Origin of the sequence: Skermanella stibiiresistens SB22 (assembly GCF_000576635.1) — a bacterium.
GTDB classification, from domain to species: domain Bacteria; phylum Pseudomonadota; class Alphaproteobacteria; order Azospirillales; family Azospirillaceae; genus Skermanella; species Skermanella stibiiresistens.
Window position 1 is genome coordinate 57,672 of sequence record NZ_AVFL01000005.1, and the last position, 57,671, is coordinate 115,342.

General features: G+C 65.7%; 49 protein-coding genes and 1 tRNA gene (2 of these 50 cut by a window edge). 27 read left to right on the plus strand and 23 right to left on the minus strand.

Going from position 1 to position 57,671, the window contains the following annotated elements:
- The 5 genes in view from N825_RS08425 to N825_RS08445 are tightly spaced (at most 39 nt apart) and all read right to left on the minus strand, a layout consistent with a single transcriptional unit that may run on beyond the window.
- Positions 1–1,289, minus strand: partial view of a dipeptide/oligopeptide/nickel ABC transporter permease/ATP-binding protein gene (locus tag N825_RS08425; protein ID WP_037449729.1) — the 5' portion only. It extends 541 nt beyond the left edge of the window; only the first 1,289 of its 1,830 coding nucleotides appear in the window; it begins with the start codon at positions 1,287–1,289; its stop codon lies beyond the left edge, outside the window.
- Positions 1,286–2,236, minus strand: a complete 951-nt coding sequence (locus N825_RS08430; RefSeq protein WP_037449732.1) for an ABC transporter permease — start codon at positions 2,234–2,236, stop codon at positions 1,286–1,288. Before N825_RS08430 ends, N825_RS08425 begins: the two co-directional genes overlap by 4 nt.
- A 27-nt stretch (positions 2,237–2,263) precedes the next feature.
- A complete protein-coding gene (locus N825_RS08435) occupies positions 2,264–3,805 on the minus strand; it encodes an ABC transporter substrate-binding protein (protein WP_037449736.1) in 1,542 nt (513 codons plus the stop codon).
- 39 nt (positions 3,806–3,844) lie between these two features.
- Complete coding sequence (locus tag N825_RS08440; protein WP_051511732.1) at positions 3,845–5,515, minus strand: hydantoinase B/oxoprolinase family protein; 1,671 nt, start codon at positions 5,513–5,515, stop codon at positions 3,845–3,847.
- A complete protein-coding gene (locus N825_RS08445) occupies positions 5,512–7,563 on the minus strand; it encodes a hydantoinase/oxoprolinase family protein (RefSeq protein WP_037449740.1) in 2,052 nt (683 codons plus the stop codon). Before N825_RS08445 ends, N825_RS08440 begins: the two co-directional genes overlap by 4 nt.
- Positions 7,564–7,661: 98 nt before the next feature.
- On the opposite strand from N825_RS08445, the gene N825_RS08450 reads away from it, so the two are divergent.
- Positions 7,662–8,357, plus strand: coding sequence for a nitroreductase (locus N825_RS08450; RefSeq protein WP_037449744.1), 696 nt, complete (start codon positions 7,662–7,664; stop codon positions 8,355–8,357).
- Between the two features lie 235 nt (positions 8,358–8,592).
- On the plus strand, positions 8,593–10,386 hold the full coding sequence (locus N825_RS08455) for an extracellular solute-binding protein (protein ID WP_037449746.1): 1,794 nt from the start codon (positions 8,593–8,595) through the stop codon (positions 10,384–10,386).
- An 18-nt stretch (positions 10,387–10,404) separates the two neighbouring features.
- On the opposite strand, the gene msrA is transcribed toward N825_RS08455, so the two are convergent.
- From msrA to N825_RS08470, 3 genes are all read right to left on the minus strand, one after another.
- Complete coding sequence (gene msrA / locus N825_RS08460; protein WP_198038233.1) at positions 10,405–11,115, minus strand: peptide-methionine (S)-S-oxide reductase MsrA; 711 nt, start codon at positions 11,113–11,115, stop codon at positions 10,405–10,407.
- A gap of 109 nt (positions 11,116–11,224) precedes the next feature.
- Positions 11,225–12,421 (minus strand): CaiB/BaiF CoA transferase family protein, encoded by a 1,197-nt coding sequence (locus N825_RS08465; RefSeq protein ID WP_037449748.1) that lies wholly within the window; start codon positions 12,419–12,421, stop codon positions 11,225–11,227.
- Entirely contained in the window at positions 12,418–13,272 is an 855-nt protein-coding gene (locus N825_RS08470; RefSeq protein WP_037449750.1) for an HTD2 family dehydratase, read from the minus strand. Before N825_RS08470 ends, N825_RS08465 begins: the two co-directional genes overlap by 4 nt.
- 126 nt (positions 13,273–13,398) lie before the next feature.
- On the opposite strand from N825_RS08470, the gene N825_RS08475 reads away from it, so the two are divergent.
- On the plus strand, positions 13,399–14,139 hold the full coding sequence (locus tag N825_RS08475; RefSeq protein ID WP_037449752.1) for an aspartate/glutamate racemase family protein: 741 nt from the start codon (positions 13,399–13,401) through the stop codon (positions 14,137–14,139).
- 22 nt (positions 14,140–14,161) lie between these two features.
- Here N825_RS08475 and N825_RS08480 read toward each other — a convergent pair whose 3' ends face one another.
- Positions 14,162–15,046, minus strand: coding sequence for an N-formylglutamate amidohydrolase (locus N825_RS08480; protein WP_037449755.1), 885 nt, complete (start codon positions 15,044–15,046; stop codon positions 14,162–14,164).
- 300 nt (positions 15,047–15,346) lie between these two features.
- On the opposite strand from N825_RS08480, the gene N825_RS08485 reads away from it, so the two are divergent.
- The 5 genes from N825_RS08485 to N825_RS08505 all read left to right on the plus strand — a co-directional run bounded on the left by N825_RS08485 (position 15,347) and on the right by N825_RS08505 (position 21,242).
- Positions 15,347–15,421: transfer RNA gene (locus N825_RS08485), tRNA-Val, on the plus strand.
- 740 nt (positions 15,422–16,161) lie between these two features.
- Positions 16,162–16,980, plus strand: coding sequence for a trehalose-phosphatase (gene otsB / locus N825_RS08490; protein WP_051511733.1), 819 nt, complete (start codon positions 16,162–16,164; stop codon positions 16,978–16,980).
- Positions 16,981–16,983: 3 nt separating this feature from the next.
- Entirely contained in the window at positions 16,984–18,834 is a 1,851-nt protein-coding gene (locus tag N825_RS08495) for a glycoside hydrolase family 15 protein (RefSeq protein ID WP_037449758.1), read from the plus strand.
- A complete protein-coding gene (gene otsA, locus N825_RS08500) occupies positions 18,831–20,228 on the plus strand; it encodes an alpha,alpha-trehalose-phosphate synthase (UDP-forming) (RefSeq protein ID WP_037449761.1) in 1,398 nt (465 codons plus the stop codon). The genes N825_RS08495 and otsA overlap by 4 nt, the downstream gene beginning before the upstream one ends.
- 57 nt (positions 20,229–20,285) lie before the next feature.
- On the plus strand, positions 20,286–21,242 hold the full coding sequence (locus N825_RS08505; protein ID WP_037449764.1) for a glucokinase: 957 nt from the start codon (positions 20,286–20,288) through the stop codon (positions 21,240–21,242).
- A gap of 9 nt (positions 21,243–21,251) precedes the next feature.
- Here the strand turns inward: N825_RS08505 and N825_RS08510 are convergent, their stop codons facing one another.
- From N825_RS08510 to N825_RS08520, 3 genes are all read right to left on the minus strand, one after another.
- Positions 21,252–22,895 carry a glycosyltransferase family 39 protein gene (locus N825_RS08510; protein WP_051511734.1) on the minus strand — a complete coding sequence of 548 codons (1,644 nt, stop codon included), beginning with the start codon at positions 22,893–22,895 and terminating at the stop codon, positions 21,252–21,254.
- Between the two features lie 14 nt (positions 22,896–22,909).
- A complete protein-coding gene (locus tag N825_RS08515; RefSeq protein ID WP_063833699.1) occupies positions 22,910–23,995 on the minus strand; it encodes a glycosyltransferase family 2 protein in 1,086 nt (361 codons plus the stop codon).
- Between the two features lie 153 nt (positions 23,996–24,148).
- Positions 24,149–24,769 carry an acyltransferase gene (locus N825_RS08520; protein ID WP_051511735.1) on the minus strand — a complete coding sequence of 207 codons (621 nt, stop codon included), beginning with the start codon at positions 24,767–24,769 and terminating at the stop codon, positions 24,149–24,151.
- A 224-nt stretch (positions 24,770–24,993) separates the two neighbouring features.
- Here N825_RS08520 and N825_RS08525 point away from each other — a divergent pair, with 224 nt between their 5' ends.
- Positions 24,994–26,142 (plus strand): TIGR03364 family FAD-dependent oxidoreductase, encoded by a 1,149-nt coding sequence (locus N825_RS08525; protein ID WP_037450197.1) that lies wholly within the window; start codon positions 24,994–24,996, stop codon positions 26,140–26,142.
- Positions 26,143–26,184: 42 nt separating this feature from the next.
- Here the strand turns inward: N825_RS08525 and N825_RS08530 are convergent, their stop codons facing one another.
- Complete coding sequence (locus N825_RS08530) at positions 26,185–26,847, minus strand: DUF1003 domain-containing protein (protein WP_198038235.1); 663 nt, start codon at positions 26,845–26,847, stop codon at positions 26,185–26,187.
- Positions 26,848–27,014: 167 nt separating this feature from the next.
- Between N825_RS08530 and N825_RS36305 the strand changes: the two genes are divergently transcribed.
- On the plus strand, positions 27,015–28,079 hold the full coding sequence (locus N825_RS36305; protein ID WP_051511736.1) for a calcium-binding protein: 1,065 nt from the start codon (positions 27,015–27,017) through the stop codon (positions 28,077–28,079).
- A 13-nt stretch (positions 28,080–28,092) separates the two neighbouring features.
- Here the strand turns inward: N825_RS36305 and N825_RS08540 are convergent, their stop codons facing one another.
- From N825_RS08540 to N825_RS08555, 4 genes are read right to left on the minus strand one after another with little or no spacing between them, the layout of a single operon-like run.
- Complete coding sequence (locus tag N825_RS08540; RefSeq protein ID WP_037449767.1) at positions 28,093–28,551, minus strand: GNAT family N-acetyltransferase; 459 nt, start codon at positions 28,549–28,551, stop codon at positions 28,093–28,095.
- Positions 28,552–28,605: 54 nt separating this feature from the next.
- The gene (locus N825_RS08545; protein WP_051511737.1) at positions 28,606–30,882 is read right to left on the minus strand and encodes a xanthine dehydrogenase family protein molybdopterin-binding subunit; all 2,277 of its coding nucleotides are present in this window, start codon (positions 30,880–30,882) and stop codon (positions 28,606–28,608) included.
- Between the two features lie 11 nt (positions 30,883–30,893).
- Complete coding sequence (locus N825_RS08550) at positions 30,894–31,910, minus strand: FAD binding domain-containing protein (protein WP_037449771.1); 1,017 nt, start codon at positions 31,908–31,910, stop codon at positions 30,894–30,896.
- The gene (locus N825_RS08555; protein ID WP_037449774.1) at positions 31,907–32,401 is read right to left on the minus strand and encodes a (2Fe-2S)-binding protein; all 495 of its coding nucleotides are present in this window, start codon (positions 32,399–32,401) and stop codon (positions 31,907–31,909) included. Before N825_RS08555 ends, N825_RS08550 begins: the two co-directional genes overlap by 4 nt.
- Positions 32,402–32,649: 248 nt before the next feature.
- On the opposite strand from N825_RS08555, the gene N825_RS08560 reads away from it, so the two are divergent.
- From N825_RS08560 to N825_RS38740, 12 genes are all read left to right on the plus strand, one after another.
- On the plus strand, positions 32,650–34,083 hold the full coding sequence (locus N825_RS08560; RefSeq protein WP_051511738.1) for a phospholipase D-like domain-containing protein: 1,434 nt from the start codon (positions 32,650–32,652) through the stop codon (positions 34,081–34,083).
- A 35-nt stretch (positions 34,084–34,118) separates the two neighbouring features.
- Complete coding sequence (locus N825_RS08565) at positions 34,119–34,544, plus strand: PaaI family thioesterase (RefSeq protein WP_037449777.1); 426 nt, start codon at positions 34,119–34,121, stop codon at positions 34,542–34,544.
- 91 nt (positions 34,545–34,635) lie between these two features.
- Complete coding sequence (locus N825_RS08570) at positions 34,636–35,346, plus strand: transcriptional regulator NanR (RefSeq protein ID WP_037449779.1); 711 nt, start codon at positions 34,636–34,638, stop codon at positions 35,344–35,346.
- Positions 35,347–35,418: 72 nt separating this feature from the next.
- The gene (locus N825_RS08575) at positions 35,419–37,182 is read left to right on the plus strand and encodes a D-apionate lactonase family protein (protein ID WP_051511739.1); all 1,764 of its coding nucleotides are present in this window, start codon (positions 35,419–35,421) and stop codon (positions 37,180–37,182) included.
- 86 nt (positions 37,183–37,268) lie between these two features.
- Positions 37,269–38,270 (plus strand): sugar ABC transporter substrate-binding protein, encoded by a 1,002-nt coding sequence (locus N825_RS08580; RefSeq protein WP_051511740.1) that lies wholly within the window; start codon positions 37,269–37,271, stop codon positions 38,268–38,270.
- 29 nt (positions 38,271–38,299) lie between these two features.
- Positions 38,300–39,328: an ABC transporter permease gene (locus tag N825_RS08585; protein ID WP_051511741.1), complete on the plus strand. Its 1,029-nt coding sequence runs from the start codon at positions 38,300–38,302 to the stop codon at positions 39,326–39,328.
- 47 nt (positions 39,329–39,375) lie between these two features.
- On the plus strand, positions 39,376–40,926 hold the full coding sequence (locus tag N825_RS08590; RefSeq protein ID WP_051511742.1) for a sugar ABC transporter ATP-binding protein: 1,551 nt from the start codon (positions 39,376–39,378) through the stop codon (positions 40,924–40,926).
- Positions 40,926–41,906, plus strand: a complete 981-nt coding sequence (locus N825_RS08595; RefSeq protein WP_051511743.1) for an ABC transporter permease — start codon at positions 40,926–40,928, stop codon at positions 41,904–41,906. Before N825_RS08590 ends, N825_RS08595 begins: the two co-directional genes overlap by 1 nt.
- Complete coding sequence (locus N825_RS08600) at positions 41,903–42,997, plus strand: Gfo/Idh/MocA family protein (RefSeq protein ID WP_084164555.1); 1,095 nt, start codon at positions 41,903–41,905, stop codon at positions 42,995–42,997. The genes N825_RS08595 and N825_RS08600 overlap by 4 nt, the downstream gene beginning before the upstream one ends.
- Positions 42,998–43,871: 874 nt before the next feature.
- The gene (locus N825_RS08605) at positions 43,872–44,120 is read left to right on the plus strand and encodes a type II toxin-antitoxin system Phd/YefM family antitoxin (RefSeq protein WP_037449782.1); all 249 of its coding nucleotides are present in this window, start codon (positions 43,872–43,874) and stop codon (positions 44,118–44,120) included.
- The gene (locus tag N825_RS08610) at positions 44,110–44,391 is read left to right on the plus strand and encodes a type II toxin-antitoxin system RelE family toxin (RefSeq protein WP_037449784.1); all 282 of its coding nucleotides are present in this window, start codon (positions 44,110–44,112) and stop codon (positions 44,389–44,391) included. The genes N825_RS08605 and N825_RS08610 overlap by 11 nt, the downstream gene beginning before the upstream one ends.
- Positions 44,392–44,763: 372 nt before the next feature.
- On the plus strand, positions 44,764–45,972 hold the full coding sequence (locus N825_RS38740) for a hypothetical protein (RefSeq protein WP_157619057.1): 1,209 nt from the start codon (positions 44,764–44,766) through the stop codon (positions 45,970–45,972).
- A gap of 229 nt (positions 45,973–46,201) precedes the next feature.
- Here the strand turns inward: N825_RS38740 and N825_RS38745 are convergent, their stop codons facing one another.
- Positions 46,202–47,038 (minus strand): hypothetical protein, encoded by an 837-nt coding sequence (locus N825_RS38745; RefSeq protein ID WP_157619058.1) that lies wholly within the window; start codon positions 47,036–47,038, stop codon positions 46,202–46,204.
- 492 nt (positions 47,039–47,530) lie between these two features.
- Complete coding sequence (locus N825_RS08615) at positions 47,531–47,911, minus strand: hypothetical protein (protein ID WP_037449787.1); 381 nt, start codon at positions 47,909–47,911, stop codon at positions 47,531–47,533.
- A 264-nt stretch (positions 47,912–48,175) separates the two neighbouring features.
- Between N825_RS08615 and N825_RS08620 the strand changes: the two genes are divergently transcribed.
- From N825_RS08620 to N825_RS08625, 3 genes are all read left to right on the plus strand, one after another.
- Positions 48,176–48,427, plus strand: coding sequence for a hypothetical protein (locus N825_RS08620; RefSeq protein WP_037449790.1), 252 nt, complete (start codon positions 48,176–48,178; stop codon positions 48,425–48,427).
- Positions 48,428–48,631: 204 nt separating this feature from the next.
- Positions 48,632–48,766, plus strand: a complete 135-nt coding sequence (locus tag N825_RS40910) for a YHYH domain-containing protein (protein ID WP_157619059.1) — start codon at positions 48,632–48,634, stop codon at positions 48,764–48,766.
- A gap of 224 nt (positions 48,767–48,990) precedes the next feature.
- Positions 48,991–49,503 carry a hypothetical protein gene (locus N825_RS08625; RefSeq protein ID WP_157619060.1) on the plus strand — a complete coding sequence of 171 codons (513 nt, stop codon included), beginning with the start codon at positions 48,991–48,993 and terminating at the stop codon, positions 49,501–49,503.
- A gap of 158 nt (positions 49,504–49,661) precedes the next feature.
- On the opposite strand, the gene N825_RS08630 is transcribed toward N825_RS08625, so the two are convergent.
- The 4 genes from N825_RS08630 to N825_RS08645 form a co-directional block, all read right to left on the minus strand.
- Positions 49,662–50,369 carry a DUF2076 domain-containing protein gene (locus N825_RS08630; protein WP_037449796.1) on the minus strand — a complete coding sequence of 236 codons (708 nt, stop codon included), beginning with the start codon at positions 50,367–50,369 and terminating at the stop codon, positions 49,662–49,664.
- Between the two features lie 71 nt (positions 50,370–50,440).
- Positions 50,441–51,433: an ABC transporter permease gene (locus tag N825_RS08635; RefSeq protein ID WP_051511744.1), complete on the minus strand. Its 993-nt coding sequence runs from the start codon at positions 51,431–51,433 to the stop codon at positions 50,441–50,443.
- On the minus strand, positions 51,430–53,910 hold the full coding sequence (locus N825_RS08640) for an ATP-binding cassette domain-containing protein (RefSeq protein ID WP_037449799.1): 2,481 nt from the start codon (positions 53,908–53,910) through the stop codon (positions 51,430–51,432). The genes N825_RS08635 and N825_RS08640 overlap by 4 nt, the downstream gene beginning before the upstream one ends.
- A gap of 14 nt (positions 53,911–53,924) precedes the next feature.
- Positions 53,925–54,977 carry an ABC transporter substrate-binding protein gene (locus N825_RS08645; RefSeq protein WP_037449802.1) on the minus strand — a complete coding sequence of 351 codons (1,053 nt, stop codon included), beginning with the start codon at positions 54,975–54,977 and terminating at the stop codon, positions 53,925–53,927.
- A 206-nt stretch (positions 54,978–55,183) separates the two neighbouring features.
- Here N825_RS08645 and N825_RS08650 point away from each other — a divergent pair, with 206 nt between their 5' ends.
- Positions 55,184–56,452, plus strand: a complete 1,269-nt coding sequence (locus N825_RS08650; protein WP_037449805.1) for a ribulose-bisphosphate carboxylase large subunit family protein — start codon at positions 55,184–55,186, stop codon at positions 56,450–56,452.
- Positions 56,449–57,671: the 5' portion of a four-carbon acid sugar kinase family protein gene (locus N825_RS08655; RefSeq protein WP_245613055.1), read on the plus strand. It continues 157 nt past the right edge of the window; only the first 1,223 of its 1,380 coding nucleotides appear in the window; it begins with the start codon at positions 56,449–56,451; its stop codon lies off the right edge, out of view. The genes N825_RS08650 and N825_RS08655 overlap by 4 nt, the downstream gene beginning before the upstream one ends.

The following is a 57,671-nucleotide window of genomic DNA, read 5'->3' on the forward strand; positions in this document are numbered from 1 at the left end:
ATTCCGACGTTCCGCAGCATCGCCACCGCCCGCTCCCGAGCCTCCGCCGCCGACACCGGCCGATGGGCGCGGATCGCCTCGGCGATCTGCGCGCCCACACGATGAACCGGGTTGAGGCTGCTGCCGGGGTCCTGGAAGATCATCGCGATGCGGTCGCCCAGCAGTTTCCGAAGCTCGCCCGGAGCCAGCGCCAGCAGGTCCGCGCCGTCCATCCCGGAGGTTCCAGCCGCGACCTCGACCCCAGCCGGAGCCATGCCGATCGCGGACAGGCTCATCAGCGACTTGCCGGACCCGCTCTCGCCGACGATCGCCAGCGTCTCGCCCGCCTTGACCTGGAACGACACGTCGCGCACCGCGTACCGACCCTCCGCCGGATCGCCGATCGCCACGCTCAGGCCCCGGACGTCCAACACGGTATCCGGCTCGACCCGCGCCAGCGGGGCGGTGGGCGCCCTGCGGCGGAACCGGGAGAACCACGACACCCGGCGCGCGGCTGGATGCGGGTCGAGCATGTCGCGCAATCCGTCGCACAGGGCGTTCATCGCAAGGATGGTCACCGTCAGCGCCAGGCAGGGCCACAGCAGCAGCAAGGGCGCCTGGACCATGGTGCCGCGCGCGGCGCCGATCATCAGCCCCCAGCTTGGTGCCGGCGGAACGACCCCCAACCCCAGGAAGGACAGACCGGATTCCAGCACCACCGCCGACGCGGCGGCCAAACTGAACTGGACCAGGATCGGCCCCGCGATGTTGGGCAGGATGGTCCGCGTCATGATCCGAAGCCGCCCGGCGCCCAGCACCTTCATGGCCGTCACGTATTCATGCCCGCGCACCGACAGCACGCCGGCATAGGCGACGCGGGTGAAGCTCGGCAGGTAGACGATCACCAGCACCGGAACCAGCGTGCTGGCGCCCGGTCCCAGCAGCGTCACGACCAGCAGGGCCAGCAGCAGCGGCGGGAAGCACAGCACCACGTCCATCGAGCGAACGGTCAGCAGCTCGGCGATCCCTCGGACATAGCCGCCTACCACGCCCAGGATGGTGCCGATGACGCAGGAGATCGCCGCCGCGGCGAAGGCGATGCCCAGCGAGGTGCGGGCTCCCCACAGCAGGCGGGACAGCACGTCGCGGCCATATTCGTCCTGTCCTAGCGGATGCGTCGGCGACGGTCCCGCCAGTCGGTGCGCCACGTCCATCCCGACCGGATCGGCGAGCCCGATATGGGGCGCCAGCACCGCCGCCAGGATGATCAACCCGACGGCGCCGGCGGAAACCCATGGTAGCCGCCTCATCCGTGCCTCACCCTGGGATCCAGCACCGCGTAGAGCATGTCGACCACGAAGTTCAGCGTCACGAACAGGATGGAGATCACCAGCACCACGCCGACCACGGCCGGATAGTCGCGGGCGTTGACCGCGTCCACCAGCAGCCCGGACAGTCCAGGCCAGTTGAAGACGTATTCGACCAGCACCGTTCCCCCCAGCAGCGTCCCCAGGTTGAGCGCCAGGACGGTCACCACGGGGATCAGCGCGTTCCGCAGGATGTGCCGCGTCAGGATGCGCCGGAACGACAGCCCCTTGGACCGGGCGGTACGGACATGGTCGCGCATCGTCACCTCCAGCACGGCGCTCCGGGTCACCCGGAACAGCGTTGACGACAGCCCGACCGCGATGGTCCCGGCCGGCATCGCCAGCATGATCAGATGCTGGACCGGGTCTTGCGAGAACGCGACGAAGCCGCCCGCCGGCACCCATCGCAGGGTTTGGGCGAATCCCAGGATCGCCAGCGTCCCGATCACGAAGACCGGCACCGACAGCCCCAGCCCGGCCAGGGCGGATGCCACGCGGTCGAACGGGCCGCCGGCGGCGACGGCGGCCAGCGTGCCGGTCGAGACACCGATCAGGACGCTGATCAGCGCGGCGGCGCCGATCAGCTCCAGCGTCCGCGGCAGCCGCGTCGCGATCTCGCCGGCGATCGGGGCGCCGTCCATCAGCGAGTTGCCGAGGTCCCCCCGCAGCAGGTTCGCCATACTGTGGAGATACTGCTCCAGCACGGGACGGTTCAGCCCGAGCTGGTCGCGCAGGTCCTCGACGATCGCCGGATCGGGCGCCGCCCCACCCTGCGACAGCAGAAGCTCGGCGGGGTCGCCCGGCACCAGATGGATCGCCAGGAAGACGATGCTGGCGACGATCCAGACCAGCAGCACCGATATGCCCAGGCGCTTCGCGAACCATTCCATGCGTGGACCTCGATCTCCCCGCCCGCCTCAGGCGAGGAAGGCGTTCTCCAGGGTGGTGGCCGAGTAGAACGACAGCGGGCCGGGGATGTTGGTGAAGCCCTGGAGGTTGGCCTTCATGGCGAACCCCTGCGAGCGCCATGCCAGGCCGACGATCGGCGCCTGCTCCAGCACCAGATCCTCGACCTGGGCGTAGATCGCGCGGCGCTTCTCCTGGTCGAACTCCGCCCGGCCCCGCTGGAGCAGCGCCGACAGTCCCGGCACCGTGATGCCGGTGCTGCGGATATACGAGGGAGCCGCCGCGTCGTCGATCAGGGCCGACAGGCTATCGGGATCGGCGCTCTCCATCGCCGTGCCGTTAACCGAGAACTCGTACTGGCCGCGGTTGCCGACCGCCACCCGCGTCGCCCAGTCGGGCATGTTGAGCGCCACCTGGATGCCGAGATCGGCCAAGTTCTGCTGGACCACCTCGGCGGTGTTCTTGTGCATGCCGTATTGGGCCGTGGACAGAAGCGTGCAGGAGAAGCCGCCGGCCATCCCGGCCTCGGCCAGCAGCGCCTTCGCGGCGTCCAGATCACGGCGCCAGCCCCGCGACCGGGCCTCGTCGTAATAGGGCGTGCCTTCCGGCAACGGCAGCCCCTCCAGGGCGCCGCCCCGGCCGAAGAAGGCGCTCTGCACGATGTCGTTCCTGTTGACCGCCAGCGCCACCGCGCGGCGCACCCGCGCGTCGGAGAAGGGACCCGACCTGCCGTTGAAGGTCAGGTACATGAAAGGCCCCAACGTGGTGTCCAGCTTCAGGTTCTTGTCCTGCTCGATCTGCCCCATGGCGGCCCAGGGGACATAGTCGATCAGGTCGACGTCGCCGGACTGCAAGGCCGCCACCCGCAGGTTCTCGTCCGGATAGGCCACGATCCTGACCGTCGCCAGCTTCGGCATTCCCGGCTTGTAGAAGCCATCGAACGCCTCCAGGTCGATCGAGACGCCACGCTCCAGCGACTTCAGCTTGAACGGTCCGGCCCCGACCGCGATGCTGTCGCGGCTGACCGTGCCCGGCGCCACGATCGGCATGTAATATGTCGCGAACCAGTCCGGCACCGTGACCGTCGGCTGCTTCATAATGAGGCGGACGGTTCGGGCGTCCGGCGTCTCGATCTTCTCGACGCCCTGGAACTGGTTCCGCATATAGGCGGTCGACTTCTCACCGGCGATCTGGTCCAGGTTCCACTTGACGTCCTCCGCCGTGACCGGGGCGCCATTGTGGAACTTGGCGTCGCGCAGGTGGAAGACCCAGCCGGTGTCGCCGTCCCGTTCCCAGCTTTCGGCCAGCTCGCCCTGGAGCTGGCCCTCGGCCGAGTAGGACAGCAGGCCGCGGTGGATCAGCGACGTGACGCTGCCGGTCGCGGCCCCGGCGTTGACCCAGGGCTGCAGGTTGGGCGGATATGTGGACAAGCCGATCGTGAGGTTGCCCGCCCGGCCCCCGGCACCCGCCGCTTGGGCCATGACCTTGCCGGCCATGCCGACGAGCGGCAGGCTCGCTCCTGCCACCAGAAAACCGCGACGGGACATCCGCATGGGAAAACCTCTTCTGAGCATAAGGGGATGGGATCGGGGTCAGCCCGTGAATTTGTAGATGTCGCGCGCCGTCTCGGGACTGATGCGGCGGTCGGCCAGATCGCGCTGGACCAGGGCGCGGTCGCGCAGCTCGGGCGGGCCATAGCCACCGGCGCCCGGCGTAATGATCTCGATGATGTCGCCCGCCCGCAGCAGGCCGGCGCCATGGTCGAACGGCTCGATGCCGGAGCTGAACTTGCAGTCGCCCCGTCCGCCCTCCTTGCCGCCCATCAGCCCCCAGGGCGACGACATCCAGCGGCCGCCATCCATCGCGACCCGGCATTCGGCCTCGGCGCGGTAGACCCGGCGCAACCCCATGCCGCCCCGCGTGGTCCCCGCCCCGCCGGAACCGTCGACCAGCTCGTAGCGCAGCAGCGTCAGAGGGTATTCCAGCTCCAGCGCCTCGCAGGGCAGGTTGGAGGTGTTGGTCATGTGGACGTGGACGCCGTCCAATCCGTCCTTGGTCGCCCGCGCGCCGAAGCCGCCGCCGATGGTCTCCAGATAGACCCAGGTGTTGCCGCTGCGGGGATCGACGCCGATGAAGGTGGCGGAGGCGCAGGCGCCGTTGCCCGCCGCCGTCAGCCGCTCCGGCACCGCTTGGGCCAGCGCGCCGTGGATCAGGTCGGCCACCCGCTGGCACGCGGCGATGCGGCCATTGACCGCCGCCGGATGGGAGCAGTTCAGGATGGTGCCTTCCTTGGCCGTCACCTCCAACGGGCGGGCCAAGCCGGCGTTGGGCAGGATGGTCGGGTCGACCACCGTCTTGACCGCGTAGTAGACGGTCGAGAGCAGCGCCGTGTAGACCATGTTCAACCCGGCGCGGACCTGCGGCGGGCTGTCGAAATGAAGCTTCATGGCGTCGCCCGCCACCGTGATCTCGACCGAGAATTCCAGTTCGCCGTCGATCTCCGGATTGTCGAACATGTCGGTGAAGCGGTAGACGCCGTCGGGGATCGCGGCGATGCCGGCGCGCATCTTGCGCTCGGCATAGTCCTGCAACGCCTCGCCCGCCGCCAGCACGGTGGCGCGGCCGTATTTGGCGCACAGGTCGCGCATCCGCTGGACACCCAGCCGGTTGGCGGCCACCTGCGCCCGCAGGTCCGACAGGCGCTCGCGCGGGACCTGGCAGTTCAACAGGATCAGTTCCTGGACGTCGGCCTGCAGCTCGCCGGCCTTGTACAGCCGGATCGGCGGGATGCGCAGGCCTTCCTGGTAGATGTGGGCGTGGCCGCGGTCGGCGAAATCGGCGTGGTGGGCGGTGTTGACCGCCCAGCCCACGATCTGGTCGTCGAAGAAGATCGGCTCGGCCAGCACGATGTCGGGCAGGTGCGTCCCGCCGCCCTCGAAGGCGTCGTTGCCGATGAAGATGTCGCCGGGCTGGATCCGGGACAGCGGGTTCCGCCGCATGATGTGCGGGATGATGCCGATGAAGCTGCCGAGATGCATCGGGATGTGCTCGGCCTGGCACAGCGTGTTGCCCCGGATGTCGAACAGCGCCGTCGAGCAGTCGCGCCGCTCCTTGATGTTGGTGGAATAGCTGGCGCGGACCAGCGCCTCGCCCATCTCCTCCGCGATCGACGAGAAGGCGCTGCCGATGACCTCGACGGTGATCGGATCCACCGGGGTGGCGGCCGGCGAGGATTCTTGATCCTTCGGGAGGGGCGTGCTCATGGCAGTTCCAGGACAAGGTTGAGGTAGGGCTCGACATGCGCGACCATGCCAGGCAGCACGACGGTGGTGGCGTCCATCTGCTCGACGATCGCCGGGCCCGTGATCCTGTTGCCGGCGTCCAGCTTGGCGCGGTCATAGACCGGGCACGACACCATGCCGTTCGCCTCCGGCAGCCAGACATCGCGCTTGCCGATGATGGCGCCGGACGCGTCCGGTCCGGCATCCGGGCGCGGCTTGAACGACGCCTTGGCGACCAGCCCGGTCGCCTCGATCCGGAAGGTGACGATCTGGATCGGCTCCTCCTCGGCGATGAAACCGTACATCCTCTTGTGCGCCGCCTCGAACCCGGCCACCAGCGCGTCCAGGGTCGCGGTGGTGACGGGACCGTCCGGCAGGGCCACCGCCAGCTCATAGTTCTGGCCGGCGTAGCGCATGTCGACCGTCCGTGTCGTCTGGCGCGCCGCTGGCAGCACCGCCTCGTTGACGAACCACTCCTCGGCCCGCCCGGTCAGCGCGTCGAAGGCGGTTTCGATGTCGGAAACCGCCTCGCCCGCGACCAGGGTCAGCCGGGTGACGGCGAAGTCGGCCCGCAGGTCGGTCAGCAGCAGGCCCATGGCGCACAGGATGCCAGGGGTGCGCGGCACCAGGATGCGCTTCATGTCCAGCTCGCGCGCCAGCCGGGCGGCGTGCAGCGGACCGGCGCCGCCGAACGCCATCAGGGTGTAGTCGCGCGGGTCGTGGCCGCGCTGGACGCTGATCACCCGGATCGCCTTCGCCATGTTGGCGGTGACGACGGACAGGATGCCCTGGGCTGTCGCCATGGTGTCCATGCCCAGCTTGTCGGCCAGCCGGCCGATGGCGGCCTTCGCCAAGTCCTGGCGGACGGCCATGCGGCCGCCGAGCAGATGCGTCGGGTTGAGCGTCTGGAGCACGACGTTGGCGTCGGTGACGGTCGGCTCCTCGTTACCCCTGCCATAGCAGACCGGGCCTGGATCGGCGCCGGCGCTGCGCGGCCCGACCTTCAGCAACCCGCCATTGTCGACATGGGCTATCGACCCGCCGCCGGCGCCGACCGTGTGGATGTCCAGCATCGGCGCCTTGATCGGATAGCCATGGACCACCGCCTCGCTCGCCAGCCGGCACTGGCCGTTCGCCAGCAGGGCGACGTCGCTGCTGGTACCGCCCATGTCGAAGGTGATCAGGTTGGGAAATCCCGCCACCTGCCCGATCACCTGTGCCGCCACCACGCCGGTGCTGGGACCGGACAGGACGGTGCGAACCGGCAGTTCCGCCGCCGCCTTGAAGCCGATCACGCCGCCATTGCTCTGGGTCAGGTGCGGCTTGGGCTTGACGCCCAACTCGTCCAGCCGATTGGCCAGCCGCTCGATATAGCCGTGCATGACAGGGCCGAGATAGGCGTTGACCACCGCCGTGGACATCCGTTCGTATTCACGGAACTCGGGCGCCACCTCGTGCGAGGTGCAGATGAAGGCCTCGGGGAACTCCTCCGCCACGATGCGGCGCACGGTGGCCTCGTGATCACCGCGCACGAAGCTGTAGAGGAAGCAGATCGCGACCGACTTCGCCCCGCTGGCGCGAAGCTGGCGGGCCGCGGCGCGAACCGCCTCCTCGTCGAGCGGAATCTCGACCGAGCCGTCGAACCGGACCCGCTCCGGCACCTCGATCCGCAATTCGCGATCGACCAGCATCTGGGGCTTGTCGGCTTGCAGGTCGTAGAGGTCGGGGCGCTTCTGGCGGCCAATCTCCAGCAGGTCGCGGAAGCCGTCGGTGGTGATCAGCCCGGTGCGCACGCCGCGGTGCTGGATCAGCGCGTTGGTGCCGACCGTGGTGCCGTGGCCGAAATAGGCGATATCGCCGGCGCTGGCGCCGATCTGGGCGATCCCCTCCTCGACTCCGGCCGCGATGCCGCGCGACGGATCGTCCGGGGTCGATGGCACTTTCCACACCTCGACCCGTTCCGTCTCGTCGTCGAACAAGCAGACATCGGTAAAGGTACCACCGGAATCGACACCGATACGCCAAGCCATTCCAAAAACCCCCTGTCGTTGGCACGATGCTACCGACAAGCGGGGAGAGGACGGAACCGTCTGTCCTCCGATATCAGTTATGCCAATGAGGCTCCAGTTTGCATGATCAGCTTTCAGCCATCGACGCCGTCCGCGGCCGCCGCAGCATCCGCGCCTTCACCTCCCAGCCGGTGCCGAAGGAGACGGTCGAACTTATCCTGGAGATCGCCAGCCGGGCGCCGAGCGGCACCAACATGCAGCCTTGGAAGGTCCACGTCGTCGCGGGTGCCGCCCGCGACGCCCTGTCGGCGGAACTGGTCGCCGCCCACCACGACCCGGCGGGAGCCGAGGCTGGGGAGACAGGGGCGGAATACCGCTACTATCCCGCCGACTGGTTCGAGCCCTATCTCGGCCGCCGGCGCAAGGTCGGCTGGGACCTCTACGGCATGCTGGGGATCGCCAAGGGCGACAAGCCGGCGATGGCGCGCCAGCACGGCCGCAACTACGACTTCTTCGGGGCGCCGGTCGGCCTGTTCTTCACGATGGACCGCAAATTGGAGCGGGGAAGCTGGCTCGACCTCGGCATGTTCATGCAGAACGTCATGGTGGTGGCGCGCGGTGTTGGTCTCGACACCTGCCCGCAGGCCGCCTTCATCAAGTTCCACGGCATCATCCGCCGCCACCTGGACATCCCCGAGGGCGAGATCCTCGTCAGCGGCATGGCGCTGGGCCACGCCGACCCGGACGCTCCGGAGAACAAGCTGGAAACCGACCGGGCGCCGCCAGCCGAGTTCGCCCGCTTCCACGGCTTCTAGATGGAGGGTCCGCACCGTATTGGAGCCGATCCCGAGGTGAGTTATCTTTAACACAGATAATGAGGATAAGAAGGGATGAGCACAGATAGTGAACTATGATCCGGCTGCCGGGCAATCCTCAGCTATCTTGGTTTCCGTGTCCATCCCTTCTTGTCCTCTTTATCTGTGTTAAGATAAAATTTTCATTAAAAATACCTGGAGAGTGACTTGAGATCTCCAAACCCCAGGAAGCATCATGCTTAAGCGGATCCTGCTCATCGCCCTGCTCACCTTGGGACAGACCCCGGCCCTGGCGGAGACGGCGCGGCATGGCTTGGCGATGTATGGCGAGCCCAAGTATCCACCGGGGTTCCAGCGCTTCGATTTCGTCAATCCCGACGCGCCCAAGGGCGGGTCGCTGGTGCTGTCGGCCATCGGCGGGTTCGACACGCTCAATACGTTCACCATCCGGGGACAGCCGGCGGCGGGTGTCACCAACACCTTCGACACGCTGATGGTGGAATCGCAGGACGAGCCGTTCACCCAATACCCGCTGGTCGCGGAGACGGTCGAACTGCCGCCCGACCGGGCTTGGGTGGCCTTCAACCTGCGGCCGGAGGCGCGGTTCCAGGATGGCCGACCGATCACGCCGGACGACGTGATCTTCAGCTTCGACATCCTGCGCCAGACGCACCCGTTCTACCGGGCCTACTACGCCAATGTCGCCAAGGTCGAGCGGACCGGCGACCGGACGGTGCGGTTCACCTTCGCTCCGGGCGACAACCGGGAACTGCCGCTGATCCTGGGACAGCTGCCGGTCCTGCCCAAGCATTACTGGGAAGGCCGTACCTTCGACCGGACGACGCTGGAGCCTCCCGTCGGCAGCGGCCCCTACAAGATCGCGAGGGTCGATCCCGGCCGGTCGGTCACCTATGAGCGGGTGGCGGATTACTGGGGCAAGGATCTGCCGGTCAATGTCGGGCGGTTCAACTTCGGCACGATCCGCTACGACTACTACCTCGATCCGACCGTGGCGCTCCAGGCGTTCAACGGCGGGCTGGTCGATTTCCGGGCGGAGAACTCGGCCAAGAACTGGGCGACCGCCTATGACCAGCGCTTGGTAGAGTCCGGCCGGATCAAGAAGGAGGAGATCAAGGTCGAGACCCCCGCCGGCATGCAGGGCTTCGTGTTCAACACGAGACGCCCGATCTTCGCCGACCCGAAGGTCCGTTACGCCATCGCACACGCCTTCGACTTCGAATGGGCCAACGCGGTGATGTTCTATGGCGCCTATCAGCGCTCCGACAGCTATTTCGAGAACTCGGACCTGGAGGCGGAGGGCCTGCCCAGCGCGGCGGAGCTGGAGATCCTGGAACCCCTGCGCGGCCAGATCCCCGACGAGGTCTTCACCGAGCGCTACGAGCCGCCCTCGGCCGGCGACCGCCGGGTGGTGCGCGACAACCTGCTGAAGGCGCGCGAGTTGCTGGAGGAGGCCGGCTGGGTCATTCGCGACGGACGGCGGGTCAACGCCACGACCGGCGAGCCCCTGACCTTCACCATCCTGCTGGACAGTCCGTCGTTCGAGCGGGTGGCCCTGCCCTTCGTCGCCAACCTGCGCCGGCTTGGCATCGACGCCCGCGTGCGGACCGTCGACGCCGCGCAGTACCAGAACAGGATCAGCGATTTCGATTTCGACATGACGACGGCCATCTGGGGCCAGTCGCTGTCACCGGGCAACGAACAGCGCGACTACTGGACATCGGCGGCGGCCGACCATACCGGCAGCCGCAACCTCGCCGGCATCAAGAGCCCCGCCGTCGACCACTTGGTCGATCTGCTGATCTCCGCCAACACCCGGGAGGAACTGCGAGCCCGCGCCGCCGCCCTGGACCGGGTGCTGCTGTGGGGACACTACGTCATCCCGCAATGGTACGCCGGCGTCTCGCGGGTCGCCTATTGGACCAAGCTGGAACACCCCCGCGACCTGCCACCCTACGGCATCGCCTTCGACGCGTGGTGGATCGCGGGAACGTCACAGGCGGCCAGGTAAGTCGCGTCAGCTTGCGGATCAACTTTGGGGAGCGTCGGTCGGCGGCGGCCACTTGCCGGCGGCGTCGCCCCACAGCTCGGTCAAGCGCGCGTCGCGGCCACAGGCGTAGCGGTAGTACTTGTATTTGAGGCTATTGGTATTGTGGTAGTCCTGGTGGTAATCCTCGGCGGACGTGAAGCCTTTCGGGTCCAGCGTGATCACCGGGGTCACGATGGCCTTGCCCAGGACCTTCTCGGCTTTGGCCTTGCTGGCCTCGGCCTGTCCGGCCTGCTCCGGCGTCAGCGCGAAGATGGCGGTCTTGTAGCTCTCACCCCGGTCGCAGAACTGACCGCCGGCGTCCACCGGATCGACCGTCCGCCAGAAATACGAGATCAACTGTCCATAGCTGACCTTGGCCGGATCATACGTCACCTTGACCACCTCGAAGTGACCGGTGCCGCCCGCCGAGACCTGCCGGTAGGTCGGGTTCGGCGTCTGGCCCCCCGCGTAGCCGGAAACCGTCTCCAGCACGCCGGGCACCTTGTCGAAGTCGGACTCGACGCACCAGAAGCAGCCGCCCGCCAGGATGACGCTCTCGGTCGGCCCGCTGGACGCACCAGCCGGCTTGGCCGCGGTCTGCGCGGCGCTCTCCCCCGTCAGGGTCAGGCCACCGGCGGCGCCGAGCGCCAGTAAACCCAGGGCGAGCGCCATGCGCCGCCCGGTGGGTGGCATCGCGAACTTGAACTTCATGGCGTGACCTCCGCGAGGGTTGGAACCGTTGGACTGGAATCTGGTGGATCGCCCCACCCAATGCCAGTCACGGTCGATCCCCGCGTGGTCACATGCTCGTGAGCCTCGGTCAGATCGCCTTGGCCGCGCGCAGCCGGTCGATGTCCTCCCTGGAAAGCCCCAGCGCCATCAGGATGGCGTCGGTGTGCTCGCCCAGCGCTGGCACCGGGTCCATGCGCGCGTCGGCGTCGCCGGGTATCCCCGGCGGCAACAGCGCCGGGATGGGGCCCTGTTCCGAGCCGACCTCGCGCCAGCGGTTCCGCGCCGCCAGCTGCGGGTGGCTCCAGACATCGGCCATGTCGTTGACCCTGCCATTGGCGATCCGCGCCTCGTCCAGCCGGGTGATCACCTGGTCGGTGTTGAGCGTGGAGAACGCCTCGGCGATGATCGCGCGCAGCTCGTCGCGGGCGCCATGCCGGCGGGAGTTGCTGGAGAACCGCTCGTCGGTGGCGAGCGCCGGCTGACGCAGCACGGTCTCGCAGAAGGCCAGCCATTCCCGTTCGTTCTGGAGGCCCAGCAGCACCGTCCCGCCGTCGCCCGCCGGGAAGGGGCCATAGGGATAGATCGTCGCGTGGCTGGCCCCCGCCCGCACCGGCGGCGGCGCGTCTTGGTAGGCGTAGTAGAGCGGGTAGTTCATCCACTCCACCAGCGATTCCAGCATCGAGACGTCGATATGCCGGCCTTGCCCGGTGTTGGCGCGGTGGAACAGCGCCGCCAGGATGTTGGAATAGGCGTACATCCCCGCCGCGATGTCCGCCACCGAGGCGCCCGCCTTCGACGGCGTGTCCGGCGTGCCGGTGACCGACAGGAAACCGGCCTCGCCCTGGATCAGCAGATCGTAGGCCTTGCGGTCCCGGTGCGGTCCGTCGTTGCCATAGCCCGAGATGTCGCAGACGATGATCCCGGGCTTCTCGCTGGCCAGCGCCTCGTACGAGATGCCGAGCCGGGCGGCGGCGCCCGGCGCCAGGTTCTGCACCACCACGTCGGCCTGTTCGAGGATCAGGCGCTTGAGGACCGCCTGGGCCTCCGGGTTCTTGAGGTCGAGCGTCAGGCTCTCCTTCGACCGGTTGGTCCAGACGAAGTGGGAGGCCAGACCCTTGACCCGCTCATCGTAGCCGCGCGCGAAGTCGCCGACGCCGGGGCGCTCGACCTTGATGACGCGGGCGCCCAGATCGGCCAGCTGGCGCGTCGCGAAGGGAGCCGCGATGGCGTGCTCCAGGGTGACTACCGTGATCCCCGCCAGGGGCCGTGTGGATGCCGTGCTCATCGGATCACCGCCGTCGCGTCCATGGTCAGCCAACCCTCGTGATCCATCGCCCATAGGTGGAATGTCTTGCCGTCGTCCAACGCCTCGCCGCACACCGAGAAGGGATTGATGTCGAAGGTCGGCCGCACCGCGCGGAACTCGTACTTGACCACCTCGGCGTTGGGAAGCCGATGGCGCAACTGGTCGAGCAGCAGCGTGGCGATCAGCGGGCCGTGGACGACCAATCCCGGATAACCCTCCGTCTCGGTGACGTAGCGGCGGTCGTAGTGGATGCGGTGGCCGTTGAAGGTCAGGGCCGAATAGCGGAACAGCAGCACGTCGTCGGTCCGCCACTCCCGCTCCCAAGCGCTGGATGGCGGGCCGCCGGGTGACGTCGCGGCTTTCGGTGGCGGCGCCACGTCGTCGGGCTTGGGCGCGTCGCGGTAGACGATGTCGTGGAATTCCGTGATCGCCAGGGTGTCTCCCCGGCTGATCTTGTGCCGGACCTTGACGAAGACCAGCGTGCCGGTCCGTCCGGACTTTTCCGTCACGTCCTGGATGGTCGACGTCCTGGTGATGGCGTCGCCGATCCGGAGCGGTTCGTGGAATTCGAACTGGCTGCCGGCCCACATCCGGCGCGGCAAGGGAACCGGCGGCAGGAAACCGCCGCGCTTGGGGTGTCCGTCGGGACCGATCTTCGACTGGCGTTCCATCGGGAGGAAACAGAGCCAGTGCCACAGGGCCGGCAGCCGCGTGCCCTCGGCCGGTCGGCCGGCCGGGCGGTCGAGCGTCGCGGACAGGCCGGCATAGGGCGCCGCCGTCACCGTGTCCGACATCGTCTCGCTTCGGCCGATCCATTCACTGAAATCCACGGTCAACTCCCTGTTATTTTTTCCGCCGGTGGTGTCCAGTTATAACCCGTCCAGACCTTCGCGCATCCCCCCGCCCGAGGAAAAGTGTTTTCAGCCCACGGCACGAACCATCCCAGGAGACCCACAGTGCGGATCAAGGTGATCAACCCCAACACCACCGCCGGCATGACGGCGAAGATCGGCGAGGCGGCGCGCGCCATAGCCGCTCCCGGCACGGAGATCCTGGCGGTCAACCCAGCCTCCGGCCCGGTCTCGATCGAGGGACATTACGACGAGGCGATCAGCGTGCTCGGCGTGCTGGACGAGATCCGGAAAGGCGAGGCCGAGGGCTGCGACGGCTATGTCATCGCCTGCTTCGGCGACCCCGGCCTGCTGGCGGCGCGCGAGGTCGCGACCGGCCCGGTGGTCGGCATCGCGGAGGCGGCGATGCACGCGGCCAGCTTCATCTCGACCGGCTTCTCGGTCGTCACCACGCTGACCCGCACCTGCGTCATCGCCGAGCATCTGGTCGAGCGGTACGGCATGGTCCACGCCTGCCGCAAGGTGCGCGGCACCGACATTCCCGTGCTGGAACTGGAGGAGACGGGTGATGTCACGTTCCAAACCGTCGTGGCCGAGTGCCGCCGGGCGGTGGCGGAGGACCGCTGCGGCGCCATCGTGCTGGGCTGCGCCGGGATGGCGGATCTGGTGGCCCGGGTCCAGGACGAGATCGGCGTGCCCGTGATCGACGGAGTCGCCGCCGCCGTCGTCCAGGTCGAGGGGCTGGTCCGGCTGGGCCTTGGCACCAGCAAGCACGGCGACCTGGCATGGCCGCTGCCCAAGACCTACACGGGCGACTTGGCCCGCTTCACGCCGACCCGTCGGTGAGAGGGTCGCGTGATCCAGGTGCCTAATCCGCCTTGGGCACCCCGACCTTGGACAGCACGTCCACCAGCCGCTCCATGTGGTCGGCCAGATCCTCGATGTAGGGTTTGCGGCTGATGGCGCGCTCGTCCATGTAGAGCGCTCGGTTGATCTCGATCTGGAGCGCGTGGATACCCATGCGCGGCCGGCCATAGTGCCGGGTGGTGAAGCCGCCGGCGTAGGGAGTGTTGCGGTTGACCACGAACCCTTGGTCGCGCAGCGTCCGCTCGGCGGTTTCGATCAGCTGCGGCAGGCAGGAACTGCCGTAGCAATCGCCCAGCACGAAATCGACCTTGGACCGGGCGGACGGCCCCTCGCCCGGCGCGCCACCGGACGGCATAGAGTGGCAGTCGATCAGCACGCAATAGCCGAACCGGTGGCGCGTCTGGTCGACCAGGCGCTTCAGCGCCGCGTGGTAGGGGTGGTAGAACCGGTTGACCCGACCCAGCGCGTCGGCGAAACGCAGCTTGCCGCGATAGATCTCCTCGCCGTTGGCGACCACCTTGGCGATGGTGCCAAGGCCGGCGGCGACGCGCGGCGACCGGGTGTTGACATAGGCCGGCAGCGCGTCGGCGAACATCTCCGGGTCCAGTTCGAACGCCTCGCGGTTGGCGTCGAGGAAAGCGCGGGGAAACAGCGCGCGGATCAACGGCGCGCCCAGCAGCGGGGCCGCCAAGAAGATCTCGTCGACGAAGCTGTCCTCCGACTTCCGAAGGGCGAAGCCGTCCAGCTTGGCGGCCGCGAGGAACTCCGGCGGATACAGTGATCCACTGTGCGGCGAGGCCAGCACCAGCGGAAGCGTTTGGACCGGCGGCGCCAGGATCTCGAAAACCTGGGCCCGGTCCGCATCGGCGTCGAAATGGCGATCCATAGCTAATCTTCTGTATCCGAACTGGACCGATCTGTCATCTGATGATGCTTCGGCGATGATGATGACACGCTCCGGCGGCCCCATGGATCCTGTGCGGAAGGTTTTTGCTTTTTCGTGAATGAGAGAGCTTGCGAGCCCGACGGAGGTTTGCTAATCACCCGTCCACCGCAGCGAGGCACCGCCTCGCGGGTTCGGGACAGAGCGCGGCGCTCCATTCAAGGACGTGGCGTTGACATCCTGGACAGCGGTGTAGTACTGACGACCTCGCGGACTTCCAACCACCGAAGTCCGCACGAGAATGGGCGCTTAGCTCAGCGGGAGAGCACTTCCTTGACATGGAAGGGGTCACAGGTTCAATCCCTGTAGCGCCCACCATTCTCGATAAAGGCGTCGATCATCCTCCGGACCATGGTCCGTGAGCGAATGCTTCCTCAGCCTATCCCCACCCCTACCTGTCCAACGTTTTGACGGGGGCCTCAACGCCACCCCGGCCATGCCGCGTTCCCGGCAGCCGCCGATCGGCATGCCCGCCAACTCCTCCACACGGCGGCCCTCATCTCGTTTTGGCAAAAAAAAGGCCGTGGCGAAAGCCACGGCCCAAGTCTAGGGAGGAAACGCCCAAGAAGTGCGTTACAGGATCAACCGCGTCAGTGACACCATCGATCCCGCACTGCACAATATGATCGAGTGTTTTCCTGAAATCAAGGGAAAAAAGAAATCCGCATTAGGACAAGCGGTTAACCAACTCGTTGAACCTGCAACTGTCCTGATTGCGAACAATATATGCTGCGGTGCGACATAAAGCGCACCGGTCCATGGCGGTTTGGCGGCGGATAAATCCCGGATGGGCCTGCTCGGCGTGCGATCGGGAATCGTCCAAAAGGTATGACCAATTTGCCAGAACTCAAGGCCTGTCCGATGAAAAATCAACCGCGATCGTGGCTTACGGAAAGGCCGCTGGCCGTTTTCTTCCACGTCCGGAAGGTCCGCGACGCCGTCTCATGCGTTTAGCCCTATGCCGACACCGGTGGCACCTCTGGATGGCGACCCTGGGGCAAGTGCCGGAAACGACGGTTTTTCATGTCGGCATAGGTTGAACGAGGCAGGCGGCCAGCATGGACGATAAAGATAACCAGACCCAAATCGACCACACCCTAACCGACTTGCCAGACGCCTCATCGAATTGGGCGCTCTTCCTGGATTTCGACGGCACGCTCGTGGAGATCGCGAGCCAGCCCGATGGTGTCGAGGTCGCGGCGGGATTGCCTGAACTGCTGACACGGCTGAACGACGCGCTGGGTGGCGCGGTGGCGCTGGTCAGCGGACGCGGCCTGGACGACATCGACCGCCTGCTTGGCGCCAATTCCTTGGCTGCGGCTGGCCAGCACGGATTAGAACGGCGGGACTCCGCCGGCCAGCGCACGACCGCGACCATCGACCGCGGGGCCTTGGCGGACATCACCGAAGCCTTGGAACGGTTCGTGGCCACCCACCCCGGCACCCGGCTGGAGCCGAAGGGCATGACGGTGGCGCTCCACTTCCGCAACTCCCCGGCGGCGGAGGCCGAGGCGCGGGCGGTGACCTCCGGGTTGATGGAGCGGCACGGCGCGGCCTTCCACGTGCAGGAAGGCAAGATGGTGCTGGAGGTCAAGCCGAAGGGCTCGACAAAGGGCACCGTGGTGGAACACCTCCTGTCCGAGCCGCCCTTCGTCGGGCGCGTCCCCGTGTTCATCGGCGACGACGTGACCGACGAGGATGGTTTTCGCGTCGTCAACGATCACGGCGGTCTGTCGATCCAGATCGGCACACGCCTGCCGACGGCGGCCCGCGCGCGCATCGCGTCGGTCGGCGAGTTGCATGCTTGGCTTGGGGACATCGCCGACCGGCTCGCCCCGGCGGCCATTCGTCCCGGTGACGAAGCCGGAGACGCCTGACCGATGGGCGATCTCAATCTGGCACTGATCGGCAATTGCAGCTTCACCGCCCTACTCGATACCAACGCCCGCATCGTCTGGTCCTGCCTGCCGCGTCCCGATGGCGATCCCGTCTTCTGCAGCCTGCTCAACGGCGCTGGCGGCGCCACCGGCGACGGACCGCCACCCGACTGGGGCTACTATGAGATCGACCTGCTGGGCCACGCCGGGTCCGAGCAGCGCTACCTTCCCAATACCGGCATCGTCGAGACGATCCTGCACGACGGTAACGGATCGGCGGTGGAGATCCTCGATTTCGCGCCACGCCACCAGCACCATGGCCGGTCCTACCGGCCGACCACGATCATCCGCTTGGTCCGCGCCCTGCGCGGCAATCCCCGCATCGTCGTCCGGCTGCGGCCGCGCTTCGACTATGGCGAGGTCGAACCGGCGATCACGCGCGGCAGCAACCACATCCGCTACGTCTCCGCCGACAAGGTGCTGCGACTCAGCACCGACGCGCCGATCGCCTATGTCCTGGACGAGACGCCTTTCGTCCTGGATGAACCGATCACCCTGATCCTCGGTCCCGACGAACCGTTGCGCGCCCCAATCGACGAGACCGGCCGCCGGCTGCTCGACCTGACGCGCGACTACTGGCGGCAATACGCCCGCTCGCTGGCCCTGCCCTTCGAGTGGCAGGAGGCCGTGATCCGCGCCGCCATCACCCTGAAAATGTGCACCTTCGAGGAGACCGGCGCCGTCATCGCGGCGGTCACCACCTCGATCCCGGAGGCGCCGGGAACGGCGCGCAACTGGGATTACCGGTTCTGCTGGGTGCGCGACGCCTATTTCGTGATCCAGGCGCTCAACAGCCTGGGCACCACCGTCACGATGGAGAACTATCTCCACTACATCACCAACATCGTGGCCGGGGCCGCGAACGGGGCGCTGCAGCCGGTCTACGGCATCGCGCAGGAGATGAGGCTGATCGAGCGCGAGGCCTCCGGTCTCGCGGGCTATCGCGGCATGGGTCCCGTCCGGGTCGGCAACGCCGCCTACGCGCAGCTTCAGAACGACAGCTATGGTGCCGTGATCCTCGCCTCGGCGCAGGCCTTCTTCGATCAGAGGCTGGCCCGGCCGGGCGGCATGGACCTGTTCCATCGGTTGGAGACGCTGGGTGATCAGGCGGTGCGGCTCTACGACAAGCCCGACGCCGGGCTGTGGGAACTCCGCACCACCGAGCATGTCCACACCTTCTCGTCGGTGATGTGCTGGGCCGCCTGCGATCGCCTTTCCCGGATCGCGGCGCAGCTTCGGCTGGACGAGCGGGCCGCCCATTGGCGCGAGCACGCCGACACGATCCGGCAGACCGTGCTGGAGCGGGCCTGGAGCCCCAATCTGAACAGCTTCGTGGACGCCTATCGCGGCGGTGACGGGGCCGACGAGGACGAGGATCCCCATGTCGTCGGCATCGGCAAGATCGACGCCAGCCTGCTGCTGATGCACGAGCTGCGCTTCATCGAGGCGCGGGACCCCCAGTTCCTCGGCACCCTGGCGGCGATCGAGAGCACGCTGAAACGGGGCACCATGCTGTACCGCTACGTCGCCAAGGACGACTTCGGTTATCCCGAGACGGCTTTCACCATCTGTACCTTCTGGTATATCGACGCCCTCGCCGCGATCGGCCGCAAGGACGAGGCGCGCACGCTTTTCGAGCGGATGCTGTCCCACCGCAACCACGTGGGACTGCTGTCGGAGGATATCGACCCGGCCACCGGCGAACTCTGGGGCAACTATCCCCAGACCTACTCGATGGTCGGCCTGATCAACTCGGCCATGCGGCTGAGCAAACCCTGGGAGGAAGCGTTTTGAGCAGACTGGTAGTGGTGTCGAACCGGGTCGCTCCGATCGACGAGGGCAAGCAGTCGGCCGGCGGCCTCGCCGTCGCCGTGCTGGCCGCCCTCAAGAAGACGGGCGGCATCTGGTTCGGCTGGAGCGGCGACGTCGTCGCGGCGCCGCCCTCCGCCCCCAGCCTGACGCCGGTGGGACGCCTGACCTACGCGACGCTAGACTTGGCGAAACGGGACTACGAGGAATATTACAACGGCTACGCCAACTCGACCCTGTGGCCGTTGTTCCATTTCCGGCTCGGACTGACCAATTTCAGCCGGCGCAACTACGCTGGATACCAGCGCGTCAACGCCCTGTTCGCCTCCAAGTTGGCGCCGTTGCTGGAACCGGACGACATGGTCTGGGTCCACGACTACCACCTGATCCCCTTCGCCGAGCAGCTTCGGCTGATCGGCTTGAAGCACCGGATGGGCTTCTTCCTGCACACGCCGTTCCCAGCACCCGAGATCCTGGTGGCGTTGCCCAATCACGAGGATATCGTCCGCGCGCTGTGCGCCTATGACGTGGTCGGGTTCCACACGCTGTGTGATCTGCGCTGCTTCATCAACTACATCCGGTTCGAGGCGCGGGGCACCGTGACCGACCGGGGTCCAGGCGAAGGCTATTACATCCACGCGTTCGGCCGCACCCTGGTCGCCCGATCGTTTCCGATCAGCATCGACACGGAACCGCTGGTGGCGCTGGCGGCGCAGGCCGCCCACACCCGCCAGACCCAGCGGCTGCGTGACAGTCTGGTCGGGCGCGACCTGATCATCGGCGTCGACCGGCTGGATTATTCCAAGGGCCTGCCGCAGCGGTTCGAGTCGTTCCACCAGCTGCTGGAGAACTATCCGGCCAACCGGGGCCATGTCTCGTTCCTCCAGATCGCCCCACCGTCACGCGCCGACGTGCCGGAATACATCGCGATCCGCAAGGAGCTGGAAACCCTGAGCGGCCACATCAACGGCCGCTTCGCCGAATTCGACTGGGTCCCGATCCGTTACCTGAACAAGAGCTTCACCCGCAGGTCGCTGGCCGGGTTCTTCCGCGTCAGCAAGGTCGGACTGGTGACGCCGCTCCGCGACGGCATGAACCTGGTCGCCAAGGAATACGTCGCCTGCCAGGATCCCGAGGACCCCGGCGTTCTGGTGCTATCCCGCTTCGCGGGGGCGGCGGAGGAACTCGGCTCCGCGCTGATCGTCAACCCCTATGACATCGAATCGGTCGCCGACGCGCTGCAGCGGGCGCTCAGCATGCCCTTGGCGGAGCGCCAGCAGCGTCATCAAGATCTGATGGCGGTGCTGCGCCGGAACGATATCTCGCATTGGCGCGAGAATTTCGTCAACGCGCTGAGCAAGGCGCCTTACGATAGCTGAGTGACGACGGCCGAGACGCGCCGAATACCAGGCTTGGCGGCAGACGGAGGGGAATGGATGACAGGAACACGCTATCTCGTCGCCGATATCGGCGCGACCAACGCCCGGTTCGGCTTGCTGGACGCGACCGGCCGCCTGCTCCACACCCGCACCCTGCCTTGCGCGGGCTATCCAACCCTGCAGGCCGCCGGGCTGGCCTATCTGGCGGCGGCCCAGCCGGACACGCATCCGGTGGAGGGCGCCATCGACATCGCCGGCCCCGTCACCGGCGACGTGCTGACGATGACCAACCATCCCTGGACCTTCTCGGTCAAGGGCACCCGCGACGCGCTGGGGCTGCGCCGGCTGGAGGTGGTCAACGACTTCACGGCGGTCGCCATGTCGATTCCGCTGCTGACCGAGGCCGACCGCCTTCAGATCGGCGACGGCTCCCCGGTCGCGGGCGAGGTCATCGGCGTGATCGGCCCCGGCACCGGCCTCGGCGTCTCCGGCCTGATCCACGGTCCCGGCGGCTGGACTCCCCTCGCCGGGGAGGGCGGCCACGTCACCATGGCGCCGGTGTCCGACCGCGAGGGCGCCGTGCTCGACCTTCTGCGCAAGAAGTTCAACCATGTGTCGGCGGAACGGGTGATCTCGGGCCAGGGGCTGGTCAACCTGTACGAGGCGCTGTCCCTGCTCGACAACCGGGAACCCGAGGCGCTGGAGCCGGCGGACATCGCGGGCCGGGGCTTGGACGGCACCGACAAGATCTGTGTCGACGCGTTGGAGATGTTCTGCGCCATGCTCGGCACGGTGGCTGGCAATCTGGCGCTGACCCTGGGCTCGCGCGGCGGCGTCTACATCGCGGGCGGCATCGTTCCCCGCCTGGGCTCGTTCTTCACCCACAGCCGCTTCCGCAAGCGTTTCGTGGAAAAGGGCCGCCTCCGCGACTACCTAGGCCCAATCCCGACCTATGTGGTGACCCACGAGCTGCCGGCGTTCCTGGGACTGATGGCGGTGCTGGCGAAGGGGTGATCCGCGACCCTAGCGCCGCAGGTCCTTGACCACCGCCAAGGTCACGCCGAAGCGCTGGACCTCGGACACCACTTGGCCGAACATGGTGAAGTTGCAGCCGGCTTGGGTCCATGAGACCAGGAAGTCGGCCTGCTCCGGTTCGCTGACCAGATGGAACTGGCGCGGCAGGAAGTACATCACCGAGGTTGGATGGCCGCAGACGAAGACGGAGATCTTCTCCGTGCTCTCCAGCCGGCCGCCGCTTTCGTTGGCGACGTACTCATCGAGGTCGTAGGCCGCCTCGCGCAGCGCCGCCCCCCAATAGTCCAGCTCGTACCGCCACTCGGCCCCGGCGATGCCACCGGCGATCCGGTTGTAATAAATGTACTCGTACGGGTGCAGCGCCGCCATGGTCCAGAACTGCGCCACCACCGCCGCCGTGAAGGGCAGCGCCAGCATGCGGGCGCGGAGGCGGGAGCGGTGGTCGGCGACCGCCGCCCATAACCGGTCGAACCCCAGACCGGCCAGGATCGCCATGGGAGGCAGCACGAACAGGAAGTGGCGGAAGCCGTTGTACAGCACCGGGTGGCTGATCAGCACGTAGACGATCGGGAAGACCGCGGCCAAGGCCACCAGCGCCACCTGCAGCCGGTTGGTGCCATCCACCAGGAACGGCGGCCTCACCAGCGCCCGCCCACCGAACCAAGCCGCCAGTCCCAAGCCCACCAGCACCAGTTCCGGCAGTTGAAGACCCAGCATGGTCGTCAGGTATGTCACCGGCAGATCGTCGGCCGAGATCCACCTTCCGCCGAACAGCACCTCGTTGGGCCAGGGAAACGCGGAGAACTTCAGGAAGGCGCGCAGCGGGTTCAAGGGCTCCAGATGGGCCCAGGGCCAGATCACGACCATCACCAGCCACGCCACCGGCAAGGCGGGAGCCAATCGCCCCAGGATGACGAGAGCTTGCCATGCCGCCGATGAGACGTCGCGGCGCGCCCGCGCGACCTGCCAGAGATGGCCGCCAATCGCGGCCGCCAGGAAGAAGACCGCCAGCACGCCGCCGATCCGCGTCCCCAGCGTCAGTCCCAGCACCACTCCGAACCCCACGATCAAGCTCCAGCGTGGACGGGGCAACTCACCGAGGATCAGCGCCGAGAGATGGAGGCACCAGATCATTCCGCAGGCGAACGGGATGTCCTTGGGATTGGAGAACATATGGCCGTAATAGGCCGGCAGCAGCGCCAGCAGCAGCAGCGCGAAGAAGCCCGTCCTCTCGCCGCCGATCAGGCGCGCCAGCCTCCAGACCCCCGCCATGCCGAGCAATCCGATGGCGCCGCCCAGCAGATGCCTGGTTTCATAGGCGCCGAACGGCGAAACCCGTTCCAGCAGGCCCGCCGCCATGTCGAAACCACCACCATAAAGGTAGAGATTGTCGAAGTTGAAGGCGGAAAGGTCTTGGAGGCCCGACGTGTAGTACTTGATCAGCAGCAGGCCATATTCCCGCTGGACCTCCTCATCCCAAATGATGCCGTAATTGGGGAAAGTCAGGAAGATCAGGATGCCGATGGAGAGCAGCAACCCCAGCGCCAAGTCGTCGAACAGGCTGCGGGGGAGCACTCCCGCAACCACCCGATCGAAGGTGGATTGCGGAAGCCGTGGATCGATCGCGGTCATCGGCGCGGAACCGGTCAGGCTTCGCCGCGTCGCGCCGCGGACAGGTCCGCGCCGCGTCTGGTTTCAGCCTCGTGCGCCAGTGGGGCCGGCGCCGCGCGGCCGTGGATCGAGCGCACGATATAGAGCGGCCGACCCTTCACCTCGTCGAACACCCGGCCCAAGTAGTCGCCGATGATGCCCAGGGTCAGCAACTGGACGCCGCCCAGGAACAGGACGGTGACGATGATCGACTCATATCCGGGAACGTCGATGCCGTAGAACGCGGTACGCAGCAGGCGCAGCACGATATAGCAGAACGCCAGGGCCGAGATCGCACCGCCGATCAGGCCCCAGACACGGAGCGGGAAGGTTGAGAACGCGGTCAGGCCGACCATGGAGAAGCGGAGCAGTTTGAGGAAGCCCCACTTGGTCTCGCCGCTGGCCCGTTCACCCTGGAAGAACGGCACCGTCGTCTGGCTGAACCCGACCCACGCGAAGATGCCCTTCATGAAACGGGTGCGCTCCGGCATGCGGTTGATGACGTCGACCACGACCCTGTCGAGCAGGCGGAAATCGCCAGCCTCGCGCGGCAGCGGCACTTCCGACATGCGGTCGAACAGCCAATAGAACATGCGGGCGCCCAGCCGGTTACCGGTGGACTGACCCGTCCGCGCCTCGCGGATCGCGATCACGACGTCGAAGCCCTCGCGCCACTTGGCGACCAAGTCCGGCAGCAGTTCCGGCGGATGCTGGAGATCGGCGTCCATCGGGATCACCGCGTCACCGTCGGCGATCGACAACCCGGCGGACAGCGCCGCCTCCTTGCCGAAGTTGCGCGACAGGTCGACCACGCGCACCCGCGGTTCCCGCGCGTGGACGGCGGTCAACCGCTCCAGCGTGTCGTCCTTGCTGCCGTCGTTGACGCAGACGACCTCCCAATCCATCGGCAAGGTGTCCAGCACCGCGAAAAGGCGGGCGAACAGCGGCTCGATGTTGGCGGACTCGTTGTAGCAGGGGATGACCAGCGACAGCAGCCGGCGTCCCGCCCGGTCGCGCTCGGGCGCGGGCGGACGGGCTTCGAATTGCTTCACGACCGACGATACCGCATCCAGGGAAGACATGATCTCGAATGCCCGCCATGGCGGAGCGCCGTTCAAGTTTGGCCGCCCGCCGTCAAGGTTGTCACAGTAATACCGATGCGTTCTATATCACGGCCAAACGCCGTATACCAAACACTCAATTATTACTATTTGTTAAGGAATGTGACCACTTACCTACCTCGATTTCGCCATGATTCTGCCTTTTTCCTCGACCTGGGAGGAAGAGTCCGCGACGCTGATGACTCGGGCGGGATTACCTCCGACCACCTCTCCATTTTCCACCGGACGCGAAACGACCGCGCCGGCGGCGACCACGCAGCCCTCGCCAACATTGGCCATGACGATGGCCCCCTCGCCGATCCAGGTGTTCCGCCCGATCGTCACGAAGCGCGCCCGATCCCGGGTGAACGGAACAAGCCGCCCTTCGGCGTCGAAGCCATGCTGCCTTTTGCCGCTAAGGATGCTGACACGCGTCGCGATCAGTGAACCGTCACCTATTTCGGCGTCGCCGATCACCGACATCGGACCGATATAGACCCCTCTCCCGATCCGCGCGTGGCGGCTGGAGAACCACGTCAGAAAGCCGATCTCGCAGTCCGGCGGGCATTGATCCAGGGTGAGCCTCGCGAAGGCCCGCCGCAGGAAATTTCCCGGTAGTCCCGGCACCAGCGAGAACGCCTGCCCAGCCAGCGTGAACACGTCGCCGCGCTGGCTGAACCGCGCCTCGATCAGGCACAAGCCTGCCGCCGGCGCCGCCATCAGGAAGCACGCGCCGTCGATCAGCGACTTGACCAAGGTTCTCGGACCGGACCCACCCATCATGGCGCTGTTGGAGCACGGCGCCGGGCGGGCGGCAATTGGCCATAACGGGTAAGCCTGGAGCGCGAAAACGGGGACCGTCTTGGCCTTCCCGCCTGAAAAAAGGTCTTGGCCGAACCCACCCGGCTGTCGGAATGTGCCGGATGATCCGAAGTGGGGACGGTGTCACCGGGTTCGGCGTTGATGGAAGGAATGGGAACTTGGCGCATTACGATCTGGCGGTCATCGGCGGCGGCATCGTCGGCCTGTCCCACGCGCTGGCCGCCGCGCGGCGGGGGCTCCGGGTCTGCGTCATAGACCGCGAGCGGCGCTCCAACGGAGCGTCCATTCGAAACTTCGGCTTCGTCACCGTCACCGGCCAGCGCGCCGGCGTGACGTGGCGCCGGGCGATGCGCAGCCGCGACATCTGGGCGGAGGTGGCGCCCCAGGCCGGCATTCCCGTCCTGCACCGCGGAACCGCCGTCATCGCCCACCGGCCCGAGGCCATGTCGGTCCTGGAACAATTCGCCGCCGGAACGATGGGCGCGGATTGCCGCCTACTCGACCCCGCCGAGGTGGCGCGCGCGATGCCGGTGGTCAGGCCGGGCATCCAGGGCGCGCTGTGGAGCCCGCATGAGCTGCGGGTCGAACCGCGCGAGGCCTTGCCGAAGCTGGCGACTTTCCTGGCGGCGGCGCATGGCGTCGATTTCATGTGGGGCGTCCAGGCGCGCGGGATCGAGCCCTCGGGGCGGGCGGCCGGAGTCGACACCACCACCGGCCGTGTCGACGCCTCCCGCGTCGTCGTCTGTCCCGGCGGCGACCTGCTGACCTTGTTTCCCGAGACGCTGGCGAAGCGCCAGCTTACCCTGAGCAAGCTCCACATGCTGAGGTTGGCACCCCAGCCATCCGGCTGGACGCTTCCGGGCTCGATCATGCAGGATCTCAGCCTCGTGCGGTACGAGGGCTACACCGATCTGCCCGGCGTGCCGGCCCTGGCGGCGCGACTGCGGGCGGAAGCCGGGGACGCGCTGGACAATGGCATCCACCTGATCGTCGTGCGGAGCGCCGACGGCTCGCTGGTGGTGGGCGACAGCCACCACTATGACCAGACGCCCGACCCCTTCGCTCCCGCCGAGGTGGACGACATCATCCTACGCCACGCGGCAGAGACGCTCGACATACCCAACATGACCGTGACCGAGCGGTGGCTTGGGACCTATCCGTCGTCCGCGTCGGAAACCGCCTTCGTCGACAACCCGGACCCCGCCGTGCGGATCGCGGTCGTCTCCAGCGGCACCGGCATGAGCACCGCCTTCGCGATCGGCGAAGAGGTAGTGGCCGATCTGTTCGGCGACCAATCCGCCGCTTGACGGTTGCTTGGGGGCGATGATCCACCCGTCATCCCGGCAGGATCATCCAGGCTCCCGCTCCGGCTGGTCCATCCGCTCCTCCATCCGCCGTTCGAACCGGGTCAGCATCTTCAGGAGCATGGCGATCTCCTGCTCCCTCAGGAGGTCGATCTTCTGGTGCAGCAGTTCGATCTCCAACTCGGCCTTGGTGTTGACCTCGTAGTCGTGCTGGGCGTTCATCCGGTCGATATCGCTCTGCCGGTTCTGGCTCATCATCAGCACCGGGGCGGTGAAGGCCGCCTGGAAGGACAGGACGAGGTTGAGCAGGATGAAGGGATAAGGATCCCATGCGCTCCACCAAGCGAATAGGTTGGCGAGTATCCAGATCGTCAGCAGGACGGACTGGACGATGATGAATCGCCAGGAACCGACCACGCTTGCGACCGCGTCGGCCAACCTGTCACCCAGCGCCGGCTTGGCCAGATCGGAGGGGGGGATGCGCGCCGGCTTGCGATGGCGCAGACGCGACAGGAGCTTGTGCTCCTCCTCGGTCAAGTGAGCCCGTAGGCTCGCCGCCTTGCCATTGGCTCCGGATGTGGCCCCCGGAATGGCATCTTCCGACATGTTTTCCTCCAGCGATCCGCCCGCCTGACGCGGGCGGCGGATCATGGGTCCTCCCGCCGCCTCCGCGCAATCGCCCGTCGTCGTGACACAGCCATCCACCATGCGTCATCCTCGTCATGCGCGAACTATGGCATGGACGCGAATGCGGTGATCCAAAGCCTCTCCGGCGAAGTTCTATGTCTTCAAGGTCGCCACCCTGATCCAACGCTCCCAAGCAATCGGTGATTCCCTGTGCCAGCATCCGCCGCGCGGCTAATCCGGAGGCTGGAATGGCGACGATCAACGGAACGAGTGGAAACGACACCAGGAACGGCACCGCCGGAGCGGATGCCATCCGCGGTCTGGCGGGCAACGACACGCTCAACGGCAAGGCCGGCAACGATCAGGTCTGGGGCGGCACCGGACTCGACAAGCTGTGGGGCGAGGCCGGCAACGACACCCTGTGGGGCGACGATGGCGACGACTTCGCCTATGGCGGCGACGGCAACGACCTGATCCACGGCGGGAACGGGAACGACACGCTTTACGGTGACGCCGGAACCGACACGATCTGGGGCGACGCCGGAAACGACATCCTCAAGGGCGGCACCGGGATCTCGCGTCTCGATGGCGGAACGGGAAACGATAGCCTCTACTATGACCCGACCAGCGACAACATCTCCAATGTCGGCAATTATCTCTCGAGCACCGCATTGAACGGTGGCTCGAACTACGACACGCTCAACATCGTCAACAACGCCAAATATACCGTAGGCGGAGTGACGAGGCCGGCGATGACCGAAGTCATCATCGATGAATACGGCGACGATCACCTCTACTTCGAGGGGCCGAATTGGTCCGATCCCTTCATCAACGTCGGCAGCTTCAAGAACATCGAGAAGATCACCGTCTCCGGTGCCGGCGGATTGGACTTCTTCGGCTCGACTGGCGGCGGAGATGGCGTCAACATCACGGGGACCAGCACCCTGGACTATTTCTCCAGCTCATACGCCATCGATACGATGACCGGCGGCGCTGGCAATGATGTCTTCTATCTCGAGGAAGGCGCCGGGATGGATAGGATCATCAGCGAGACCAACGACGCGGACTCGTTCCATTTCGATGTCCTCGACGGCTCGGCGGCCAACATCACCGGCTTCAATGGCGCTGGCGCCCCGGGCGGCGACAGGATCTACATCGACAACATCGATGGGCTGGGCATCGACAATCCACGGCAGCATCTGACGATCACCACCTCCGGCGGGACCTCGACGCTCCACTTCGACGACAGGGTGGAGGTCAGGGTCGACAAGGTCGGTCTGGTCGAAAACGTCGACTACTTCTTCGTCCTATAGGTCCAGACGCCGGTCACAGCGCCAGCTTCATTCCCTCGTGGCTGGCGACGAAGCCAAGCTGCTCATAGAACCGCTTGGCGTCGGACCGGCTCTTGTCCGTCGTCAATTGAACCACTCCGCAGCCGCGACTCCGGCACTCGGCGATGGCCCACTCCAACATCGTCCGGCCCATGCCGCCACCGCAATACCCGGCGGCGATCCGCACGCTTTCAACCTGCCCGCGCAGCATTCCCAGGCGCGAGAGACCGGGGATGAAGGTGATCTGAAGACATCCGATCACCTGTCCCCCGCGCTCCACCACCGTCAGCATCTGGTTGGGATCGCGGTCGATCGCTTCGAACGCCGCAGCGTAGCCGGGGTTCAAAGGGCTGCCGGTGTCTTCCCGCGACTTGCCAAGATGGTCGTCGGCGAGAAGAGCCACGATCACCGGCACGTCGGCCAGGGTGGCGCGTCGGAACTGGATATCGCTCATTCCCGAGCCATACCACAACCGGACATACGACGCACCACCCAACCCCCGACCGGTTTACGCCTCGCCAGCGCCCATCACCTTGTCGATCGTGATCGGCAGGTGGCGGATGCGGCGGCCGGTCGCGTGGAACACCGCGTTGGCGATGGCCGCCGCCGTACCGACGATGCCGATCTCACCCAATCCCTTGACGCCAATCGGGCTCGCCTTGTCGTCGTGCTCGTCCACGAAGATCACGTCGATCTCGCGGATGTCGGCATTCGCCGGGATGTGATACTCGGCGATGTTGTGGTTCATGAAGCGGCCGATCTCCTTGTCCATCAGGCTCTCCTCATGGAGCGCCATGCCGACGCCGAACACGACGCCGCCCAGGATCTGGCTGCGCGCCGTCTTCGGGTTCAGGATCCTGCCGGCGGCCACCGCGTCGACGATCCGGGTGACGCGGATCACGCCCAGATCCTCATCGATCCGGACCTCGGCGAAGACCGCCGAATGGGTGTAGCCGGAATACTTCTCCTTGGTCTTCGGATCGGGCGCCGTGGTCTCCTCGGCCGAGATCTCCGCCTCCCCGCTGGCCGCCAGCGCGTCGGTCAGCGTCACGAAGCGGGAGGGGTCGCCTTCCACCGCGATCCGGCCATTCTCGAACACGACGCGGTCGATGCCGAAGTTGGCGAGCGGCGAGCCTTCCATCTTGCGGGCGTGGTTGAACAGCGTCTCGCGGACGGTGTGGCACGCCGCCTGGACGGCGGTGCCGGCCGACGCCGCGGCCCAGGATCCCCCTTCGACCGGGGACTTGGGCAGCGTCGAGTCGCCGATCTTGACCGTCACGGACTCGATCGGAACGCCCAGCGCGTCGGCCGCCAGCTGAGCCATGATGGTGTAGGTGCCGGTGCCGATGTCGGCGGTCGCGGTCGCCACCTCCAGCGTGCCGTCGGTCTTGAGGACCGCCCGCGCGCTGGTCTCCATCATCTGCGCTTCCCAGGCGCCGGTCGCCATGCCCCAACCGATCAGCTCGCGGCCCTCGCGCATGGAGCGGGGCTCCGGGTTGCGCTTCGACCAGCCGAACCGCTCGGCACCCTGGGCGTAGCAGGCGCGCAACTCCTTGCTGCTGAACGGCTTGCCTTCGTTCTCGTCCTTCTCGGCGTAATTCTTGAGCCGGAGTTCGAGCGGGTCGACGCCGGTCGCGTAGGCCAGCTCGTCCATCGCGGCTTCCAGCGCGTAGACGCCCAGCGTGGCGCCAGGAGCCCGCATGTCGCCGGGAGTGTAGGTGTTCAGCTTGGCTAGTTCATAGGTCAGCTTGGCGTTCGGGCAGTCGTAGATCAGGCCCGACCAGTTGACCACGACCTCCTGATAATCCTCGAAGGTCGAGGTGCCGGCCACGGCGTCGTGCTTGATCGCCTGGAGCTTGCCGTCTTTGGAGGCGCCGAGAGCCAGTGTCTGGATGGTATCGGGGCGGTGGGTGAAGGTGAACATCTGGTCGCGCGTCAGCACCACGCGGACCGACCGCTTCAGCTCCATCGCCGCCATCACGGCCAGGAACAGCTGGTACTGCGGCCGCAGCCCCGATCCGAACGCGCCGCCGACGAAGGGCGAGATCACCCGGACGTCGTCCTTCTTCAGCCCGAAGATGCCGGTCACGTAGTTCTGGGAGTTCTGGACGCCCTGGGTCTTGTCGTAGACCGTCAGCTTGCCGTCCTCGCCCCAGACCACGGTGGTGGCGTGCGGCTCCATCGGGTTGTGGTGCTCGACCGCGACCCGGTACTCGTTCTCGAACCGAACCGGCGCCTTGTCGTAGGCGCCCTCGGCGTCGCCGCGCGGCGGCGGCGGCGGGGAAATGCCGCTGCGCTTCTCCTTGGGCTCGTAGGAGGAACCGCGCTCGGCCTCCAGATCGGTCTTGTGCGGCCGACGCTCGTAGTCGATCTCGACCAGCGTCGCGGCGTGACGCGCCAATTCGAAGGTCTCGGCCACCACCAAGCCGATCGGCTGGCCGCTATAGGCGATCTGGTCGTCGCCCAGCGGACGCATCGGCGAGCCCGGAGGAGCGGTCTGGTCCTGGTACTTCTTGTCGTCCGACGCGATCTTGGGCCGGTTCTGGTAGGTGAAGACCTTGATCACGCCGGGAATGGCTTCCGCGGCCGACGAGTCGATCCGGATGATCCGCCCATGGGTGATCGCCGCCGAGATCACATACCCATAGGTCAGGCCCGGCGCCGGAAACTCGCCCGCGTATTTGGCTCCGCCGGTCACCTTGAGACGGCCGTCGATCCGGCGCTGCGCGGTGCCGACATAGCGGCCACCCTTGGGGCGGCTGAAGTCTTGGATATTGCTGGTCATGGCGTCTCGCCTCACTGGATTCGCTTGTCGGTCTGGGTCTGCGGAGTTCCGGCCGCCGCCTGGGACAGCGCCCGGACGATGGCGCGCCGCGCCAGATCGATCTTGAAGTCGTTGTGGCCGAAGCCCTTGGCGTCGCGCAGGATGTGGTCGGCGGCCTTCTTGAAGACGGCCTCCTCCGGCCGCTGGCCGCGCAGCGCGTCCTCCGCCGAGGTGTCGCGCCACGGCTTGTGGGCGACGCCGCCCAGCGCGATCCGGGCTTCCTTGATGGTGCCGCCCTCGAGCCGCAGCGCCGCCGCGACCGAAACCAGCGCGAAGGCGTAGGACAGCCGGTCACGCAGCTTCAGATAGCTGTAGTTGGTCGAGAAATCCTCGTTCGGCAGCTCGACCGCGACGATCAGCTCACGCTCGCCCAAATTGGTGTCGCGCTCCGGCTGGTCGCCCGGCAGGCGGTGGAAATCGGCGAAGGGGATGACGCGCTCGCCGTCGGGACCAGCCACGTGGACCTTGGCGCCCAGCGCCGCCAGCCCGACGCACATGTCGGACGGATGGGTCGCGATGCACTTATCGCTGGTGCCCAGGATCGCGTTGATCCGGTTGACACCCTTGATCGCGGAACAGCCGCTGCCCGGCTCGCGCTTGTTGCACGGCGTCGCAGTGTCGTAGAAGTACAGGCAGCGCGTGCGCTGGAGCAGGTTGCCGCCGGTCGACGCCATGTTGCGCAGCTGCGGCGAGGCGCCGGCCAGGAGCGCGTCGGCCAGCAGCGGATAGCGCTTGGAGACCTGGGCGTCATAGGCCAGATCGGCGTTCGGGACGAGCGCGCCGACGCGCAGCCCGCCGCCGTCCGCCTTCTCGATCCGGTCGAGCGGCAGGCGGGTGATGTCGATCAGCCGGGTCGGCCGCTCGACATTGTACTTCATCAGGTCGACAAGGTTGGTGCCGCCTGCGATGAAGCGCGCGGAGGGATCGGCCCCGACCTCGCGGACGGCCTCGGCGATATCGGAGGGGCGGGCGTAGGAGAACCGATTCATTCCGCAGCCTCCTTCAAACGGGTGTCACCCTGGTTGACGACTTGCTCGACGGCGGTGACGATGTTGACGTAGCAGCCGCAGCGACAGAGATTGCCGCTCATCAGTTCCCGGATCTCGTCGGCCGAATGCGCCCTACCCTCCTTCATCAGGCCGACGGCGGAACAGATCTGCCCGGGCGTACAGTAGCCGCATTGGAAGGCGTCGTGCTCGATGAAGGCGTCCTGCATCGGGTGCAGCTCGCCGCCCTTGGACAGGCCCTCGATCGTGGTGACGCTGGCGCCGTCCTTCATGACCGCCAGGGTCAGGCAGGAATTGACGCGGCGGTCGTCGACCAACACGGTGCAGGCGCCGCACTGGCCATGATCGCAGCCCTTCTTGGTGCCGGTCAGGTCCAGCGTGTCGCGCAATAGATCCAGGAGGCTGGTCCAGGGCTCGACGGTCAAACGCCGGACCTCGCCGTTGATCGTCAAGGTGATTGGAATGGAGTTCAAGGCGAACCTCCTGTAAAAAACCGGTTGATCTGAAAGGATATGAACGGCGCGCCATTGGTGGCGCGCGTCGTTCGCTCGCACGTTAACCTTTCGCCCCTCCTTTGGGTTCCCACCCTTGCCGATCGATTGCCCGGATTCGCTGGCGACAGGGCAACCTGATTGGCATAACGGTGTTCTCCCGAGCGGCATCGGGCCATCCAGACGTTGATTCCCCATCCTTAGAATCCCAGGAGCCGGCAGACCCCCTGATGCGGACGAATGTGCTTCACGCCGCGACACGCAAGGAGCGGTCGCTGGACCAGATGCTGGCGAGCCAGGCGCTGTCGCGGGTTACCGGCGCCGCGGCGGTTCCGGGCAACGCGATCCGCTTGCTGAGGAACGGCGACGAGAACTATCCGGCGTGGCTGGAGGCGATCCGGTCGGCCGAGGTCTCGATCCAGTTCGAGAACTACATCATCTATGACGACGCGACCGGCCGGACCTTCGTCGACCTGCTGGCGGAGCGCGCGCGGGACGGCGTCCGCATCCACTTCCTGTACGACTGGCTGGGCTGCTTCCGGAAGACGTCACGCGCCATGCTGCGGACGCTGACCCAGGCCGGCGTCCAGATCCGCGCCTTCAACCCGCCAGGCTTCGAGAGCCCGCTCGGCTGGCTGAGCCGCAACCACCGCAAGACGCTGATGGTCGACGGCAGGATCGGCTTCGTCTCCGGCCTGTGCGTCGGCGATGTCTGGGTCGGCGACCCGGTGGCCAAGCGGAAGCCCTGGCGCGACACCGGAGTCGCGATCGAGGGGCCGGTCCTGCGCGACCTGGAATCGGCGTTCCGCCATAGCTGGAACGCGGCAGGCCCGGCCCTGGACAAGCTGGAGGCGTCCCATCCGCGCCGGGCGCGGGAGCCGACGGGCGACGTCTCGATCCGGCTGATCGAGGGCCAGCCCTCCGAGATGGGCGTCTACCGGCTGGACCTGCTGATCGCCGCCGGGGTGCAGGACCGGCTGTGGCTGACCGACGCCTATTTCGTCGGGACCACCGCCTATATCCAGGCGCTGGGCGAGGCGGCGCGCGATGGCGTCGACGTGCGCCTGCTGGTGCCCGGCATCAGCGACATCCCGATCACCCAGGCGCTGTCGCGCGCCAGCTATCGCCCGCTGCTGGAGGCCGGCGTCCGGATCTTCGAGTGGAACGGCCCGATGCTGCACGCCAAGACGGCGGTGGCCGACGGTCACTGGGCGCGGGTCGGCTCGACCAACCTCAACATCGCCAGCTGGATCGGCAACTGGGAGTTGGACATCGCGATCGAGGACGGCGCCTTCGCCGAGGCGATGGAGGCGATGTATCTCGAGGACCTGAACCAGGCGACCGAGGTCGTGCTCGACGTCAAGCACCGGCCGCAATCGGTGACGCCGCGCAGCCCGCGCGCCCGGCGCGAGAAGAAGCCGAGCACGGCGCGGGTCGCGGCGGGCAGCCTCGGCATCGGCAACACGGTCGGCGCCGCGCTGACCAATCGCCGCGCGGTCGGCCGCGCCGAGGCGGGCGTGCTGGCCGGCGCCGGGGGCATCCTGCTGGCGCTGGCGATCCTGGCGGCCTTCTTCCCACGCCTGATCGCCATCCCGATCATGCTGGTGGCCCTGCTGGTCGGCGGCGGGTTGCTGGCGCGCGCCTGGAAGCTGCGGCATCCTTGACGCCAAAGGGCTTGATGCCAAACGGGGAGACTTGGATGATCAACGAGAAACCGGCTTTCGACCCGGCCGCCGCCGGGTGGGAGCGCTTGCCCGACGCCGGCTTCCTGGATTTGGTAGGGCCACTGTGGCGCCACCGGGACGAGGCCGGAGCCGTCTATGGCTTTCTGGCGGAACCGAAGCACGCCAATCTGATCAATGTCGTCCAGGGCGGCATGCTGATGACCTTCGCCGATCGGACGCTGGGGATCACCGCCTGGGAGGCGGCGGACAATCAAGTCTGCGTCACGATCCAGTTCGACATGCAGTTCATCGGAGCCGCCGACATCGGCGATTTCGTCGAGATCCGGCCCGAGGTCATCCGCAAGACACGGACGCTGGTCTTCCTGCGCGGGACGATCCTGGACGGCGACCGTGTGGTCGCGGCGGCCAGCGGGGTGTGGAAGATCCTCGATCGTAAGTGAACGGGCCGATGGCGTTTCGCCTTGAGCTTTCGCCCGACTGGCGCGATCATCATGCCAGTCGCCGTATCAGGTCCGCCAGAGCCGCCTCCAAATGAAGTCCATTGAACCAATCCCGCGGCGCAAGCTCTACCAGGAGGTGCTCGACCGCCTGCTGGCCCGCATCTCCAGCGGCGAGTACGCGGTCGGCGACCAGTTGCCGTCCGAGCGCCAGCTGATGGAGATGTACAAGGTCGGCCGTCCCGCCATCCGGGAGGCCATGCAGACCCTGTCCCACATGGGTCTGGTGTCGATCACCCATGGCGAGCGGGCCCGGGTCACGCCGATCACAGCCGCCCGGGTGATCGAGCAGGTCGGCGAGACCGCCAAGCACTTCATCGCCACGGCGCCCGAGAACCTGGAGCACCTGAAGGACGCCCGCGTCTTCTTCGAAGTCGGCATGGTCCGGCTGGCGGCCCAGAAGGCGACCGAGGAGGACATCAACCGGCTGGCCCGCCGTTTGGAGGACCACCGGGAGAGCCTGTCCGATCTGGCGAACTTCCTGCCCTGCGACATGGCGTTCCACCGCGAGATCGCGATGATCTCCGGCAACCCGATCTATGTCGCGGTCAGCCAGTCGATGTTCGCGTGGCTGGCGGTCTATCACGTCAAGCTTCTGCGGGCGCCCGGCGCCGAGCAGATCACGATCCAGGAACACGAACGCATCTTCGACGCCATCGCCACCCGCGATCCCGACGAGGCGGACGCCGCCATGTCCGACCACTTGAAGCGGGCCAGCCAATTGTATCGACAGTTCGAGAGTTGATGCCAAGACCATAAGGCCGCGCGACAGCGGCCGCAAGGGCCAGATGGGCCACAAGGGGGAGGGAAGCACGCCATGACCTGCGTCACGTTGTACGGGACCGGGATACCCCCAGCCACGCCCCGCGTCCTGCGGGCCGGCGCCTTGAGCGCCGAGTTGGAGGATGGCGCGTTGCGCGCGATCCGCTGGCACGGGATCGAGATCCTGCGCGGCGTCAACTATCTGGTCCGCGACCCCGGCTGGGGCACGCTGCCGGCGTCGTTGTCCAACCTGTTCATCGAGGAGAGCGACGAGGCCTTCGCGGTCTCGTTCGAGGCCACCGTGGGTGACGGCTATCAATACGATGCCGAGATCCAGGGGAGCGCCGACGGGCGGCTGAGCTTCGAGGTGACCGGGATGGCCTCGGCCAACCTGGAGACCTGCCGGACTGGCTTCGTGGTGCTGCATCCGATCGAGGGCGTGGCGGGCGAGCCGGTCGAGGTCGGGCACGCCGATGGCGGCCGGGAGGAGACGCGGTTCCCCCGGCTGATCAGCCCCGCCCAGCCGATCCTGTCGATCGAAAGCCTGACCCATCGGCCGGTGCCGGGCGTCACGGCGGTCTGCCGGTTCGAGGGTGACGTCTTCGAGATGGAGGACCAGCGGAACTGGACCGACGCCTCGTACAAGACCTATGTCCGCCCGCTGTCGCTGCCGACGCCCTACACCATCCAAGCTGGCACCCGGCTGACCCAGGCGGTCCGGCTGGAGGTGACCGGGCAACCCACGGCCCCCGCGCAAGTCCGGGATGGCATCGGTGTCACGGTCGGCCCGGCGCTGGACCTTGTGATGCCGCCGGTGGGCGCCGGGATTGATCCACTGTGCCTGCCCAAGCGGGCGGAGCCGGGGCTGGGCCTGCTGGTCGGGCGGCTGGCGGGGGCGCGGGGTGACGTCGAGACCCTGCGGGCCTATGGCGATCTGGCGCGGCGGGCCGGGGCGGAGCTGTTCCTGGAACTGCCGCTGGCTTGCGATCGCCCGCTGGACGCGGAGTTGGGGGAGATCGCCGGACGGATCGACGCGGCGGGGGTGAGCGTCGCCGGGGTGACGGTGGCGCCAGCCGCCTACCTGAAGAGCTATCAGCCTTCCGGACCCTGGCCCGAGGTGCCGGGCTTCCGCGAGGTCTACCGGGCGGCCCGCAAGGCGTTTCCGGGCGTTGCGATCGGCGGCGGCGTGCATGCCTTCTTCACCGAGTTGAACCGGGCGCGGCCGCCGGTGGACGAGGTCGATTACGTCAGCTTCACCACCTCGCCGATCGTCCACGCGGCGGACGAGCGGTCGATCTGGGAATCGCTGGAGTCGCTGCCGTTCGTGATGGAGACGGCGCGGTCGTTCTGCGGCGGCAAGCCGATCCGGGTCGGTCCCTCCGCGATTGGGATGCGCGACAATCCCTATGGCGTGGCGCCGGTCGAGAACCCGGATAATCGCCGAGTCGCCATGGCCCGGCGCGATCCGCGCCAGCGCGGGACGTTCGGCGCAGCGTGGTACCTGGGCTATGCGGCGGCCCTGGCATACGAGGGGGCGGCGTCGGTGGCGCTGGGCGCGCTGGAGGGTGATTTCGGCTTCGTGGGCACGCCGAGCCAGCGGGTGATCGTGGCCCTGGCGGAGGCGAAGGGCGCGCCGTTGCTGAAGGTCGAGGTCTCGGGAGGCAAGTCGGTGGCGGCGCTGGCCTGGAGGACGCCGGCCGGGCCGGTGCTGTGGCTGGCGAATGGATCGCCCGCCGCGGTGCGGGTCGACGTGGTCGGCCATGGCGCGGTCGAGGTGCCGGCTGGCGGGGTCGAGGGCGTGGCGCTGTCCACCCCCTAATTCCCAGTTGTCGGCCCTCGGACGACTGGTATGCTGACCGCATAAGCAAACCAAGCGGCACAAGCCGCGGCAGGGAGGAAACACCGATGAAACTCACGCGTCGGCAATTCACGATCGGCACCCTCATCGCGGCCGGTACCGCCGGCATGCCCGTCTTCGCCAAGGCGCAGGGCAAGAAGACGATCGCCGTGCTGTTCGACGGCCTGTATTCGCCGTTCTGGGTCGCGGGGCTGGACGCCCTCAAGCAGGACCTGACCAAGCGCGGATACGAGATGGTCCAGGCGATCTCGGACAAGGACGACAATCGCCAGTTCGAACAGGTCCGCGCCATGCTGGCGCGCAAGGTCGATGGCATCATCATCGTCCAGACCGACAGCAACGCGGTCATCCCGGCGATCAAGGCGGCCAACGACGCCAAGGTGCCGATGGTCCACTTCAACCGCCCGCCGGCCAAGACCGACGCCTTCTCGGTCGCGGTGGTCGCGGACAACCGCAAGATCACCAACGCCACGGTCGAGCACATGGTCAAGGTCGCCCGCGAGCAGGGCGGCAAGTACAAGGCCGCGATCCTGATCGGCAACCTGGGCGACCCCAACGCGATCGGCCGGCGCGACGGCTTCTTCGACGTGGTGGATAAGAATAAAGACATCATCGACGTCGTCGCCCGCATCCCGACGGAGTGGAACGCCGACGTGGCCTTCGCCGGCCTGACCAACGCGTTCCAAGCGAACCCCGACATCAATTTCCTCTTCACATCGTCCGACTTCCTGTTCCCGCAGATCGTACAGGTGATGAAGACCAGGAACAAGTTCCATCAGATAGGACAAAAAGACCACGTCATCTTCGGCGGGTTCGATGGCGACGCCACGGCGTATGAGCTGCTGAAGGACAAGTACCTGGACGCCGACGGCGTGCAGGACCTGTTCAAGGAAGCCGAGCTGGCGGTCAACGCGATCGTCGACCTGCAAGGCGGCAAGACGGTGGAGCGGGTGCTGCTGGATCCCGGTTTCGCGATCCACCAAGCCAACATGGCGGAGGTCCGCGACCGCATGTGGGGCTATAGCATCTACAAGCAGAAGAACGGCTGAGCGGCGGCCGGGCTGGGAACGCGGCACCGATGATCGCGACATCCATCGCCGGCGAGGCGCGGCCGTCCGGGCCGCGCCGCTTGCTGCGGCACCTGCTGTTCTCCGAATACCTGGTGCTCTATCTCAGCCTCGCCTATTTCCTGGCGGTGCTGCCGTTCGTGCCCCAGATGGCCTCGGCGGAGGTGATGCGGAACATCCTGTCCGACATGCTGCCGCTGCTGGTGGTGGCGATCGGCCAGACCTTCGTGCTGATCGTCGCCGGCATCGACCTGTCGGTGACCTCGATCATCGCGATGGCGAGCGTCGTCGGGGCCAGCGTCATGACGGGCGACGGCGGCTATCTGGCGGACTCGGCGCTGGCGGTGCCGGGCGCCATGATCGCCATGGTGCTGGTCGGGTTGGCGATCGGCGCCTTCAACGGCTTCTGCGTCAACCGGCTGGGCATGCCGCCCTTCATCGTGACGCTGACGACGATGATGTTCTTCTCCGGCGCCGCGATCTGGTTCACCACCTTCCACACCGAGACCAGCAGCATCGCCAACCTGCCCCACGGGTTCGTCGTGTTGGGACAGGGCAATCTGGGCGGCGTGCCGCACGCCTTGTGGGTGGTGGCCGCCGTCGGGATCGCCGCGCATCTGGTGCTGGCGCGCAGCGTGCTGGGCCGGCGGCTCTACGCCTGCGGCCAGAACCGGAGGGCGGCGGCCGTGTCGGGCGTGCCGGTCGGCCGGGTGATCGCGGCGGCGTTCCTAATCTCGGGAGCCTGCGCCGCCGTGGCGTCGATCCTGTACACCGGGCGGCTGCAAACCGGGACGCCGATCCTGGGCCAGACGATCCTGCTGGACATCATCGGCGCCGTGGTGATCGGCGGCACCAGCCTGTTCGGGGGCAAGGGCAAGGTGCTGTGGACGGTGTTCGGCGTGCTGTTCCTGGTGCTGATCGACACCAGCCTGAAGATGCTGGGTCTGTCGCTGTTCTCGGTCTTCGCGATCAAGGGCTGCGTGATCCTGCTGGCCGCCGTGATCGACGCCGTCCGCACCCGGTACGCCGCCCGGTTCTAGTTTCGGGGTTTTAACATCCCGGTCCCGAGTTTTAGGAGGCTTCGATCATGGCCTTGCTCGATTGCGAGAACCTGCGCAAGAGCTTCTTCGGCGTCGAGGTGCTGCATGGCGTCTCGTTCTCGCTGGACCGCGGCCGGGTGCTGGGGCTGGTGGGGGAGAACGGCTCCGGCAAGTCCACCACCATGAACATCCTGGGCGGCGTGCTGCGGCGCGACGGCGGGCGGATCCGGCTGGACGGGGCCGATTACGAGCCGCGCGGGCCGAAGGACGCGCTGGCGCGCGGCATCGCCTTCATCCACCAGGAACTGAACCTGTTCGAGAACCTGTCGATCGAGGAGAACCTGTTCATCACCGGTTTCCCCCGGCTGGGCGCCGCGATCCCGTTCATCAACCGGGGCCGGATGCGCCGCCGGGCGCGCGAGCTGCTGGAGCAGGTCGACATCCGCCACCCGCCCGGAACGCCGGTCGGCCAGTTGAGCCAGGGCGAGCGGCAGTTGGTCGAGATCGCCAAGGCGCTGAGCGTGGACGCCCGCGTGATCATCTTCGACGAGCCGACGACCTCGCTGACGAGGCGGGAGGCCGACCGCCTGTTCGGCATCATCGAGCGGCTGCGCGGCCGCGGCATCGCGATGATCTATATCAGCCACGTGCTGGGCGACGTGACGCGGATCTGCGACGACATCACCGTGCTGCGTGATGGCGCGGTGGTCGGTGGCGGCCCCGTGGCCCAGATGCCGACCGAGCGGATGATCTCGCTGATGGTCGGGCGGACGCTGGACCAGCTGTTCCCCGAGCGGACCGCGACCCCGACCGACACGCCGGTGCTGGAGGTGCGGGGCGTCAGCCAGCCGGGCGTCGTCCACGAGATCGACTTCACCTTGCACGCCGGCGAGGTGCTGGGGATCGCCGGGCTGATGGGGGCCGGCCGCAGCGAGTTGGCCCGCATCCTGTTCGGCCTGGACAGTTTCAAGACCGGCACCATCGCGGTCGATGGCGTCGCGATCGAGGCGCCGAGCCCCAGCGTCTGCATGGATCGCGGCATGGCTTTCCTGACGGAGGACCGGCGTGGCGAGGGGCTGATGATGCACGCCACCATCGCCGACAACATCGCGCTGGCCTCGCTGGACGAGTACGCCTCGCCGTGGACCCGGTTCGTCGAGCGGACCCGGCTGGGCGACGAGGTCGGGCGGATCGGCCAGAAGGTCCGGATGCGCGCGGCGGACCCGATGGCGACCCTGGTGCGGCACCTGAGCGGCGGCAACCAGCAGAAGGTGGTGCTGGCCAAGTGGCTGCTGCGCGAGCCCAAGGTCTTCATCCTGGACGAGCCGACCCGCGGCATCGATGTCGGCGCCAAGTTCGAGATCTACAAGATCATCGACACGCTGGTGGCCGACGGCGCCGGGGTGCTGATGATCTCGTCGGAGATGGAGGAGCTGATCGGCCTGTGCGACCGCATCCTGGTGATGAACCACGGCGAGATCCAGGCCGAGTTCCGGCGCGGCGATTTCGACAGCGGGCGCATCCTGGAGGCCGCCATGAGACGGCGGGGAACCGAGGCCGCCGCGGCGCCGGCCGCCGCGATGAGGGAAGCTGTTTGATGAACGCCACACGCCTTCGTCTGGTCCTGCTGCGGAACGCGCCGGTGGCGCTGTTCATCGTGGTTCTGGCGGTGTTCGGCAGCCTGTCGGACAGGTTCCTGGACGCCCAGAACTTCACCAACATCCTGATCCAGGCGTCGCACATCGCGATCCTGGGCATCGGCATGACCTTCGTGCTGTTGACCGCCGGGATCGACCTGTCGGTCGGCGCCGTGATGTACCTGTCGGTGGCGCTGCTGGGGATATACCTGGCCGACGTGCCGCCCTTGCTGGCGGTGCCGGCCATGATGGCGGCGGGGGCGCTGTTCGGTCTGGTCAACGCCTTCTTCATCGTGCGGCTGCGAGTGGCGGCCTTCATCGTGACCTTGGCGACGCTGTTCATCGGCCGCGGGCTGGCGCTATGGGTGACGGAAACCCGCATGGTCTTCTACAAGGACCACATCCTGTCGCTGGCGCGGGCGGAATGGCTGGGCGTGCCCTGGGCGATCTGGGTCTTCGCGATCGTCTTCGCGGCGGCGTGGCTGGTGCTGAACCACACCCCGTTCGGCCGCCAAGTCTACGCCGTGGGCGAGAACCCGGACGCCGCCGCCAAGGCCGGCATCAACGTGCCGCTGGTGCTGACAGCCGTCTACGCGGTGTCGGGAGCCTGCGCCGGCATCGCGGGCTTCGTGTCGATCACCCAGGTGGGAGCCGCCGCCTCGTCCTTCGCCATGGAGAAGGAGTTCGCCGCCGTCGCCGCCGCCGTGCTGGGCGGCGTCAGCCTGTTCGGCGGGCGGGGCGGCGTGGCGGGCACCGTGTTCGGCGCGGTGCTGATCCAGACCGTGCAGAACGGCTTGGTCATCGTCAACGCCGACCCGTACATCTATCCGCTGGTGACCAGTTCGATCATCTTCCTGGCGGTCTTCGTGGACAGCCAGCGGTCCCGGATCCTGGAACGGCTGGGCCGCCGCCGCATCCGCATCGAGGAGAGACCCGTATGACATTCCCTTCCCCCTCCGGTTCTCCCGCCGCCTCCCCCGCCTATGGGCCGCGCACCGGCAAACTGCGCGGGACCCTGGTGGGCTGCGGCTTCTTCGCCGAGAACCACCTGAACGCCTGGACCGCCATGCGGGAGACCCCGCTGGAGGGTGTCGAGCTGGTGGCGGTGTGCGACCGCGACCTTGGCAAGGCGGAGGCCGCCGCGCGCCGGTTCGGCATCCCCCATTTCTATGGCGACGCCGAGACGATGCTGGCCGAGCAACGGCCCGACTTCGTCGACATCGCGACCACCCTGCCCTCCCACAGGGCGCTGGTCGAGCTGGCCGCCCGGCAGGGCGTGCCGGCGATCTGCCAGAAGCCCTTCGCCGCCAGCCTGGAGGACGCCGAGGCCATGGTGCGGGCCTGCGCCGACGCCGGTGTCCAGCTGATGGTGCATGAGAACTTCCGCTGGCAGCACCCGCTGCTGGAGGTCAAGCGGGCGCTGGACGAGGGCTGGGTCGGCAAGCCCTTCTTCGGCCGGGTCCAGTTCCGCCATGGCTTCGACATCATCGCCAACCAGCCCTATCTGGCGGAGGACGAGCGCTACATCATCATGGATGTGGGCCTGCACCTGCTGGACGTGGCGCGCTTCCTGTTCGGCGAGGCCGGGCGGCTGTACTGCCGGACCGCCCGGGTGGACCCGCGCGTGCGGGGGGAGGACACCGCGACGATGCTGGTGGACTTCGCCAGCGGTGTCACCGGGGTGGTCGACCTGTCCACCGCGACCAAGACGGAGCCGGAGCCCTTCCCCGAATGCCTGATCAGGATCGAGGGCACGGAGGGGACGATCGAGCTTGACCAGGGCTATCGGCTGGTGCTGAGCCGGACCGGCCACCGGGAAGTGCGGCCGGTCGACGCCGAGTTGCTGCCGTGGGCGAGCCGGCCCTGGCATGTGGTGCAGGACAGCGTGCTGGCGATCCAGCGCCATTGGGTCGACTGCCTGCGCGAGGGCCGCGAGCCGGACACCTCGGGGGCGGATAACCTGCGGACGCTGGAGTTGACGTTCGGGGCGTATGCGTCGGCGGAGACAGGTCAGGCGGTGGTGTTCGGGTGAGGCTGGGGGGTGGGGTATGGCCGCGAATGTCATCATTTGACATCATCAACGGGGGGCTAGGTGTTGTGGAGTGAACCCCTGGGCTGAGACACGGAAATTGATGACAGGCAGTTGGCGAGCGCTGATACATCCGGCGGCTTACGGGGTCGGGAACGATGGCGTCATCATTGATCCACGTCGTCCGGGATGCCGTCGCCTTCTTCATCGATTTACGTCAAGGCCACGCGTGATGATATGGCAACGCTTTCATTGATCGCGCGCGTTGAATTGCCGCCCGTCGTCGCTCCCTCGCTCGTGGTCGTCCACCCTTCGTGCGCCGCCTTTGGTTCCCCATTTCGGCGCCTCCGTCTCAGTCTCCCCTTTTCTTCGTGACCGGACTTGATCCGGTCACCCACCACGAAGGCCAAAAATCCCCCACACGCCTACTCCCGCCCCTCCCCGTCAGCCGCCGCAACCCCGGATCAGCGGATGCCAACCACCGTTCGATTTTATCAGGATGAAGAGGATTTACAGGATGGACACAGATCCCGCGAAGCCCCTGCCCCCTGGAAGCGCCACCGGGGTCATTGTGACCGGCTGAAAAACGTCGAAAAGGTCATTGAACGTCACTATCCCGTGCTTCCGGGCACCGAAGAGGATGACCCGAACACCACCGCCGGGTGGGCCAGCTTCGTTCGATATGCACTTGTCAAAGAACCAGCCCCGCTGGGACGCGTAAAGTGGTAACACGTTGGCTCCCGGAATACAATCCTAGTGCGGAATGCGCCACTCACTTACTCCGACACCTTCGCCTCCTTAGCACTTTTCCAGGTACCTTTAAAAACACCTTGAAGCGTGCTAACTGTAGCCTCGGCATTGGTAGGAGGACACGCACATGGCAAGCCGGATCCTGACGGAGATGACCGCGAGCGTCTCCGAATTGAAGAGAAATCCCATGGGCACGGTGGCGGCTGGCGAAGGGTCCCCGGTGGCGATCCTCAATCGCAATGAGCCGGCATTCTACTGTGTTCCAGCCAAGGCGTTCGAAGCCATGATGGAACGCCTGGAAGATTTTGAGCTCAATGCAATCGCGGAAGCTCGCAGGGGTCAGCCCGTTATAAAAGTCACGCTTGATGATCTTTGAGCTTGCCTTCCTTGACGAAGCCTTAAAGGAGTGGCGCAATCTGGACAATGGCACCAGAGAGCAGTTCAAGAAGAAGCTGGCCGAGCGCTTGGAACACCCTCGCGTTCCTTCAGCCAAACTCTCAGGCCACAATGATCGTTACAAGATCAAGCTACGAAGTGTGGGCTACAGGCTGGTATATGAGGTCCACGACGGTCAGTTAGTCGTCGTCGTCATTGCTGTTGGGAAGCGTGACCGTAGCGAGGTTTACAAGGCTGCGGCGAATCGATAGATGATGGATGACATAACGGCTGCTGATGCGCTGACTCTCCGATGTCAAATGCCGTTGCTCTCTACCCGCCAATCTGCGGGATACGGAACAAAGTGGATGGAGATTAGCCGTGCGACAATCTACTGTGCCTTCGTTCCTCTAGAAGGCCGCACATTGGACTTAAAATCATTCTGCCCCTTTTACTTACTGAACCTAACACCTGATTTACGCTGAGACGATATAGGACGAAACCCTTTGTCATAAGTTAATTGAAACCATACAGTATCTAAGTTTTCAGCCCTTTTCTCGTGTTAAGATCTTAATTTCGATTGATGATATTTCGTTGATATGCTACCAATTAATGGTGAAGTCAGTATTGACATAGGAATAACCATGACGTTATGGCAGGTTTGGAATTTTGCACACATGAGCATGTCAAAAGGTCTTAAAGCAGTCCCAATTTATTTTACACGGATTTTTCTAAAAGCTGCCTGCGGGATGCTTATTAGCGTAATTCTTGGGAATGGAATTCTGCTATACCATTGCATGAACAATAGTATTCCTTTCATCGATGCATTTAGATCAATCGGCCCATACATGAGCTTTATTGCAGCACTTTTCGTTGGTTTGTTAATAATTCTTTCTGCTTGCATTTCTGCCCCTACAGTTTTTGTTCAAATCAGTGATCGTGATGCATATTTGAGTTATTTGGGCCAGCAATTAATATTTTCTAATTTCTGGCTTCGAAAGATAGAGATGTATATACGAATGTCTGGAGCTAGCCTTCTTTTTTATACATTCTCTATGATATTCTTCTTTTATGAACTTGATTTTCCAGCGTTTGGGCGCAATATTTTCTTTTTGATATTTATGATTTTAACAATTTTTATAATATCGACACTTGGCAGGTTTACTTGGTGTATCTACCATAATTATCGAGTATCCGATGTAAGCAGCGAAATTCGTCCCAAAATGGATTTCCTTCATACATTTTATTTTCATAATTTTATGTCAATTTTTTGGTTTTTACTAGTAGGATTGTTAGCTTTGAGAGCTCTCGCTCACCACTACCCTGATGTTGATGAACAGTCAGCTATAATATTATTAGGATTAACATCAATCATTATAATTTTTATCCATTTCCTGATGGAACCGACAGGTGCAAAAAAACCACTCCCACTATGGCTTCCTCCTGTTTTGTTTACCATGACATTGTTGTTTGTATTTCCTGGGTTCGGCCAATTTAGTACATCTGCTCTGCGTGCGTATAACGCTGGAGGAGGACTTCCTATCTTAATTACATTCGATAAACAGAAGCAGGTTCCTTGCTCCCTTAATGATTTAACTACTCAGGAAGCTGCATCATGCTATGTTACTGGTTTCTATAGTTCGTTTTCAATTTATCCGCTGAAGCTATTGACAAGTGATCACGTATATGTTGGAAAACCAATTATCGAAGATGGGTATTCTCCAAAACTCAATGATACGGTATTTGAGAAAATGGGCAAAAAGCCGGAAGTTTTGACTATTGTCATCAACAGAGATTCAATAAACGGAATAATTTTCCTCAAGCCTGAAAAAGTGTCGAGAAAAATAGATTAGGAACAACCTCTTATTACAATAGGGCCGATAATTTCCCGACATTGATCTTCAATCTAGATCGTATTGCTTTCAAAAAAGATACGGAAAGTTCCAGAGTTGATTTTCAGCATGCTATCTGTAGATAATATTGAGATAACTATGAGTGTCATTTTGCCAACCTCACTCATGACGATACTCACACTGATAATTTAATGATCTATTGCAAGCCTATTCAGATGAATGCTTCTATTTATAATGGTTTTCCAACTGCAGCGCATTCGGATTCACCCATTGTCTCAACTCGCCCGTCAATCCTTTTACAAACAACAGCTTTACCTCTTACGGCGCCCGGATCATTTCTGACTGTATCAGCACCCCAAATGGCCTTACTGGCTTCTCGAGTTCCAGTACGAACATTACCTTCATCCTTGAGGAATCCGGTCAAAACGCGATACTTTATAAACGTGTTTGCAGCATCCACTATTTCAATGCGCGCGCCGCGAAAGCCGACAATTCGATCGGTAGATACCTCAAACGTAAGGTCCTGAGTAAACGCAGGTCGTGCCATATCATTTGAGAATTCCCGATAACTCAGGAAAATCGTTTTACCTGATCTCCCTGTGTATACCAGATGCTCCTGTAGCGATTTAGGTCGAACACCAGTCACAACTGTCTCAAACGATAGAAGCGATGGCGCTATTCTCATGTTTGGTTCACCAGCAAGCGATACGACGCCATCTTTTTCTTCTAGACAATGGGCGTTACAGTAAATTTTGGTAGTTGGCGTATCTGACACGTGAAGGAATTTGGTACCGGCAGGAATCTGCCGGGCTGGATTGAGGTAAGAAAAATCTACGGGCGAAATCAATACGATTGCATCTACAGTTTCCTCCAGCTCTTCATATATGATAGTTTCTCCTACTTCTCTTTGTGATAACTCATTGATTTTTGGCTTAGTGACAAGCTCAATACGCTTTGCTGCAAGGGTATGCTGTACTGCGAGAGCGGATACAGCATCTGGCTGAGACTTCACGCATGCAGTAATGCAGATTGTACTTATTAAGGTGATGTAAGTGATTTTTTTCATTTTGCTCAATCCACTTAGTTGTTTTAAAGGTATTTTTTGATTTTAGTATGCCCGAAGGTCGCATATCACAGATCTACAACTAGAATAATCAGATCCTACGGTCGATATCACCCCGTTCTGCCATCGGATTGAGGTCGAACTTCAATGATCCCCACCGCTCCCATTCCAAACAGCCCCATCCTTGATATTCCGGGGTAACCCGATCAGACTCGTCACAGCCTCGCACCCGCGGGGCGGCCGGATCGAGGAGCTGGAATTCCCCGATCCGACCTAACCATCGATAACCCGGTTTAAGGAACGATATCAATGGCTGAGTCGAGCAATAGCACAACCGGCGCGACCGCGCGCCACTCTTTGTTTTCCGCCGCCGCAGGGGCTTCGGCTCCCGCGGCGGCGGGAACGCCAAGCGCGCCGCGCGGTGCCTTCGGTGCCAGCTTCCTCCTTTCCAAATCCTTCGGCGGGCGTTCGCGCAATCCGGGGCGGGACCTTCGCTTAGGCGGCTGATCCCGACATCGGCGATTTGAACACGCGCGGGGCCATCGGGCCGCGATGGGGAGTGTTTTCGGCGGGCCGCGGCGTGTGGCTTTCCGGAATGCGCCATCCCTTCGCCTGGACGCCCGTGGTCCGCGTTCGACGTTCCAGCAGCGTGAAGGTGGATTTGGAAATGAAGAAGGACATGGATTCCGCGACGGACGGGTCCGGCTCGTCCTCACCCTTGGGGATCGCGCTCAACGTGGTTTCGGCGTTGAAGGAATTGGGCTTGGTGGTCATCGAGACCGAACCGACCGACGCCATGGTGGCGGCTGGCGTGGCGGCCGGCAGGACGAAGCCTGACGGCGGTGCCGAAGCGGCCCGCGCCATTTTCAAGGCCATGCTAAGGGTCGGGGGAAGACCGGCGGAGCTTCCGCGATAGGCAGCGACCCGGTGCCCGGCGCTGCGGTGCGGCATCGCGACGCGGCGTCACGCCGTGGCGATCGTGGGCGGCGATGGGGGCCGGTGGCGGTGGCGGATGTCCCTCGCGCCGGAGCCTTCGTCTTGTCGATTTTCCTGGGGGGGGGGCGGATGAATGCCCAAGTCCACATACTTGATGAAGTTCCGCCGGGAGGGCCGCGGCGGGATTCCGGGCGGGAGCGCCTGATGCTGGGGCTCGCCGTGCGGACACTGGGCAAGCTGCTGGTCATCTGGGGCGCGCTGCTGCCGCTGATCACCCTGCCCTCCACCGCCTTCGGCCCCTATGGCGTCGTGCCGCTGCTGCACATCTCGCTGCGGTCGATGCATGCTTGGATCGGGCCGGTTCAGGTTGGTTATGATGATGTCATTGTCGGCGCGCTGCTGCTGGTGGGCGTCGGGTTGTCGTTCCTGATGCTGCCGAAATCACCGCGGGCTTGAGGGGGTGGGATTCGAATCACCGGTCTCGCGATGGCCGAGACCGGTGATTCGGGTTGCCCACGGGTTCGAGCGGTCTAGACTGAAAGGCGGGCCGCTGGGAATGCCAGTTCTGTTGGACATACTTTAGTATTCATTAAGTTGTATTGGATGGACTCTTATTCGCGTTGGTGAGAATATCCTGATAATCGGATCAGGAGTTTTCCCATGCGCTCGCGGTTACTGGCGGTGCTGTGCGCCGTCGCGGTTTTCTTGCCGTCCCTCGCTTTCGCCCATTCCGGCGGGCTGGATCGGAATGGCTGCCATCACGATCGGAAGAAAGGGACGTATCACTGCCATTGAGGGGAGCGCCCCACTGTGGTGAGGTCGCCATGCACACCTGTTTGGGCCAGTGGCTGCGCAGTGCTGAATGGGCGATCCCATGAAATAGAAAGATGACGTAGGTAACCATCATCGCCCTTGCAACATACGGGAGCATGTCCGCTGGCACGCTGCCGTTCCTGACGCTTTTTTCTTGCGCCACCCTGTGCGATGCTCGAGAAGACCAAGAACCAGGGTGAATTGAAATGAGAATTTCAGTTTTGAAAAGCTGGTTGCCGCACTGCCCCGGTTGGATCCAGACCTTCGTAGCTTTGTGGCTGGCATATATTTCTTACTTAACACTTCCTCAAATTCTTGATGTATACCAAGCCAAGGAAGAGGCCGCAGCCAAAAGGCAAGAGGTCGCGGCTGCTAACGAAAAACTATCTTCCTTCAAGAAGGAGAAGGAGGAAATACTGCTCACGCTTGAAACCAAGATCAAGCAGGCTGAAACATACAAAAAGCACCTTGCGGATTTGACCGTGACCGCAAGGAAAGTTATCGATCAAGCCGACGTTGAGCTGCAACGGCGGATAAAATTGCTGGAGATCGTCAAGGGGCAATCGGCCGGGTCCTTTGATCCGGTAAATGGCATGACCACCGCTGATCTTGACAAGCTCATAGCTCAGGTCAACACCGCCAAGCTCGAGATGCAGGTGACCAAGCAGCATCTATATGGACTTGCCCTCGACTTGGGGATTCCTCTGCCGACGCAGTGACCGCATCCCCAGGGCACGACACTTGGAACCCGCGATCGGGTCTGGTCGACCGCCTTGGGTTTGTGGCGGTGCTCCCTTGGAGGCCGGGATGGGGGGCGTCCCTGGCGTCGCGGGGGTGTGTGGTTTGAATTGGGGGATTGGCGATTTCGCGGGAGGCGTCAGACGGAGTCGCCCGAGTCGAAGCCGCCATCGTCGGGGGTGAAGTCGGGGCCGCCGTCGTCGTAACTGGGGTCGTAGCTGGCGTCGGTGTCGTCGGCGCCATGGTCCACGGGGGCGGCGGGGTCGTCGTCGGGGTAGTAGTTGTTGATCACGGTTTCGCTGATGGCGGGCTGGTCGGGGATGCCGCTCAGGATGCCGTCGGCGTGGTGGCCGAACATGGAACGGATGCCTTCGAACAGCAGGGCGCCGCCCGCGACGCCGGCCGCCGTGGTCGCGGCGGAGCGGAGGAAACTGGGAGCGGCTCCGAATTGGGCCTGGGGTTGGGCCTGGAGTTGGGGTTGCGGCTGGTATCCGCCATACGGGGGCGGGGCATAGTCGGGTCTCGCGTAGCCGCCGGTTTGGGCGCCCGGTTGGTTGGCGGCTTGGCCCCAGGGGCCGGCCGCGCGGTCGCCCAGGAAGCTGGTTCGCGGCTGGGGGCGGGAGTTGGCGGTGGCGAGGCGCGTTTCCAGGTCGGCGATGCGGGACTGCGCCTGATTCAGCGCCATGTCCTGGATCAGCACCGTCTGCACCAGCCGATAGGGCGCATCGGGCTGCGCCGCCAGGGCTTGGCGGATCAGGGCCTCGGCCTCGGGGTCCTTGGGGTCGCCGCCGGTCCTCGCCAAACGATCCAGCAGCGAGGTGATCAGCTCTTTTTCACGCGGTGTCATGGTGAACCCTCCCGAATGGTGTCCGATCAAGACGTGGGCACGCGTCGGGAGGGGTTCACGTTAACAATTTTTCATCGACGGCCGGGTTTTCCGGCGGCGCCGGCCAGCGCCAGCACGGCGATGATGACGCCGCCCTGGATGATCTCCTGCGTGCCGCCGGGCAGGCCGGCGATCTGCATGGTGGTGACGATCAGCACCAGCAGGACGGAGCCGAACAGGGTTCCCAGCGCGGTCGCGGAGCCGCCGAAGATCAGGGTGCCGCCCAGCACCACGGCGCCGACCGATTGCAGCAGGAAGGGGCTTCCCATGTCCAGGAAGGCGCCGCCGGCCCGCGCCGCCAGCAGGGCTCCCGTCAGGCCCGCCGCGGCGCCGCTGGTCAGGAAGGCGATGGCGACGATGCGGGCCGCCGGCAGGCCGGCCAGTTCCGCCGCTCGCTGGTTCTGGCCGACGGCGGACAGCGCCCGGCCGAACACGGTGCGGCGCAGGACGAAGGCGCAGAGCAGGGTCGCCGCCAGGGCGGCCAGGACGATCACCGGGACCCCGGCGACGCGGCCGGTGGCGAACCACGCCAGCGCCGGGCTGACCTGATAAGTCGAGAAGGAACGGTTGGCGAGCAGGGTTCCGGTCGCCAGGACGTAGCCGGTCGCCAGCGTCGCGATCATCGCGGGGATGCGCAGCCACAGCACCAGCGCCGCGTTGACCGCTCCCACCGCCAAGCCGACGGCGGTGACGGCCAGGATTCCGACCGGCAGCAGGGCGTTGGAGCCGTCGATGATGTTGACCGACAGGAAGGCGGTCAGGGTGATGACGCTGGGGATCGACAGGTCGATGTTGCCGCGGCCGGTCGTCACCACGATCATCTGGCCCAGCGCCGGAAACAGCAGGAAGGCGGCGGACGAGACCACGCCCGACATGCTTTGCAGGCTGAGGCGCGAGGTCAGAGCACCCAGCACCAGCCACAGAACGGCGATGCCGATCAGCGACCAGATCCAGCGGCGGGTTTCGACCCAGTGGAGGAAGGAGGATTGTCCGGTGGACCGGTGGGTATTCGGAACGGCTGTCATTCGGCGGACTCCCGGCGTTCCAGCAGGGTGCGGAGGCCGAGGATGGCGACCAGCAACAGGCCTTGGACGGCGGCGTTGTAGTCGGTGCTGACGCCCAGGAAGCTGAGCAGCGAGCCGATCAGCGACAGGGTGACGGCGCCCGCCACCACTCCCGGCGCCGAGATGGTGCCGCCCAGCAGGTGGCAGCCGCCGATCACCACGGCGGCGATGCTCAGCAGGGTGAAGCCGCTGCCGGCGTTGATGTCGCTGGCGGTGGTGATCGCGGTCAGCGCCAGCCCGGCCATCATGGCGAAGACGCCGGCGATGACGTAGCGCAGCATGGTGTGGCGGAGCGCCGACCAGCCGCCTTGCGACAGGGCGGCGGCGTTGTTGCCGAAGCCGCGCAGGACGACGCCCAGGCGGGAGCGGTCGACCAGCAGGCCGCAAACCCCGGCGGCCAGGATCAGCAGGAGCGAGGTCGGCAGGCCGGGGATCTGCCACGCGACCGCCGCCATCAGCCAGTCCGGCGCCATGCCTCCCGGCGCCGATTGCAGCGTGTAGCCGCAGCCGAGCCAGATGAAGCTGGCGCCCAGCGTCACGACGATGGCGGGGATGCGGCGCCGTTCGATCAGCGCGCCGATGATGGCGTAGCCGCCGATCCCGGCCGCCAGCAGGACCACGCCAAGGGCCGGCTGGTCGGTCAGGACGGTGGCGCCAACGACGTTGACCAGACCGGCGAAGGCGCCGATCCCAAGGTCGATCTGGCTGCCGCCGACGACGAACATCTGCGCCAGGGCTATCAGCACCAGCGGCACCGCCGAGCTGAGCAGCAGGTCGATGCCGAACAGGCTGGCCGAGGCGGGGTTGAGCGTCGCCAGGGCGGCGCAGACGGCGGCGAGGCTGATCAGGGGGATGACGCTGGTCAGGCGGTCGGCGGCGCGGTGGGGGGATCGGGGGGGTGCGGCCGGGGCTGCCGGGGTTGGCGTGGCGCTCGTCTTCTCATGCCCGGTCTTCTCGTGGAGGAAGGCGGTGTCGACGATGCTTTCCTCGGAGATTTCGGCGCCGACCAGTTCGCGGACGATGGCTCCCTTGTGGAAGACCAGCACGCGGGTGCATTCCAGAAGCTCGATGTCCTCGGTGCTGTACCAGACCACCACGGCGCCGGCCTCGGCGGTCTGGCGGACGACGCGGTAGAAGTCGTGCTTGGACGCCACGTCGACGCCGCGCGTCGGGTCGTCCAGCAGCAGGATGTCGGACTGGCGCGCCAATGCTCGGGCGACCAGGGCCTTTTGCTGGTTGCCGCCGCTGAGGTGGAGCACGTTGGACGACAGGCGGCCGGGGTCCAGGCGCAGGCGCTCGGCCCAGTGACGTCCGGTCTCGGTTTCCGCCTCGGTCGAGACGATCGAGGCGAGCGGACGGCGCGACAGGGCTCCGATGCTGATGTTGGACAGCACCGTCCATTGCGGGAACACGCCCTCGCGCTGGCGGTCGCCCGAGACGAAGCCGGCGTCGGGGTTGTCCAGGCGGATGCGGTGGAGCTGGGTACGCTGGCCGCTGCCCTCCAAACCGGCGAAGCCGACGATGTCGCCAGCGTGGAGCGTGATGTCGTGCCCCAGCGGCGCGGTGACCGGGCCCGTGATGCGGAGGATCTCGCGGCCGGCTTCGGTTTGGCTGGAGGTGGCGGCGGTGCGGCCGGCCTCTCCCCCCATCAACTCGACCAGGGCGTGGACGGTGAAGGCGTCGGCCCCGCCCTCGCGCGTCACGCGGCCATTCCGCATGACGACGACGCGGGACGCGATCTCCAACACCTCGCGGAGCTTGTGGCTGATGAAGATGAAGGCGATGCCCTTGGCGGTACTTCGGCGGACGAAGTCCTGGAGTTGGGCGGCGCGACCGGCGTCGAGCGAGGAGGTCGGCTCGTCCAGGATCAGCAGCCTCAGGTTCGGGTCGCGGGCGGCCCGGGCGATCTCGACCATCTGGCGCTGACCCAGGGCCAGATCGGACAGGCGGGCGTCGACGTCGATGCCGCTGTCGGGGAACACCGCGTCGATCCCGGCGCGGGCCAGCTTCCGATAGCGCCCCCGCCAGAGCGGGGAGCCCCAAGGGGTTCCTGCCGCGGCGCTGGGGTCCTCCAGGTAGAAGTTCTCGGCCACCGTCAGGTTGACGCAGAGCGACAGTTCCTGGAAGACGATGCGGATGCCGCGGCGGCGGGCCTCGGTCGGGCTCCAGTCGGGGAAGGCGACGGGGGTGCCGCCGAGGGTCAGGGTGCCGCTATCGGGTTCGGTCACGCCGCACAGCACGCGCATCAGCGTGCTCTTGCCGGCGCCATTGGCGCCGATCAGGCCGATCACGGCGCCGGGCGGCACGGCCAGCGAGACGTCGTCGTTGGCGGTGGTCGGGCCGAAGGTCCGGGTGATGTGGTCGAGCGCCACCACGGGAGGGGTGGTGGCGCTGGCCGGGACGGTGTCGGGCTTCTCGCTCAGCGCCGGGTATGCCATGCGACTGCGCGACCTTACTTCGCCGGGGCCTGGAGCAGCGTCTTCTGGACCCAGTCCTGGCTGAAGGACGGGCTGACGATGGTGCCGGGCGGCATCTTCAGGTACTCGTCGAGGTTCTTCTCGTCCACGACGGCGACCGGCATGGTCATCGTCCGGGGCGGCTTGGCGCCCTTCGCCATCTCGTAGGCCAGCCAGAAGGCGGCGCCGCCGATGCCGGGCGTGGTGTTCATGGAGACGGTGGAATAGCCGTCCTTGCGGTTCCGCTCGCTCCACCACTGGATGAAGTTGGAGCTGCCGCCGCCGCTGATGATCGGCATCTTGTCGGCGTAGGCGCCGCCATACTGCTCGAACGCCTGGGCGATGCCGAAGTCGTCTCCCCCGCCCTGCCCCAGCACGGCGTCGACATGCGGCAGGCTGGGCAGCACGTTGGCGACGGCGGACTGGGCGACCGAGGTGGTCGCCTGACCATAGACGGTGGCGACGGTCTTGATGCCGGGGAACTCCTTCAGCGCCTCGGTCTGGCCCTTGTACATGTCGTTGTCGGGGGCGGAGCCCTTGACGCCGCGCACGATGATGATGTTGCCCTTGCCGCCGAGCCGCTTGGCGATCTCGCGCGCCATGTCGCCCTGGTACTGGACGAAGTCGAAGCCCAGCGTGTTGGCGCAGGGGGCCGAGACGATGCTGTCGAACGCCACGACCTTGACGCCGGCCTGGCAGGCCTTCTGGATCGTGCCGTTGAGCGCCGATTCCGACGCCGCGTCGATCGCGATGACATCGACCTTGCGCAGGATCAGATCGGCCATCTGGCTCATCTGCTGGTTGGTCGTGCCGTCGCCGTTGACGATGATGTAGTCCTGGATCTTGCCATCCTGCTTGGCCTGCTTGGCGGCCTCCTCGAAGCTCTCCACCATCTGGTGGCGCCAGGTGTTGCCATAGTAGGAGTTGGACAGCGCTATCACCGGCTTGTCCGGCGAGGCTTGGGCGCCGCCGTGCGGCAGGGATGTGAGCGTCAGGATCGCGGCCGCCGCGATCATCGCGCGGCTCGAACGGGCCAGGGGCTTCTTCATTGCGGTCTCCTCCCACGGGTTGTCGGCACGGCCTTATCGTCACGGGGATCTCCCAGGATATGGACGGCGGCCGTTTATGGAGCGATCATCATACCAGTTTGGCCTGGACGCAAGATGGTTTGTCATCGAATATCCCGCTTGCGGCGGATCGGTGAACTGGTATGATGAGTACATAAGAAGAGGACATCAGGGAGCCGGAACGCACGATGACCGCGCAGCGCATCACCGCGACATACCGCATCGAGACAGCTTACCCGCTTCAGGAAGCGGCCGAAACGATGGCCGGCGAGCAATCGACCGGAACGTTCATCCGGCTGCCCGGCGAAACCGACGAGATGCGCGAGCTTTATGGCGCCCATATCGAGCGGCTGACCGAGCTTGGCGAGGTCGAGGAGCCGTCGCTGCCGGGGGCGGGCGTGCCCAAGGGCTCGGGCGGCAAGCCGGTGTGGCGCCGGGCCGAGGTCGAGCTGTCGTGGTCGCTGGACAATTTCGGGCCGTCGCTGCCCAACCTGGTGGCGACCGTGGCCGGCAACCTGTTCGAGCTGCGGCCGTTCAGCGGGCTGCGGCTGCTGGACATCGGCTTGCCGGAAGCCTTCGCCGCCCGCTATCCCGGCCCGAAGTTCGGCGTCGAGGGCACGCGGCGGCTGTCGGGTGTGGAAGGCCGGCCGCTGATCGGCACCATCATCAAGCCGAGCGTCGGCATGGGCCCGGAGGCGACCGCCGAGGTCGCGCGGGTGCTGTGCGAGGCCGGCATCGACTTCATCAAGGATGACGAGCTCCAGGCCGACGGGGCGCATTGCCCGTTCGAGGCGCGGGCCCGCGCCGTCATGCGGGTGATCGAGGATCAGGCGCAGCGGACCGGCAAGAAGACGATGTTCGCCTTCAACATCACCGGCGATCTGGACGAGATGCGGCGGCGGCACGATCTGGTGCTGGAACTGGGCGGCACCTGCGTCATGGCGAGCCTGAACTCGGTCGGCGTCGTCGGCATGGTCGAGCTGGGGCGCTTCAGTCAGTTGCCGATCCACGCCCACCGCAACGGCTGGGGATACCTGTCGCGGTCGCAGGAGCTGGGCTGGTCCTATGTGGCGTGGCAGAAGATCTGGCGCTTGGCCGGCGCCGACCACATGCATGTCAACGGGCTCCAGAACAAGTTCTGCGAGAGCGACGAGAGTGTCATCGCCTCGGCCAAGGCGTGCCTGACGCCGATGTTCGAGAGCAAGCCCTGCACCGTGATGCCGGTGTTCTCATCGGGCCAGTCGGCGCGGCAGGCCCCTGGAACCTACGCGGCGCTGGGCTCGTCCGACCTGATCTTCGCGGCGGGCGGCGGCATCATGGGCCATCCGGACGGCCCGGCCGCCGGGTTCGCCAGTCTCCGCGAATCGTGGGAAGCGGCGCTGAAGGGCATTCCGCTGGACGAATACGCCCGCGATCACCCGGCGTTGGCGAAGGCCCTGACGGCCTACGCGTCATGATGTCGTCGGAGAGGGGGTTGCCGGAGGGGCTGCTGCTGAGCTTCTACGGCGACGACTACACCGGCTCGTCGGCGGTGATGGAGGTGATGAGCTTCGCCGGGCTGCCGACGGTGCTGTTCCTGGGCGTTCCGACGCCGGAACGGCTGGCGCGGTTCACCGGCTATCGCGGCATCGGCGTCGCGGGTGTCGCGCGGTCGCAGAGCCCGGAGTGGATGGACCGGCACCTGCCGGCGGTCTATCGCACCCTGGCCGGGCTTGGCGCGCCGGTGTCGCACTACAAGGTGTGCTCGACCTTCGATTCGGCGCCGCATGTCGGCTCGATCGGGCGGGCGGCGGAGCTGGCGGCGCCGGTGCTGGGGGGAGAGTGGCACCCGCTGGTCGTGGGCGCCCCCGCCGTCGGGCGCTATCAGGCGTTCGGCAACCTGTTCGCGGTGGCCGCAGATGGCGAGCGCCACCGGCTGGACCGTCATCCCGGCATGTCGCGCCATCCCGTGACCCCGATGAACGAGGCCGACGTCCGCGTCCATCTTGGCCGGCAGACGGATCTGCCGATCGGGCTGGTAGACTACGTCGCCATGAAGCGGGGCGAGGCCGACGCCATGCTGGCGCGCGAGCGGGCGCGGGGTGCGGCGATCGTGGCGCTGGACGTGGTCGACGACGAGACGCTGGCGGAAGCGGGGCGGCTGGTCTGGGAACGGGGCGGCGAGCGCCTGTTCGCGGTCGGCTCCCAAGGGCTGCAATACGCGCTGGTGGCGTGGTGGCGCGCGGCCGGGCTGATCCCGGAGGCGCCCGCGGCCTTCAAGGCCGGGCCGGTCGAGCGGATCGCCTGCGTCTCGGGCTCGTGTTCGGCGGTGACGGCGGGACAGATCGGCTTCGCGCTGGACAACGGCTTCGAGGGCGTTCGGCTGGACGCGGCGATGGCGGTCGATGGCCCGGCATGGGAGCGCGAGCTTGGCCGGGCGGGCGACGCGGCGCTGGCGGCGTTCGGCGAGGGGCGCGACGTGGTGGTGTTCACCGCGACCGGGCCGGACGATCCGGCGGTGGCCTCGATGAGGGCCGCCGTCGAGGCCAGCCGGGTTCCGATCGACGCGGTCAACGACAGGATCGGCGCCGGGCTGGGCCGGCTGCTGGACCGCGTGACGCGGACGGCCGGGCTGACGCGCGGCGTGATCGCGGGGGGCGACACCTCGGGCCACGCGGCCATGACGCTGGGGGTCTA

Bases quoted from the DNA above. Each gene is read 5' to 3' on its own strand.
- N825_RS08430 (WP_037449732.1), bottom strand. From the start codon at position 2,236: ATGGAATGGTTCGCGAAGCGCCTGGGCATATCGGTGCTGCTGGTCTGG.
- N825_RS08435 (WP_037449736.1), bottom strand. From the start codon at position 3,805: ATGCGGATGTCCCGTCGCGGTTTTCTGGTGGCAGGAGCGAGCCTGCCG.
- N825_RS08440 (WP_051511732.1), bottom strand. From the start codon at position 5,515: ATGAGCACGCCCCTCCCGAAGGATCAAGAATCCTCGCCGGCCGCCACC.
- N825_RS08445 (WP_037449740.1), bottom strand. From the start codon at position 7,563: ATGGCTTGGCGTATCGGTGTCGATTCCGGTGGTACCTTTACCGATGTC.
- N825_RS08455 (WP_037449746.1), top strand. From the start codon at position 8,593: ATGCTTAAGCGGATCCTGCTCATCGCCCTGCTCACCTTGGGACAGACC.
- msrA (WP_198038233.1), bottom strand. From the start codon at position 11,115: ATGAAGTTCAAGTTCGCGATGCCACCCACCGGGCGGCGCATGGCGCTC.
- N825_RS08465 (WP_037449748.1), bottom strand. From the start codon at position 12,421: ATGAGCACGGCATCCACACGGCCCCTGGCGGGGATCACGGTAGTCACC.
- N825_RS08480 (WP_037449755.1), bottom strand. From the start codon at position 15,046: ATGGATCGCCATTTCGACGCCGATGCGGACCGGGCCCAGGTTTTCGAG.
- otsB (WP_051511733.1), top strand. From the start codon at position 16,162: ATGGACGATAAAGATAACCAGACCCAAATCGACCACACCCTAACCGAC.
- N825_RS08495 (WP_037449758.1), top strand. From the start codon at position 16,984: ATGGGCGATCTCAATCTGGCACTGATCGGCAATTGCAGCTTCACCGCC.
- N825_RS08505 (WP_037449764.1), top strand. From the start codon at position 20,286: ATGACAGGAACACGCTATCTCGTCGCCGATATCGGCGCGACCAACGCC.
- N825_RS08510 (WP_051511734.1), bottom strand. From the start codon at position 22,895: ATGACCGCGATCGATCCACGGCTTCCGCAATCCACCTTCGATCGGGTG.
- N825_RS08515 (WP_063833699.1), bottom strand. From the start codon at position 23,995: ATGTCTTCCCTGGATGCGGTATCGTCGGTCGTGAAGCAATTCGAAGCC.
- N825_RS08530 (WP_198038235.1), bottom strand. From the start codon at position 26,847: ATGGTGGATGGCTGTGTCACGACGACGGGCGATTGCGCGGAGGCGGCG.
- N825_RS36305 (WP_051511736.1), top strand. From the start codon at position 27,015: ATGGCGACGATCAACGGAACGAGTGGAAACGACACCAGGAACGGCACC.
- N825_RS08540 (WP_037449767.1), bottom strand. From the start codon at position 28,551: ATGAGCGATATCCAGTTCCGACGCGCCACCCTGGCCGACGTGCCGGTG.
- N825_RS08545 (WP_051511737.1), bottom strand. From the start codon at position 30,882: ATGACCAGCAATATCCAAGACTTCAGCCGCCCCAAGGGTGGCCGCTAT.
- N825_RS08550 (WP_037449771.1), bottom strand. From the start codon at position 31,910: ATGAATCGGTTCTCCTACGCCCGCCCCTCCGATATCGCCGAGGCCGTC.
- N825_RS08560 (WP_051511738.1), top strand. From the start codon at position 32,650: ATGCGGACGAATGTGCTTCACGCCGCGACACGCAAGGAGCGGTCGCTG.
- N825_RS08565 (WP_037449777.1), top strand. From the start codon at position 34,119: ATGATCAACGAGAAACCGGCTTTCGACCCGGCCGCCGCCGGGTGGGAG.
- N825_RS08570 (WP_037449779.1), top strand. From the start codon at position 34,636: ATGAAGTCCATTGAACCAATCCCGCGGCGCAAGCTCTACCAGGAGGTG.
- N825_RS08575 (WP_051511739.1), top strand. From the start codon at position 35,419: ATGACCTGCGTCACGTTGTACGGGACCGGGATACCCCCAGCCACGCCC.
- N825_RS08580 (WP_051511740.1), top strand. From the start codon at position 37,269: ATGAAACTCACGCGTCGGCAATTCACGATCGGCACCCTCATCGCGGCC.
- N825_RS08585 (WP_051511741.1), top strand. From the start codon at position 38,300: ATGATCGCGACATCCATCGCCGGCGAGGCGCGGCCGTCCGGGCCGCGC.
- N825_RS08590 (WP_051511742.1), top strand. From the start codon at position 39,376: ATGGCCTTGCTCGATTGCGAGAACCTGCGCAAGAGCTTCTTCGGCGTC.
- N825_RS08595 (WP_051511743.1), top strand. From the start codon at position 40,926: ATGAACGCCACACGCCTTCGTCTGGTCCTGCTGCGGAACGCGCCGGTG.
- N825_RS08600 (WP_084164555.1), top strand. From the start codon at position 41,903: ATGACATTCCCTTCCCCCTCCGGTTCTCCCGCCGCCTCCCCCGCCTAT.
- N825_RS08605 (WP_037449782.1), top strand. From the start codon at position 43,872: ATGGCAAGCCGGATCCTGACGGAGATGACCGCGAGCGTCTCCGAATTG.
- N825_RS08610 (WP_037449784.1), top strand. From the start codon at position 44,110: ATGATCTTTGAGCTTGCCTTCCTTGACGAAGCCTTAAAGGAGTGGCGC.
- N825_RS38740 (WP_157619057.1), top strand. From the start codon at position 44,764: ATGACGTTATGGCAGGTTTGGAATTTTGCACACATGAGCATGTCAAAA.
- N825_RS38745 (WP_157619058.1), bottom strand. From the start codon at position 47,038: ATGAAAAAAATCACTTACATCACCTTAATAAGTACAATCTGCATTACT.
- N825_RS08615 (WP_037449787.1), bottom strand. From the start codon at position 47,911: ATGGCCTTGAAAATGGCGCGGGCCGCTTCGGCACCGCCGTCAGGCTTC.
- N825_RS08620 (WP_037449790.1), top strand. From the start codon at position 48,176: ATGCTGGGGCTCGCCGTGCGGACACTGGGCAAGCTGCTGGTCATCTGG.
- N825_RS40910 (WP_157619059.1), top strand. From the start codon at position 48,632: ATGCGCTCGCGGTTACTGGCGGTGCTGTGCGCCGTCGCGGTTTTCTTG.
- N825_RS08625 (WP_157619060.1), top strand. From the start codon at position 48,991: ATGAGAATTTCAGTTTTGAAAAGCTGGTTGCCGCACTGCCCCGGTTGG.
- N825_RS08630 (WP_037449796.1), bottom strand. From the start codon at position 50,369: ATGACACCGCGTGAAAAAGAGCTGATCACCTCGCTGCTGGATCGTTTG.
- N825_RS08635 (WP_051511744.1), bottom strand. From the start codon at position 51,433: ATGACAGCCGTTCCGAATACCCACCGGTCCACCGGACAATCCTCCTTC.
- N825_RS08640 (WP_037449799.1), bottom strand. From the start codon at position 53,910: ATGGCATACCCGGCGCTGAGCGAGAAGCCCGACACCGTCCCGGCCAGC.
- N825_RS08645 (WP_037449802.1), bottom strand. From the start codon at position 54,977: ATGAAGAAGCCCCTGGCCCGTTCGAGCCGCGCGATGATCGCGGCGGCC.
- N825_RS08650 (WP_037449805.1), top strand. From the start codon at position 55,184: ATGACCGCGCAGCGCATCACCGCGACATACCGCATCGAGACAGCTTAC.